General features: G+C 69.5%; 48 protein-coding genes, 1 tRNA gene and 1 pseudogene (1 of these 50 running past the window's edge). 33 read left to right on the top strand and 17 right to left on the bottom strand.

The features are described from left to right. The 5 genes in view from YWW_RS0117170 to YWW_RS31190 are tightly spaced (at most 37 nt apart) and all read left to right on the top strand, a layout consistent with a single transcriptional unit that may run on beyond the window. Positions 1–193, top strand: partial view of a carbohydrate ABC transporter permease gene (locus YWW_RS0117170; protein WP_026931065.1) — the 3' end only. It extends 713 nt beyond the left edge of the window; only the last 193 of its 906 coding nucleotides appear in the window; the start codon falls outside the window, past its left edge; its stop codon occupies positions 191–193. A 1-nt stretch (position 194) separates the two neighbouring features. Next, positions 195–1,022, top strand: coding sequence for a carbohydrate ABC transporter permease (locus YWW_RS0117165; protein ID WP_026931064.1), 828 nt, complete (start codon positions 195–197; stop codon positions 1,020–1,022). Between the two features lie 8 nt (positions 1,023–1,030). Continuing rightward, entirely contained in the window at positions 1,031–3,148 is a 2,118-nt protein-coding gene (locus tag YWW_RS0117160; RefSeq protein ID WP_026931063.1) for a glucosidase family protein, read from the top strand. Continuing rightward, positions 3,145–4,332: an SGNH/GDSL hydrolase family protein gene (locus YWW_RS0117155; RefSeq protein ID WP_051325959.1), complete on the top strand. Its 1,188-nt coding sequence runs from the start codon at positions 3,145–3,147 to the stop codon at positions 4,330–4,332. The genes YWW_RS0117160 and YWW_RS0117155 overlap by 4 nt, the downstream gene beginning before the upstream one ends. A 37-nt stretch (positions 4,333–4,369) precedes the next feature. Beyond that, positions 4,370–5,497, top strand: a complete 1,128-nt coding sequence (locus YWW_RS31190; RefSeq protein ID WP_051325958.1) for a DUF4185 domain-containing protein — start codon at positions 4,370–4,372, stop codon at positions 5,495–5,497. Between the two features lie 134 nt (positions 5,498–5,631). Here YWW_RS31190 and YWW_RS0117145 read toward each other — a convergent pair whose 3' ends face one another. Next, on the bottom strand, positions 5,632–6,606 hold the full coding sequence (locus tag YWW_RS0117145; RefSeq protein ID WP_026931061.1) for a glycoside hydrolase family protein: 975 nt from the start codon (positions 6,604–6,606) through the stop codon (positions 5,632–5,634). A gap of 221 nt (positions 6,607–6,827) precedes the next feature. Between YWW_RS0117145 and YWW_RS0117140 the strand changes: the two genes are divergently transcribed. Genes YWW_RS0117140 through YWW_RS0117120 form a run of 5 tightly spaced genes read left to right on the top strand, consistent with a single transcriptional unit; the run spans position 6,828 to position 12,550 of the window. After that, a complete protein-coding gene (locus YWW_RS0117140) occupies positions 6,828–7,856 on the top strand; it encodes a LacI family DNA-binding transcriptional regulator (RefSeq protein WP_026931060.1) in 1,029 nt (342 codons plus the stop codon). Positions 7,857–7,876: 20 nt separating this feature from the next. Then, entirely contained in the window at positions 7,877–9,472 is a 1,596-nt protein-coding gene (locus YWW_RS0117135; RefSeq protein ID WP_026931059.1) for an FAD-dependent oxidoreductase, read from the top strand. Positions 9,473–9,487: 15 nt separating this feature from the next. Further along, a complete protein-coding gene (locus YWW_RS0117130; RefSeq protein WP_026931058.1) occupies positions 9,488–10,762 on the top strand; it encodes an ABC transporter substrate-binding protein in 1,275 nt (424 codons plus the stop codon). Continuing rightward, positions 10,759–11,718 carry a carbohydrate ABC transporter permease gene (locus YWW_RS0117125; RefSeq protein WP_026931057.1) on the top strand — a complete coding sequence of 320 codons (960 nt, stop codon included), beginning with the start codon at positions 10,759–10,761 and terminating at the stop codon, positions 11,716–11,718. The genes YWW_RS0117130 and YWW_RS0117125 overlap by 4 nt, the downstream gene beginning before the upstream one ends. Then, the gene (locus YWW_RS0117120; RefSeq protein ID WP_026931056.1) at positions 11,708–12,550 is read left to right on the top strand and encodes a carbohydrate ABC transporter permease; all 843 of its coding nucleotides are present in this window, start codon (positions 11,708–11,710) and stop codon (positions 12,548–12,550) included. The genes YWW_RS0117125 and YWW_RS0117120 overlap by 11 nt, the downstream gene beginning before the upstream one ends. Before the next feature lie 40 nt (positions 12,551–12,590). Here the strand turns inward: YWW_RS0117120 and YWW_RS0117115 are convergent, their stop codons facing one another. Then, entirely contained in the window at positions 12,591–13,751 is a 1,161-nt protein-coding gene (locus tag YWW_RS0117115; RefSeq protein WP_026931055.1) for a pyridoxal phosphate-dependent aminotransferase, read from the bottom strand. Between the two features lie 248 nt (positions 13,752–13,999). Here YWW_RS0117115 and gdhA point away from each other — a divergent pair, with 248 nt between their 5' ends. The 3 genes from gdhA to YWW_RS36050 all read left to right on the top strand — a co-directional run bounded on the left by gdhA (position 14,000) and on the right by YWW_RS36050 (position 16,946). Continuing rightward, positions 14,000–15,349 (top strand): NADP-specific glutamate dehydrogenase, encoded by a 1,350-nt coding sequence (gene gdhA, locus YWW_RS0117110; protein WP_026931054.1) that lies wholly within the window; start codon positions 14,000–14,002, stop codon positions 15,347–15,349. A gap of 251 nt (positions 15,350–15,600) precedes the next feature. Beyond that, a tRNA-Pro gene (locus YWW_RS0117105) sits at positions 15,601–15,674 on the top strand. Positions 15,675–16,016: 342 nt separating this feature from the next. Next, positions 16,017–16,946 (top strand): hypothetical protein, encoded by a 930-nt coding sequence (locus tag YWW_RS36050; protein ID WP_155830223.1) that lies wholly within the window; start codon positions 16,017–16,019, stop codon positions 16,944–16,946. 22 nt (positions 16,947–16,968) lie between these two features. Here the strand turns inward: YWW_RS36050 and YWW_RS35190 are convergent, their stop codons facing one another. Then, positions 16,969–17,775, bottom strand: a complete 807-nt coding sequence (locus tag YWW_RS35190) for a DUF4231 domain-containing protein (protein WP_081687547.1) — start codon at positions 17,773–17,775, stop codon at positions 16,969–16,971. Between the two features lie 395 nt (positions 17,776–18,170). On the opposite strand from YWW_RS35190, the gene YWW_RS0117095 reads away from it, so the two are divergent. Further along, positions 18,171–19,682, top strand: coding sequence for an ISL3 family transposase (locus YWW_RS0117095; protein ID WP_026931053.1), 1,512 nt, complete (start codon positions 18,171–18,173; stop codon positions 19,680–19,682). Positions 19,683–20,042: 360 nt separating this feature from the next. Continuing rightward, positions 20,043–20,696, top strand: coding sequence for a hypothetical protein (locus YWW_RS36045; protein ID WP_155830222.1), 654 nt, complete (start codon positions 20,043–20,045; stop codon positions 20,694–20,696). Positions 20,697–21,425: 729 nt separating this feature from the next. On the opposite strand, the pseudogene YWW_RS31185 reads toward YWW_RS36045, so the two are convergent. Continuing rightward, positions 21,426–21,794 (bottom strand): annotated as a pseudogene (locus tag YWW_RS31185) (transposase); the annotation flags it as partial. Between the two features lie 310 nt (positions 21,795–22,104). Further along, complete coding sequence (locus tag YWW_RS0117085) at positions 22,105–22,737, bottom strand: TetR/AcrR family transcriptional regulator (protein WP_026931052.1); 633 nt, start codon at positions 22,735–22,737, stop codon at positions 22,105–22,107. A gap of 104 nt (positions 22,738–22,841) precedes the next feature. On the opposite strand from YWW_RS0117085, the gene YWW_RS0117080 reads away from it, so the two are divergent. Further along, positions 22,842–23,399 (top strand): dihydrofolate reductase family protein, encoded by a 558-nt coding sequence (locus tag YWW_RS0117080; protein ID WP_026931051.1) that lies wholly within the window; start codon positions 22,842–22,844, stop codon positions 23,397–23,399. A gap of 228 nt (positions 23,400–23,627) precedes the next feature. Here YWW_RS0117080 and YWW_RS31180 read toward each other — a convergent pair whose 3' ends face one another. Then, positions 23,628–26,417, bottom strand: coding sequence for a S8 family serine peptidase (locus YWW_RS31180; RefSeq protein ID WP_162145966.1), 2,790 nt, complete (start codon positions 26,415–26,417; stop codon positions 23,628–23,630). A gap of 585 nt (positions 26,418–27,002) precedes the next feature. On the opposite strand from YWW_RS31180, the gene YWW_RS31175 reads away from it, so the two are divergent. The 6 genes from YWW_RS31175 (at position 27,003) to YWW_RS0117045 (ending at position 34,325) form a co-directional block, all read left to right on the top strand. Beyond that, positions 27,003–29,066: a glycosyl hydrolase gene (locus YWW_RS31175; RefSeq protein ID WP_081687545.1), complete on the top strand. Its 2,064-nt coding sequence runs from the start codon at positions 27,003–27,005 to the stop codon at positions 29,064–29,066. A gap of 392 nt (positions 29,067–29,458) precedes the next feature. Then, a complete protein-coding gene (locus tag YWW_RS0117065) occupies positions 29,459–30,487 on the top strand; it encodes a lytic polysaccharide monooxygenase auxiliary activity family 9 protein (protein ID WP_026931050.1) in 1,029 nt (342 codons plus the stop codon). A 296-nt stretch (positions 30,488–30,783) separates the two neighbouring features. Then, positions 30,784–31,467, top strand: coding sequence for a hypothetical protein (locus YWW_RS31170; protein WP_051325955.1), 684 nt, complete (start codon positions 30,784–30,786; stop codon positions 31,465–31,467). A gap of 129 nt (positions 31,468–31,596) precedes the next feature. Continuing rightward, the gene (locus YWW_RS31165) at positions 31,597–32,001 is read left to right on the top strand and encodes a DUF6325 family protein (RefSeq protein ID WP_051325954.1); all 405 of its coding nucleotides are present in this window, start codon (positions 31,597–31,599) and stop codon (positions 31,999–32,001) included. Between the two features lie 11 nt (positions 32,002–32,012). Then, positions 32,013–32,300, top strand: a complete 288-nt coding sequence (locus YWW_RS0117050; RefSeq protein WP_026931049.1) for an SHOCT domain-containing protein — start codon at positions 32,013–32,015, stop codon at positions 32,298–32,300. 135 nt (positions 32,301–32,435) lie between these two features. After that, on the top strand, positions 32,436–34,325 hold the full coding sequence (locus YWW_RS0117045; RefSeq protein ID WP_026931048.1) for an alkyl/aryl-sulfatase: 1,890 nt from the start codon (positions 32,436–32,438) through the stop codon (positions 34,323–34,325). Between the two features lie 187 nt (positions 34,326–34,512). Here YWW_RS0117045 and YWW_RS31160 read toward each other — a convergent pair whose 3' ends face one another. Genes YWW_RS31160 through YWW_RS0117015 form a run of 6 tightly spaced genes read right to left on the bottom strand, consistent with a single transcriptional unit; the run spans position 34,513 to position 39,981 of the window. Then, a complete protein-coding gene (locus tag YWW_RS31160; RefSeq protein WP_211228605.1) occupies positions 34,513–36,249 on the bottom strand; it encodes a SulP family inorganic anion transporter in 1,737 nt (578 codons plus the stop codon). Further along, entirely contained in the window at positions 36,246–37,907 is a 1,662-nt protein-coding gene (locus tag YWW_RS0117035; RefSeq protein ID WP_026931047.1) for a SulP family inorganic anion transporter, read from the bottom strand. The genes YWW_RS31160 and YWW_RS0117035 overlap by 4 nt, the downstream gene beginning before the upstream one ends. A 19-nt stretch (positions 37,908–37,926) precedes the next feature. Then, entirely contained in the window at positions 37,927–38,607 is a 681-nt protein-coding gene (locus tag YWW_RS0117030) for a GAP family protein (protein WP_026931046.1), read from the bottom strand. Positions 38,608–38,617: 10 nt separating this feature from the next. Next, positions 38,618–38,752 (bottom strand): hypothetical protein, encoded by a 135-nt coding sequence (locus YWW_RS37825; RefSeq protein WP_281171012.1) that lies wholly within the window; start codon positions 38,750–38,752, stop codon positions 38,618–38,620. A 28-nt stretch (positions 38,753–38,780) separates the two neighbouring features. Next, positions 38,781–39,269 (bottom strand): DUF1269 domain-containing protein, encoded by a 489-nt coding sequence (locus YWW_RS0117020; RefSeq protein ID WP_026931045.1) that lies wholly within the window; start codon positions 39,267–39,269, stop codon positions 38,781–38,783. Positions 39,270–39,312: 43 nt separating this feature from the next. Then, a complete protein-coding gene (locus tag YWW_RS0117015) occupies positions 39,313–39,981 on the bottom strand; it encodes a GAP family protein (RefSeq protein WP_026931044.1) in 669 nt (222 codons plus the stop codon). Between the two features lie 333 nt (positions 39,982–40,314). On the opposite strand from YWW_RS0117015, the gene YWW_RS31155 reads away from it, so the two are divergent. Continuing rightward, positions 40,315–41,616 carry a hypothetical protein gene (locus YWW_RS31155; protein WP_051325953.1) on the top strand — a complete coding sequence of 434 codons (1,302 nt, stop codon included), beginning with the start codon at positions 40,315–40,317 and terminating at the stop codon, positions 41,614–41,616. Between the two features lie 52 nt (positions 41,617–41,668). Here the strand turns inward: YWW_RS31155 and YWW_RS31150 are convergent, their stop codons facing one another. Beyond that, positions 41,669–42,073 (bottom strand): DUF7144 family membrane protein, encoded by a 405-nt coding sequence (locus YWW_RS31150; protein ID WP_051325952.1) that lies wholly within the window; start codon positions 42,071–42,073, stop codon positions 41,669–41,671. A gap of 175 nt (positions 42,074–42,248) precedes the next feature. Further along, the gene (locus YWW_RS0117000; RefSeq protein WP_162145965.1) at positions 42,249–43,226 is read right to left on the bottom strand and encodes a LacI family DNA-binding transcriptional regulator; all 978 of its coding nucleotides are present in this window, start codon (positions 43,224–43,226) and stop codon (positions 42,249–42,251) included. A 473-nt stretch (positions 43,227–43,699) separates the two neighbouring features. On the opposite strand from YWW_RS0117000, the gene YWW_RS0116995 reads away from it, so the two are divergent. The 3 genes from YWW_RS0116995 to YWW_RS0116985 all read left to right on the top strand — a co-directional run bounded on the left by YWW_RS0116995 (position 43,700) and on the right by YWW_RS0116985 (position 47,633). Continuing rightward, positions 43,700–45,607 (top strand): glycoside hydrolase family 127 protein, encoded by a 1,908-nt coding sequence (locus tag YWW_RS0116995; protein WP_026931042.1) that lies wholly within the window; start codon positions 43,700–43,702, stop codon positions 45,605–45,607. A gap of 179 nt (positions 45,608–45,786) precedes the next feature. Continuing rightward, the gene (locus tag YWW_RS0116990) at positions 45,787–46,386 is read left to right on the top strand and encodes a hypothetical protein (RefSeq protein ID WP_026931041.1); all 600 of its coding nucleotides are present in this window, start codon (positions 45,787–45,789) and stop codon (positions 46,384–46,386) included. A 359-nt stretch (positions 46,387–46,745) separates the two neighbouring features. After that, positions 46,746–47,633: an oxidoreductase gene (locus YWW_RS0116985; protein ID WP_026931040.1), complete on the top strand. Its 888-nt coding sequence runs from the start codon at positions 46,746–46,748 to the stop codon at positions 47,631–47,633. Between the two features lie 45 nt (positions 47,634–47,678). On the opposite strand, the gene YWW_RS0116980 is transcribed toward YWW_RS0116985, so the two are convergent. Further along, the gene (locus tag YWW_RS0116980) at positions 47,679–48,527 is read right to left on the bottom strand and encodes a helix-turn-helix domain-containing protein (protein ID WP_026931039.1); all 849 of its coding nucleotides are present in this window, start codon (positions 48,525–48,527) and stop codon (positions 47,679–47,681) included. A 160-nt stretch (positions 48,528–48,687) separates the two neighbouring features. Between YWW_RS0116980 and YWW_RS0116975 the strand changes: the two genes are divergently transcribed. After that, positions 48,688–50,235, top strand: a complete 1,548-nt coding sequence (locus tag YWW_RS0116975) for an Hsp70 family protein (RefSeq protein ID WP_081687544.1) — start codon at positions 48,688–48,690, stop codon at positions 50,233–50,235. Between the two features lie 66 nt (positions 50,236–50,301). Here YWW_RS0116975 and YWW_RS0116970 read toward each other — a convergent pair whose 3' ends face one another. Then, positions 50,302–51,252: an oxidoreductase gene (locus tag YWW_RS0116970; RefSeq protein ID WP_026931037.1), complete on the bottom strand. Its 951-nt coding sequence runs from the start codon at positions 51,250–51,252 to the stop codon at positions 50,302–50,304. A gap of 329 nt (positions 51,253–51,581) precedes the next feature. Here YWW_RS0116970 and nhaA point away from each other — a divergent pair, with 329 nt between their 5' ends. From nhaA to YWW_RS36945, 6 genes are all read left to right on the top strand, one after another. Beyond that, positions 51,582–52,955 carry a Na+/H+ antiporter NhaA gene (gene nhaA, locus YWW_RS0116965; protein WP_051325951.1) on the top strand — a complete coding sequence of 458 codons (1,374 nt, stop codon included), beginning with the start codon at positions 51,582–51,584 and terminating at the stop codon, positions 52,953–52,955. A 129-nt stretch (positions 52,956–53,084) separates the two neighbouring features. Further along, on the top strand, positions 53,085–54,530 hold the full coding sequence (gene argG / locus YWW_RS0116960; protein ID WP_026931035.1) for an argininosuccinate synthase: 1,446 nt from the start codon (positions 53,085–53,087) through the stop codon (positions 54,528–54,530). 174 nt (positions 54,531–54,704) lie between these two features. Beyond that, positions 54,705–55,544, top strand: a complete 840-nt coding sequence (locus tag YWW_RS0116955; protein WP_026931034.1) for a serine protease — start codon at positions 54,705–54,707, stop codon at positions 55,542–55,544. A gap of 183 nt (positions 55,545–55,727) precedes the next feature. Next, positions 55,728–56,312, top strand: coding sequence for a PadR family transcriptional regulator (locus YWW_RS0116950; RefSeq protein ID WP_026931033.1), 585 nt, complete (start codon positions 55,728–55,730; stop codon positions 56,310–56,312). Between the two features lie 146 nt (positions 56,313–56,458). After that, positions 56,459–56,863, top strand: coding sequence for an SgcJ/EcaC family oxidoreductase (locus tag YWW_RS0116945; RefSeq protein WP_026931032.1), 405 nt, complete (start codon positions 56,459–56,461; stop codon positions 56,861–56,863). Beyond that, on the top strand, positions 56,860–57,324 hold the full coding sequence (locus YWW_RS36945; protein WP_211228604.1) for a hypothetical protein: 465 nt from the start codon (positions 56,860–56,862) through the stop codon (positions 57,322–57,324). The genes YWW_RS0116945 and YWW_RS36945 overlap by 4 nt, the downstream gene beginning before the upstream one ends. A gap of 117 nt (positions 57,325–57,441) precedes the next feature. Here the strand turns inward: YWW_RS36945 and YWW_RS38275 are convergent, their stop codons facing one another. After that, entirely contained in the window at positions 57,442–57,612 is a 171-nt protein-coding gene (locus tag YWW_RS38275) for an FIMAH domain-containing protein (RefSeq protein WP_425402702.1), read from the bottom strand. Positions 57,613–57,671 lie beyond the last annotated feature (59 nt).

The raw sequence follows: 57,671 nt of genomic DNA, 5'->3' as shown, positions 1-57,671 counted from the left end.
CATCGTGCAGGGCATGACCAAGGGCGGGCCGGGGCGCGACTCCGAGACGCTCGCGCTGACGATGTACAAGGAGACCTTCGTCAACAGCGAATACGGCCTGGGCTCGGCGGTCGCCGTGTTCCTCACGATCGTGACGCTCGTGGCCTCGATCCTCTACCTGCGCCAGCAGCTGTCCAGCAAGCACGGGGTCTGACATGCCGTACAAAAGCACAGCACGAGTCATCCGCACCAGCGTCCTGGCCGTCCTCGGCCTCATCTGGCTGCTTCCGGTCTACCTGCTCCTGATCAACGCCGCGAAGTCGCCGGAGACCTTCACCACCGAGAAGTCGTGGGTGCCCACCGACTTCTCGCTGTTCCAGAACATCGCCGAGGCCATGCGGCTGTCCGGCCTCGCCGAGGGCGTCGCGAGCACCCTGCTCTACGCGGTCGTCTCGCCGGCGATCGCGGTCCTCGTCGGCGCCGGCACCGGCTTCGCGATCGTCGCGCTCCGGCTGCGGCACGGCTTCGCCTGGTTCGTCGCGATCTTCGGCGGCACCGTCTTCCCGCTCCAGATGATCCTGCTGCCGCTGTTCGACGCCTACTCGCGCATGGGCGTCTTCGACACCCGGCTCGGCATGGTCATGGTCTACACGGCGATCTCGATCCCGTTCTCGGCGTTCGTGATGCGCAACTTCTTCACCGGCATCGCGCACAGCGTCTTCGAGGCCTCGGTGCTCGACGGCGCGTCGACGTGGCGCATCTTCTTCCGGGTGTACCTGCCGATGGCCTCGAGCGCGCTGGTCGCGATCTTCATCCTCCAGGCCACGTTCATCTGGAACGACTTCCTGCTCGGCCTGGTGCTCAGCCAGTCCGACACCGTACGGCCGATCGTGACCAGCCTCGCCGGGATGCAGAGCACCTACGGCGGCGCGCAGATGTCGACCGTGCTCGCCGGCGGCCTGCTCGTCTCGCTGCCGACCGTCGTGCTCTTCCTCTGCACGCAGAAGTTCTTCGCCCGCGGCCTGGCCCTGGGCCAGTACTAGGAGTCCCCATGCGCCTCATACCCACGGTCGACGACCTCGCCGCCGACCCGGTCACGCACCACTACGACGACATGATCGCGCCCAGCGGTCTGACGAACTTCCTCGGCACCGCCAGGGTCGACCACGACCTCACCGCGATCAGCGCCGTGACGTTCCCGCCGGTGTCGCAGGGGCTCACCCGCACCGCCGCGTGCTTCGTCGACGGGCGCCTCGTGGAGTCCTACGGCGCGCCGATCACGCACGAATGGCGCCCCGACCGGGTGCGCCGCAGCGTGTCCCTGCCCGGCCTGGACCTGACCACCGTCACGGTCTGCGCGCCGGGCGAGACCGGCGTGGCCATCGATGTCAGCGTCACCAACACCGGTGACCGCCCCCGGACCGTGCCGGTAGCGCTCACCCTCGCCGCCGGGGCGACCCGGTCCGACGAGGCCTGGCTGGACGCGGTGGCCCCGAGCGAGTCCAACCGCTCCGTCGCCGAGCGCTCGCGCCTGGTCTTCGCGAACGGGTCCGGCACGGCCTGGAGCGTGCAGGGCGTCGACACCGGAGCGTCGGTGCGTCTCTCCAGGATCGCGCCCGCCGCTTCGGATCACGAGGTCGGCATCGGCGGCGTCGAGCGCGGCGGCGAGGTCGTCGTCCGCCTGGACATCGCCCCCGGCGCCACCGCCCGCTTCGGCTACGTCCACGCCGTCGCCGCCACCGAGGCCGAAGCGACCGCCGCGTTCGACCGCGTCGCCGCCGACGTCCCGGGCACCGTCGAAGCCGCCGAGACCTTCTGGAACGACCAGCTCACCGCCGCCTTCACCCCTGGCAACGGCGAGTTCTCCGGCCACCTGCCCGTCCTGGAAACCACCTCCGAGCCGCTGCGCCGCCTCTACTGGTGGGGCGTGCTCGGCACGATCTGGTTCCGGCGCGACTTCGCGGGCAACGTGCTCGGCCGCAGCTACGACACCCTCATGCCCAACTACTGGGCCACCACCACCTTCATCTGGGACTACAGCCTCAGCTCCATCACGCACGCCCTCCTCGACCCCGAACCGATGAAACGCCAGCTGCGGCACTGGATCGCCTCCGACATCCACACGCACTTCGGGACCTCCTCGCTCACCGGCGGACCCGTCGGCCGCTGGTACTCGGTCAACGACTACGCGATGACCCGGCTCGTGCACGACTACCTCCGCTTCACCGGCGACGCGAGCCTGCTCGACGAGACCCCCGGCGGGCGCCCGGTCACCGAGCACCTGCGCGAATGGGCCCTCGCCTGGCAGGGGCTCCGTGGCAAGTCCCCGCTCGCCGACTACGGCGAGATCGACAACCTCCTCGAATGCGTCAGCTCCTACACGCACGAGGTCGCGAGCCTCAACGCCGCGAACGTGTGGAGCATGCGCACGGTCGCCCGAATCCTGGCCGCCCGCGGCGACGCCGAGGGCGCCCAGGCGCTCACCGACGAGGCCGCCGAACTCGTCGACGACGTCATCGAGCTCTACGAACCCGGCGGCGGCCACTTCGCGGCCCGGCAGCCGGACGGCATCCGCGTGCCGGTGCGCCACGTCTACGACTTCTCCATCGTGGGCACCACGATCGCCGCGGACCTCGACGAGCGGGTGCGCCGCGAGATGGTCGACTTCTACACGCGGGAACTGCGAACCGAGACCTGGGTGCGCTCGCTGTCCCCTTGGGACACCGACGCGAGCTTCAGCGTCCGCCCCGACCACCAGTGGAACGGCGCCTACCCCGCCTGGCCCGCCGACGCGGCCCGGTCCCTCATCGCGCTCGGCGCCCCGTCGGTCGCCGCCGACTGGCTCCCCGGCCTCGCCCGCTCCGCCAACCAGGGCCCGCCCGGGCAGGCGCACTTCACCGAGGAGGCCATGCCCACCGTCGGCGGCGGCGCGCGCAAGGCGCCCCCGCAGCTGCCGTACATCATCGACTGGGCCTGCTCCTCCGCCGGAGCCTATGTGGCCCTGGTGATCGAGTCGTTCTTCGGCGTCGACCCGAAGGTCGGCTCCGATCTCGACGCCGCGCAAGGCTGCGTCGCCGAGCTCGACCCCGACGCGGTCCTGCGCGGGCTGCGCCTCGGCGACCGGCTCGTCGACGTGCACGCCGACGGCACCGTGGTCGACGCCTCATGACGAACGCCGTGCGGCCCTTCCGGATCGAGCGGTCGACGCTGCGCCGCTCGATCCGCGGCGCCGTCGAGACCGAGGAGACCGAGCGCGGCCTCGTCCCGCATCGGCTGCCGCAGTGGGCCAGGCGGCAGATCCCCGACCCCTTCATGGTGCAGACGAGCGCCGAGAGCGCCGGTGTGCGGCTCGCGCTCCGCACGGCCGCCGACGTCGTCGAACTGGACGTGCGGGCCCGGCGGATCGCCGCCGACGCCGAGACGCCCTTCCCGCCGAGCGCCTACGAGCTCACCGAGCGCGGAAGGCTCGTGGCGACCGCGGGAGCGGCGGCGGGCTCCCGCTACGTCTTCGCCTTCGAGCGGCCGAGCGGCGAGATCGTGGAAGGCCCGGCCGCGACGGTGCGGTTCGAGCGGCTCGGCACGGGCCGCGAACGGGAGCTGGAACTGTGGCTGCCGTACCACGACCACGTGGAGCTGCTGGAACTGCGGGCCGACGCCCCGGTCGCGTCCGTTCCCGAGCCCGAGACGCGCCGCTGGGTGCACCACGGCAGCTCGATCAGCCACGGCTACCGGGCCGAGACGACCACCGGCACCTGGCCGGTCGTCGCCGCGCTCAAGACCGGGACGCACCTGACGAACCTCGCCTTCAGCGGCAACGCCATGCTCGACGCCTTCGTCGCCAGGACGATCCGCGACACCCCTGCCGACGTCATCAGCCTGAAGATCGGCGTCAACATCGTCTGCGGCGACGTGATGCGCCTGCGCGCGTTCCGCCCCGCCGTCGACGGCTTCCTCGACACGATCCGCGACGGCCACCCGGACACGCCGATCGTGCTCGTCTCGCCGATCTGGTGCGAGCCGGTCGAAGCCTCGGCCGGACCGACCGTCCAGGACCCGGATCGAAGCGAAGAGTGGACGATCGCCTCGGGCACCGAGGCCGACGTCGCGGCGGGCAAGCTCTCGCTGCGGGCCGTCCGCGCCGCACTGTCATCCATCGTGGACAGGCGCCGGGCCGACGGCGACCACCGGCTGCGCCACCTGGACGGCCTGTCGCTCTACGGCGAGCGCGACGCCGCTGCGATGCCCCTGCCGGACAACCTGCACCCCGGACCCGATGTCCAGCGCCTCATCGGCGAACGCTTCGCCGACCGCGTCCTCACCGCATTCGCCGCCCCGCCGGGCGAGACCGCGTAGGCGGCCCTCCGACACGGAAACTGCAAAGGAGCAGACCATGGCACACCGACCGCTCACCCTCACCGCCGCCGTCCTCACAGGACTCGCGGCCGCGACCGTCCCCACCGCCGCGCAGGCCGCCCCCGCCTGCGAGCCGAGCATCTCGGCGTCGGTCAACGAAGCACTCACCGAGCGCTTCGGCGCCTACGGCGACACCGCCGGGCGCTGGACCGGCGCCGACTCCGCCTACAGCGTCGACCTGCCCGACGGCTCGACCGCCTGGATCTACTCGGACACCTTCCTCGGCGAGGTCGACGAGGACCACGGCAGGCCGCTGGACTCGCCGTTCGTCCACAACTCGATCATCGTCGACGACGGCGGCGAGCTCACCACCCACACCGGCGGCACCGAGGCGGCGCCCGAGTCCCTCGTGAAGGTCGCCGGGGCCGACGAGACCCAGAACTGGTACTGGTTCGGCGACGCGACCGTCGAAGGCGACCGACTCCACGTGATGCTCCTGGAATTCGTCAAGACCGGCTCTGGCGTCTTCGACTTCGAGTTCACCGGGAACGCCGTCGCCACCTTCGACGCCGGCGACATGAGCCTGGAGTCGGTCACCGAGCTCCCCGAGTCCGAAGTGAACTGGGGCTCGGCGATCTACGAGGACCCGTCGGACGGCCACACCTACGTCTTCGGCGTCGAGGACCTCCAGAGCGAGAAGTACGCCCACCTCGCGCGCGTGCCCTCCGGCTCCCTGACCACCGGAGCCTGGGAGTACTACGACGCGGGGGAGTGGCGGGCCGACCCGACCGCGTCCTCCCGGATCCTCGAGGGCGTCTCGAACGAGTTCAGCGTCTCCCGCTTCCAGGGCAGGTTCACGATCGTCACCGGCGACGCCACCGAGCCGCTCAGCGCGAAGATCGTCATGTACCGCAGCGAGGACGTCGAAGGCCCGTACACGGGCAAGACCGTGCTGTACGAGACCCCGGAGACCGGCGGGAACATCTTCACCTACAACGCCAAGGCCCACCCGAATCTGGGCGACGGCGACACCCTGCTGGTGACCTACAACGTCAACAGCTTCGACAGCGACGACCTGTACGACGAGGTCGACAACTACCGGCCGCGCTACGTCGACGTCGACGTGCGCTGCCCCGACGGCCGCGGGCGCGGCCTCGCCGACTGACAGTGGGAACGGTTCGTGGCGCCGCTCGGTGGTCTGACCCGCCGACCGACTGACGCTCCTGCTGTCCTGCGCGCGAATCGTCGGCCGTCCGGGCGGTGCCGACTCCAGTCGGCACCGCCGCCTCGTTCCGGCCCTCAGGCCCGGGCGATCGCGATGTTGGTGTGCCCGCGCCGTCCGGCCTCGTAGTACATGTAGAGGCGCCCGTCCTCCTCGGCGAAGCTCGGGGCCGCGGCCCTGGTGGCGACCGGCTCGGTGTAGAAGACGCCGAGGTGGTCCTCGCGGTCGAAGCTCGTGCCCACGTACGCGGCGTGCATGGTGCCCGCCCCCGAGTGGTAGACGACGTGGCCGCCGCCGTTCCGTCCCCAGTAGTGCGCGCCCGAGAGCTGGCCGCCCTCGCCCTCGCGGGGGGAGATGAGCGGCTCCGGTTTGAACTTCCAGCCCGAGGCCAGATCGTGCGACCAGCCGATGAAGATCTTGCGGGTCTGGCCCTGCCGGCCCATGTACAGCATGATGTGCATGCCGTCCTTGACCGGGTGCGGGAAGACCCGCGCGTAGGACGCCTCGTGCAGACCGGCTCCCACCATGTCGGTGTGCAGCACGACTCCGCCGTAGGTGAAGTGCTGCCCGTCCACCGAGGTCGCGACCCGCGTGGTCCGGTTGTCCCCGTGGAAGTACAGGTACATCCGGCGGTCGTCGGGGTTCCACACCGCGTGCGGGCTCGACACGTGCGGGACCGAGAAGTGCCCGCGCCAGTCGCGGGAGATGATCGGGTTCGCCCGGTACTCGTGCCACGGCCCCTCGAGGGAGTCGGCGTACGCCAGGCAGATCCCGCCGGGGTCGTCGTGCGGCGCGTAGTACATGTACCACTTGCCCAGCGGGTTCCGGACCCGCCCGGCGGCGAGCCGGATCGAGGGGAAGATCAGCTCATCGGTCGGGTTGTAGTCGAGCGAGGACTTGTCCAGGGCCGCGCCGAGGCGGGTGAACTGCGGGAAGCCCGAGATGGCGGCGCGGGCCGGGGCCGCGGTGCCGAGCGCGGCGACCGCTCCGGCTCCGGCGGCTCCCAGCAGGAGGCCGCGGCGGCCGAGGGTCGGTTTTCGGTCGGATTCCATGGTGACTCTCCTCCGGCCCGCGCGATCGCCTCCGCGCCCTGATGCGCGGCGGCTCAGGAGTGCCGCGGCGGGCCTTCGGCTTCCGAGTCTCGGGTGAGGGGCGATGACCCGTCAAGATGATAATACGAATTATCATCTTGACGTCCCCTTGATCGGAGCGCAATATGACTATCGATCGCCTTGCTGATACGGATTATCAGCTGACCGAGAAAGGCACCCCAGTGTCAGGAACCCGCCGACGCGTCACGCAGCGCGACATCGCGCGCCTCAGCGGCGTCAGCCAGGCCACCGTGTCCCTGGTGCTGAACAACCGCCTCGACGCCGGCGTGCGCATCGCCCCCGAGACCCGCGAGCGGGTCCTGCGCGCCATCCGCGAGACCGGCTACGTCGCCGACCCCCTCGCCCGCCGCCTCGCCGACCGCAACAACCGCATCATCGGCGTGTTCACCTACGAGCCGGTGTTCCCCTCCGGCACCCGCGACTTCTACCACCCCTTCCTGGTCGGCATCGAGGAGAACGCCGAGCGCCGCTCCTGCGACCTGCTGCTGCTGACCAGCGCGCCGGTCCAGGACGGGCGCCGCCGCATCTTCGCCGAGGGCAGCCGCATCCGCCTGGCCGACGGCTGCGTGCTCCTGGGTCGCGACATCGACCGCGACGACCTGGCGCGCCTGATCGAGGAGGACATCCCGTTCGTCTCGGTCGGGCGGCGCGACGACGCCGGAGGACCGGTCCCCTACGTCGGCGCCGACTACGCCGCCGCCTCGGCGGCCATGGTCGGCCGCGCCCTCGACGCCGGACACCGCGAACTGGCCTACATCGGACGCGGCGAGGGACCGGAGTCCTACGCCGACCGCCTGCGCGGCTTCACGTCCGCGGCCCCCGGCACGGCCCGGCGGCTGCCCGCCCTCGACGCCGCCTCGCTCGACCGGCTCACCGCCGAAGGCGTCACCGCCGTGTTCCTCGAAGAGCCCGCCGACGTCCCGGCCGTCTCGGCCTGGGCGGCCGAGCGCGGCCTGCGGATCCCCGCCGACCTCTCCGTCGTCGCCCTCGGCGACCCGACCCGGCCGGTCTCGATCGACCTCGACGCCACCGGCTTCACCATCCCCCGCCGCGACATGGGACTCCAGGCCGTCGAAGTCCTCGACGCCCTCCTCGAAGGAGCCGAGACCCAGGCGCAGCGGCTGCTGCCGTGCGAACTGCACGACGGCACCACCCTCGCACCCCCCGCCACAGGAAGGAACCCCAGTTGAAGGCCGTGCCCGAGAAGGAACTGCGAACCGACATCCTCGTCGTAGGAGGCGGACTCGGAGGCGTCGCCGCCGCGCTCGCCGCGCTGCGCGCCGGCCGCCGCGTCGTCCTCACCGAGGAGTACGACTGGATCGGCGGCCAGCTCACCAGCCAGGCCGTGCCGCCCGACGAGCCCTCGTGGGTCGAGCAGTTCGGCGTCACCGCCTCCTACCGGAGCCTGCGCGAGGGCATCAGGGACTACTACCGGCGGCACTACCCGCTCACCGACGCCGCCCGCGCCAAACGCGACCTCAACCCCGGCGGCGGGCACGTCTCGAGGCTCTGTCACGAGCCGCGCGTGGCCGTCGCGGTCCTGGAGTCCATGCTCGCGCCCCACCTCGGCTCCGGCCGGCTGCGGCTGCTCCAGCCCTACCGGCCCGTCGCCGCCCGGACCGACGGCGACCGCGTCGAGGCCGTCGAGCTCGAACACCGCGACGACGGCGAACGCCTCGTCGTCTCCGCCCCGTTCGTCCTGGACGCCACCGAGACCGGCGAACTGCTGCCGCTGACCGGCACCGAGTACGTCACCGGCTTCGAGTCCGCCGAGGACACCGGCGAACCCAGCGCCCCCCGCACGGCCCAGCCGGACAACGTCCAGGCCGTGTCGGTGTGCTTCGCGATCGACCACGTCGACGGCGACCACACCATCGACAAGCCCGCCGACTACGCGTTCTGGCGCGACTTCCGGCCCGACTTCTGGGGCGGCAACATGCTCGGCTTCCGGGCGCCGAACCCGCGCACCCTCGAACCGGCCGACCGCACCTTCGACCCCAACCCCGACGACGACCCCCTGGCCGTCGTCGGCGACCAGCGGCGCGGCGGCGGCGACGTCAACCTGTGGACCTTCCGGCGGATCGCCGCCCGCCGCACCTTCGCCCCCGGCGCCTACGACAGCGACATCACCCTGGTCAACTGGCCGATGATCGACTACTTCCTGGCGCCCGCCCTCGACGCCCCCGACGCCGCCGAGCACCTCGAGCGGGCCCGCGGCCTGTCCTACAGCGTCCTGTACTGGCTCCAGACCGAGGCCCCGCGGCCCGACGGCGGCACCGGCTGGCCGGGCCTGCGGCTGCGCGGCGACATCACCGGCTCGGCCGACGGGCTCGCGCAGGCCCCTTACCACCGCGAGTCACGGCGCATCAAGGCCGAGTACACCGTCGTCGAGCAGGACCTGTCGGCCGCGGTGCGCGGCCCGGCGGGCGCGGTGTCCTACCACGACAGCGTCGGCATCGGCATGTACCGCATCGACCTGCACCCCTCCACCGGAGGCGACAACTACATCGACGTCGCCTCCAGCCCGTTCGAGATCCCGCTCGGCGCGCTGCTGCCGCGGCGGGTCGAGAACCTGCTCCCGGCCGCGAAGAACCTCGGCACGACCCACATCACCAACGGCTGCTACCGGCTCCACCCGGTCGAGTGGAACATCGGCGAGGCCGCCGGAGCGCTGGCGGCCTTCAGCCTCGACCGCGGCGTCGCGCCCCGCGCGGTCCGCGACTCCCCGGCACTCCTCGAAGCATTCCAGAGCCGGCTCGAATCAGGCGGTGTCGAGCTGCGATGGCCCGACATCGCCGCGTACTGACAAGGAGAACCCCTTATGAGAATCACACGTCGCACCATGGTCGCGGCCGCCGCGGCCTCACCGATCGCCCTGGCCGCCTGCGGCGGCGAATCCGACGACGACGGCCCGGTCACGCTGCGCGTGACCGTCTGGTCGGCCAACGAGGACCACCTCGCGCTGTTGAACGGCATCGCCGAGGCCTACCTGGCCGACCACCCCGAGGTCGAGGCGATCGAGTTCGACCCGCTGCCGTTCGAGGGCTACACCAGCACCCTCACCACCCAGATCGCCGGCGACAACGCCCCCGACCTGGCCTGGATCCTCGAGAACTCCGCGCCCGACTTCGTGACCACCGGCGCCCTCGTGCCCTTGGGCGACAAGCTCTCCAGCACCGACGGCTACGACGTCGACGACCTGGTCCCGGCCGCGACGGAGCTGTGGCGGCACGACGACGAGCTGTACGCCTACCCGTTCTCGACCTCCCCGTTCGCGATGTTCGTCAACAACGACCTGCTCGCCGAGGCCGGCCAGCCGACCGCGGCCGAACTCGCCGCCTCCGGCGAGTGGACCTGGGAGCGCGCGGTCGAGGCCGGAGCGGCCGTCCGGGCCCAGACCGGCGCCGACGGCATCGTCATCCGCGACTTCGACTACTCCGGCTGGGACAACCTCTCCACACTGTGGACCGGATGGGGCGCGCGGCCCTGGAGCGAGGACGGCACCGAATGCGGCTTCGCCGAGCCCGAGATGGTCGAGGCGATGGACTTCATGCACCGGAGCGTCTTCGAGCACGAGGCGATGCCCGGGCCGGGCACGACCGCCGACTTCTTCGCCGGCGAGGCGGCCATGACCGTCACCCAGATCTCCCGCGCCGGGCTCCTGGAGGACGCCGCGTTCGCCTGGGACCTCGTGCCGCTGCCCGCCGGGCCCGCGGGGGAGTACTCGGTCATCGGCCAGGCCGGCATCGGCGTCCTGGCCGTGGCCCCGCACCCCGAGCAGGCCGCCGACTTCCTGGCGTTCATGACCGGACCCGAGAACTCCCAGAAGCTCGCGCAGTACTTCCCGCCGCCGCGCCAGTCGCAGCTCACCGCCGAGGTCCTCGGCCAGGCGAACCCGCTGCTGAGCCCCGAGCAGCTCCAGACGGTCGTGATCGACCGCATCGACGAGGGCGTGGTCAAGCCCAGCCACACCGGCCAGGCCCAGATCGACCAGGCCGTGCGCGCCGCGCTCGACCCGCTCTGGACGGCCGACGCCGACGTCGAGGGCGTCTTGACCGAGGTCTGCGCGGCCATCGACCCGTTCCTGGCCCGATGAGCCGAGCAGACGCACCCACCGCCGAGACCGGCCGCCGAACGCGGCGACCGGGCGGCGGCCCGCGTCCGCGCAAGGGCTGGACCGCCCGGCGCCGCGACCTCCTGGCCGGATACCTATTCGTCGCCCCGCAGCTCCTCGGCAGCGTCCTGTTCGTCCTGGTCCCGCTGGCGCTGGTGTTCTGGTACTCCTTCCACGAATGGAACGTGCTGGTCGGCTCCTTCGAGTTCACCGGCACCGCCAACTACGAGCGCCTCGCCGCCGACCCGGCCCTGCCCGGGGTCCTCGCGGCCACGGCCACGTTCTCGGCCGGCCTGGTCGCGCTGAACCTCAGCCTGGCCCTGGCCCTGGCGGTCCTGCTCAACCAGAAGCTGCGCGGCACGGTCGTCTTCCGCACCCTGTTCTTCTCGCCGGTCGCGGTCACCCTCGTGGCCTGGACGATCGTGTGGCGGTTCCTGCTGCAGGACGACGGCGGCGTCAACGGCCTGCTGTCGGCGATCGGGACCGATGGCCCGAACTGGCTGCGCGGGGAGACCACGGCGATGATCGCCGTCATCGTGGTCCAGGTGCTCAAGAACGTCGGGCTCAACATGGTCCTGTTCCTGGCGGCCCTGCAGGGCGTCCCGCACGAGCTGTACGAGGCGTCCATGCTCGACGGCGCCGGGCGCTGGACCCGCTTCCGCCGCATCACCGTCCCGATGATCAGCCCCACGATCCTGCTGACCTCGATCATCACCGTGGTCGGCTCGCTCCAGGTCTTCGCGCAGATCGACGTGCTCACCGGCGGCGGGCCGGGCACCTCGACCACGGTGCTCGTCTACTACCTGTACCAGAACGCCTTCCAGTTCCACGACTTCGGCTACGGGGCGACGCTGTCGGTGCTGCTGTTCGCGATCGTCCTGGTGCTCACCGTCGTCCAGTGGCAGATGCGCAGGAAGTGGGTCGTCCATGAAGACTGAGCGCTCCGGCCGCGCCAAACTGGTGCTCTACGGCCTGCTGTGCCTCCTGGCCGTCCCGTTCGTGTTCCCCACCTGGTGGATGGTCACCTCCTCGCTCAAACCGGCGAACGAGATCTTCGCGTTCCCGCCGAGCCTGTGGCCCGGCGACCCGAGCCTGGACGCCTACGGCCGCGTGTTCGACTTCGCGCCGTTCGCGCAGCAGTACTTCAACAGCATGTACATCGCCGCGGTCGTCACCGTGGGGACCCTCGCGGTGTCCTCGCTGGCCGGGTACGCCTTCGCGCGCATCCGCTTCCCCGGCCACAACGCGCTGTTCCTGGTGATCCTGGTCGGGCTGCTCATCCCCAGCGAGGTCACGATCGTGCCGCTGTTCCAGATGTTCAACTCCTGGGGAATGATCGACACGCACTGGCCGCTGCTGCTGGTGCCGATCTTCGGCGCCCCCAGCGTCCTGGCGACGCTGATCATGCGGCAGTTCTTCATCGCGCTGCCGGTCGAGATCGAGGAGGCCGGCCGCATGGACGGGCTCGGGCGGTTCGCCCTGTACGCGCGCATCGCCCTGCCGCTGTCGCGGCCCGCGCTCGGGGCGGTCGCGATCTTCTCGTTCCTGCACAGTTGGAACCTGTACCTGGAGCCGGTGGTGTTCCTGTCGACTCCGGAGAAGTTCACGCTCCCGCAGGCGCTGACGCAGTTCGTGGACGCCTACGGCGGCCCGATGTGGGACGTCCAGCTCTCGGCGGCCACCATGTCGGCCCTGCCGGTGGTGATCGTGTTCGTCATCGCCCAGCGCCAGTTCGTGGAGGGCCTGGCCCACACCGGCATCAAAGGCTGAGGACCCGGGTGGGGCCACTCGGACGCCGCCCCGCCCGGTCTCAGAGCCCGCCGAGGCGGTCGACGGCCGCTTCCAGGACGTCCTTCCGCTTGCAGAACGCGAAGCGGACCTGCGTGCGTCCGGCGTCCGGGTCGTCGTAGAAGACCGCGTTCGGCACGGCGACGAGTCCGCAGCGCTCGGGCAGGGCGCGGCAGAAGGCGAAGCCGTCCCGCTCGCCCAGCGGCGCGATGTCGGTGGTGACGAAGTAGGTGCCCTGGGGCCGGTAGACCTCGAAGCCGGCGTCGGCGAGCCCGGCGGACAGCAGGTCGCGTTTGGCGCGCAGGTCGGCTCGGAGCTCGGCGAAGTAGCCCTCGGGCAGGCGCAGGGCCTCGGCGACGGCGTACTGGAAGGGTCCGGCGTTGACGTAGGTCAGGAACTGCTTGGCCGTGCGCACGGCGGCGACGAGCTCGGCGGAGGCGGTCAGCCAGCCGACCTTCCAGCCGGTGAAGGAGAAGGTCTTGGCGGCCGAGGAGATCGAGACCGTGCGCTCGCGCATGCCGGGCAGGGCGCTCAGCGGGAGGTGCTCCCTGTCGTAGGCGAGGTGCTCGTAGACCTCGTCGGTGACGACCAAGAGGTCGCGGGCGACGGCGAGCTCGGCGATGGCGGTCAGCTCTTCGCGGGTGAGGACCATGCCGGTGGGGTTGTGGGGGGAGTTGAGCAGCAGCAGGCGGGTGCGGGGCCCGATGGCGTCGGCGAGGGCGTCGAGGTCGGGGCGGAAGTCGGGGGCGCGGAGGGTGAGGGGGACCCGCTCGGCTCCGGCCATGGCGATGCAGGCGGCGTAGGAGTCGTAGAAGGGCTCGAAGGCGATGACCTCGTCGCCCGGCTCCAAGAGGGCGAGCATGGACGCGGCGATCGCCTCGGTGGCGCCGGCGGTGACCAGGACTTCGCCGTCGGGGTCGAAGGACAGGCCGTACCAGCGCCGCTGGTGCTCGGCGACTGCCTGGCGCAGCTCGGGGACGCCCTGACCGGGCGGGTACTGGTTGCCGCGGCCGTCCATGACGGCGCGGGCGGCGGCCTCGGCGATCTGCGCGGGGCCGTCGGTGTCGGGGAAGCCCTGCCCGAGGTTGATGGCGCCGGTGCGCGCGGCCAGGGCCGACATCTCGGCGAAGATCGTGGTGCTGAACCCTTCCAGCCTCCGGTTCAGCAGCGGCCTGTCCTGCATGCCATCGTCCCCACTTCCCGCATCCGACAAGATCCGACTTGCATTCTCCCAGAGCCCCGACCGGACGCCGAGCTCCCACGGCGCGCCGGGACGACATGAAGTAAGCCACGTCACGAAGCCTCGGCAATCGCATACTTATCCGGTGGTGAGTACGGTTGCCAGGGTGCGCACCATCGCGCTGCGCACTTGTGAGCGAACCGAGCGGCCACCGTCGTCCGCCCTGCTCGCGCGATAGAGAGGGGAGACGTGTGCCCGGCTTGGACGAGAAGCTACGAGACATCCACGACGAGGTGCTCCGCCGCAATCCCGGCGAGACGGAGTTCCACCAGGCCGTCCACGAGGTGCTGAGCAGCCTCGGGCCGGTCGTGGCCAAGCATCCCGAGTACGCCGACGCGGCGGTGATCCGCCGGCTGTGCGAGCCCGAGCGCCAGGTCATCTTCCGCGTCCCGTGGGTCGACGACAACGGCCAGGTGCAGATCAACCGCGGCTTCCGAGTCGAGTTCAACTCCGCTCTCGGGCCGTACAAGGGCGGCCTGCGCTTCCACCCGACGGTGTACCTGGGGATCGTGAAGTTCCTCGGCTTCGAGCAGATCTTCAAGAACGCCCTCACCGGTATGCCCATAGGCGGCGGCAAGGGCGGCTCGGACTTCGACCCGAAGGGCCGCTCCGACGGCGAGGTGATGCGGTTCTGCCAGTCGTTCATGACCGAGCTGTACCGGCACATCGGTGAGCACACCGACGTCCCCGCGGGCGACACCGGCGTGGGCGCCCGCGAGATCGGCTACCTGTTCGGCCAGTACAAGCGGATCACCAACCGCTACGAGTCGGGCGTGCTGACCGGCAAGGGCCTCACTTGGGGCGGCTCGCAGGTCCGCCCCGAGGCCACCGGGTACGGCACGGTGTTCTTCACCGACGAGATCCTGAAGGCCCGCGGCGACTCCTTCGAGGGCAAGCGCGTCGTCGTCTCCGGCTCGGGCAACGTCGCCCTCTACGCGATCGAGAAGGTCCACGAGTTCGGCGGCACCGTGGTGGCCTGCTCCGACTCGGGCGGCCACATCGTCGACGAGCGCGGCGTCGACCTCGCCGTGCTCAAGGAGCTCAAGCAGGTGCGGCGGGGCCGGATCGCCGAGTACCCCGAGCTGCGCGGGGGCGCCGCGCGCTACATCGCGGGAGGATCGGTCTGGGACGTGCCCTGCGACATCGCCCTGCCGTGCGCCACCCAGAACGAGCTCAACGGCCACGACGCCGCCACCCTGGTCGGCAACGGCTGCGCGATCGTCGCCGAGGGCGCCAACATGCCGTGCACCCCTGACGCGATCAGGGTCCTCGCCGAGGCGAAGACGGTCTTCGCGCCCGGCAAGGCCGCCAACGCCGGCGGCGTCGCCACCAGCGCCTTGGAGATGCAGCAGAACGCCTCCCGCGACTCCTGGTCGTTCGAGCACACCGAGCAGCGGCTCGCCGAGATCATGCGCGGCATCCACGACCGATGCCTGGAGACGGCCGAGGCCTACGGTTCCCCCGGCGACTACGTGGCCGGCGCGAACATCGCCGGATTCATCCAGGTCGCCGACGCGATGCTGGCACTGGGAGTCATCTGAAGCGCCGCACCGGGTGGCGGCACGCCCCGGGCGTGCCGCCACCCGGTGCGGCAAGCCGACGATCCATTCCCGCTCTGAAGTGCACTACCAGCTAGAACAGCAATAGCCCCGGCTGAGCGATAGGGAAACGGCCCGAGCCGCCCTGCGGGAATTCCACACGACCAGACCGGTACGTCGCGCCCGCAAGCGGTCGAACCTCGATTCTCGGCAAGAGTGCTGTACCCTGGCTACGGCCGCCTTCAGGCGGCCACCGGGACGTGGCGCAGCTTGGCAGCGCACCCGCTTTGGGAGCGGGGGGTCGCAGGTTCAAATCCTGTCGTCCCGACGCATGCAGCGGGCGAATCCGCAGGCAACTGCGGGTTCGCCCCTCAGGGTTCCGCCGGCGCCACAGACCGTGTCCGTCATTCGTCCGCCAGACGCAACATCAGCCCTCGACACTACCGGGTACCTTCCCGGACCTCAAGAGCTTCCATCGCGCGGATGTATCCGTGTCTCTCCCGTGAGATGCAATGAAGGGGATCGCCTTTCCTTAAATGCCGCAGCCAAATCAATGTGTCATCGAACGGATGCACAAGCGCTACAAGGAGCCTCGTGACTAGGCGCGAATCCGAGTTTACTCCCATCGGGGGATATCGCAGATGACTCTCATCAGCTAAGATCCGGTCGCATGAGCACTCCTGTAAACAGCATGTCCTTCAACGAGATCGTGACATCACAGGTTCCCCGCTTGCTGCAAACTGAAGGTTCGGTGCAAGCGGAGGATGCTGAGGAGATCGGGCAGGACATCCTCCATAGAGCCCAATGGTTCCGCTCGATCCCAGATGAGGACAGGAAAACGCTTGCTGCGGCTTTTTATGAAGAGTCCTTCGATCATAGGCCGCTCAACTCCTCAGGATGGACGAAGGCGTTTGTAACAGTTGTGGTGCGGAACAGTAAGTTGGAGAATGCGCACTCAAGTGGACAGATCTCAGATGTGGAGATCAAGCAATTGACCACGATGATGGCGCCTTCATTGGAAGTATTCCTGTCGACGAAGGATGAAATCCAATCAAATTCAACGGATGCCGAGTACTTTTATGGACTGCGTCGTAAGTATCCGCGAGCTTGGTCCGCCCTCGAAGGCGCTCATAGGTTGTTTGTCATCGGCGGCGGTCAGATCGAATATCGCTACGCGGCTTCACCTAGTCCGACTCTCGAGGATTTCGAGATTGTCGACAACATAGAGAGTCAGACCAAGTCGAAGAATAAGAAGCTGCAAACCTATGTATTCAATGCGATCGACGAGCGCGTGGATACCGCGATGTATGACCAATTGGTGAGGGCTGCTGAGGACCCTTTGATCTTCGGTGTTACTGCACTGAGTCGATTCTCACGAAATTCCGAAAAACAGTTCAGGATTATTGAATTCCTAATTGCCCATGAATGCGATATCCTCACTTCTAATATGCTCATCACGCCGAAGCGAGTGTTTGTGAGAAGTGGAGCACTAGTCAAACCGGTCTCGAATGACCCGATTGCATGTATGTTTGATTTGCGAGGTGTTGGAGGAGTTCATAAGAAGAAGCGAGCAGGCTGGGTAGAACTCGTAACGATGTAGAGGTGCATTGACGGCGCCGCGCCTATCGGGACTCCCGACTCTCTCCTTCCCTCGATGATTCCTCAAGCTGAAGCTCGCGCTTGCGCTGTTCTTCAATGATGTCTTCGACTCGCTCGGCAAATAGAGTGAGACGCTCTTTTTCTCCGAGATTTTTGTAATCGCGAATTCCGAGTTCCATTGCCTGGGACTCACGTGCGATTGAGTCCGCTGTTTGCTGCTTTGCAACGCTTCGTTCGCGGAACTTGAAGAATCCTGTCGCGCTAGAAGCGATTGCAACAATCATGCTCATCGACGCGGCAAGCCATTTAAACCAGGTCATGCTTGAAATCGCGGCGGCCGCAGCACTCGTTGAGCTGGCAGCGACTACTGCCCCAATGATGATAAACCATTGCAATGTGTTGCCGATTCGTCGATTTTGAGAAGCTTCACTTCGGTAACGATCCATCGTGGTGCGGATATTAATTCGATAGATTCGAAGGGACTCATCTTGTTGAGCCGCGTTTCGCGCGGCAAGTTGTGCTCTCTCATGATGGAGATTCAGGAGTTCATTCTGCTGCTTGGCAATCTCGGATTGCCTTGCCAAGATGTTCACCACGGCCATAGCTGTTGAAAACGCGGCGGCAATGAATCCAATGAAACTGAATATGCCGCTATGGTTCGCCCAAATTCCGATTACCATCGATGTTCCCAGGAATACGGCAACGATGATGCTCGAAATTAGCCAGATGAGCTTGAGAGTTCTCTGGGTCTTGAGAGTCCTGCTTTCTGATTCGGCAAGTGCGATCTTCTTGCCGTTTTCGCGAAGGTCGTAGTCGGTTTGGTCAGACATGTCAGCAGGCACAAATGCTCCAAGGTGGATAGGAGGTGCAAGTGCCAGAGATCATATCTATTGAACTGGTCGCACGAGGTCCCAAAAAATTCTCATTCGAGGCATTTCGGTCAAGTTTGGAGTCGGGTTGCCGACAGCTCGTGTTCTAGCCCGGCGAGAAGTGGAACGCAATTTGCATGGGCAGGACCAATTATGCGAGGCGTGGTCCTGTAGGACCCTGAATGTTGGGCTGCAAGGGTGGTTGGGCTGGGCTGAGTTCGGAGTTGTCGAAGCCATTGTGCTGCTGGGCATGCCGTTGTCGGGAGTGTCAGGAACTTGGCTCTGTCGCACTTTCGGGGGTTACCGAGCGTGGTCTGGGATGATGAGTCCGGTGTAGCTGCAGCGAGGTCGTACGTATTGTCTTTTCCGGACTGTCATCATTGGATATTGAAGAAGTTCGTGACCTGGGAGATCGTGTTCGAGTCATCGCGAAGACGACCGATGAGGTGGTGGCGTGTCCTGACTGCGGTATCGCCTCGCGCCGGGTCCACGAGTGCTGCGAGCGGACGGTCGCCGATGTACCCATCGATGCCCGCCCGGTAGCTCTGCGGGTGCGGCGCTTGCGCTGCGAAAACTGTGATTGTCCGCGCCGGACCTTCCGCGAGCAGGTCCCCGAGGTGCTCGAACGCTATCAGCGGCGAACCGGCCGACTGGCGGCCCAGATCGGCGCAGTGGTCAGCGAACTCGCCGGACGCGCGAGCCAGCGGACGCTGGCGGCGCTGTCGATGGCGGTCTCGCGGCATACTGCGATCCGGATGCTCCTACGCCTGCCCTTGCCGCCGCAGCGGACCCCGACGGTGCTCGGGGTCGACGACTTCGCGCTGCGCAAGCGACTTCGCTACGCCACGGTCCTGATCGACGCCGTGACTGGTGAACGCATCGACGTCTTGCCCGACCGCAAGGCCGACACCCTCCAAGCCTGGCTCGGGGCTCATCCGGGTGTCGAGGTCGTCTGCCGTGACGGCTCGGCTGCCTATGCTCAGGCGGTAGCGGACGCCCTGCCCGATGCGATCCAGGTTGCCGACCGCTGGCACCTCTGGCGGGGCTTCGGCGAGGCCTCACTCAAGGAGGTCGCCGCGCACGGGTCCTGCTGGTCGAAAGGCGGGCCAGCCTCGACCGCGACCAAACGGGCCCGGACCACCCTTGAACGCTGGCATGCCGTTCACGACCTGCTCAACGCCGGCGTCGGGCTCATGGACTGCGCCCGGCGCCTGCAACTGTCGCTGAACACGGTCAAACGGTATATGCGCGCCGCCGAGCCCGATCGGATCCGACCCACCCCGCAATACCGCACCACCCTGGTCGACCCCTACCGCGACCACCTGCGCCGCAGGCGATCCGAGGACCCGGCCGTGACCGTGAAGCAGCTGCTCGAAGAGATCAAAGCCCTCGGCCACACCGGCAGCCAGAACCTCCTGGACCGCTACATCAACCAAGGCCGCGTCGAAGCCGACCGCCGCCCGATCGCACCGCGCCGTCTGACCGGCCTGATCCTCACCGCCCCCGCCCACCGCAGCGGCAAGCAGCGCGATCTCGTCGACGAGCTCACCGGCCGCTGCCCGCAGATGAAGGCCCTGGTCGGACTCACCGGCGGCTTCGCTGCACTCCTGCGCCCCGAGCCAGGCAACGCCGAACGGCTCGAGGAGTGGACCACCGCCGTCCGCGCAGAAGACCTGCCCCACCTACACTCCTTCACCCGCGGCCTCGAACAGGACCGCGCCGCGGTCACCGCAGCCTTCACCCTCCCATTCCATAATGGTCGCACCGAAGGTGTCAACACGAAGACGAAGCTGATCAAACGGCAAATGTACGGCCGGGCCGGCTTCAAACTCCTCCGCCACCGCATCCTGCTCGGATCCCACCACTGACCGCTACCCCCGAAAGTGCGACAGAGCCAAGTTCCTGACACTCCCGTACCCCTATGAATGGCTGTGATCGGACGTAGCGTGGTATTATCCCGGCCGCGTGACCGTAGGATTACTACGGTCACGCGGTTCCGTGTCAGCACCGACGGGTCAAGGCCTCACGCGCCGGAGACCCCCTTCGGTCGGTGCTTTGACCAGCACCGAAAACCCTGCACGTCAACCAAACGCGTTAAAACTCAAGCCCGTGAAGGGTGAAAAGTCCCGTGCATCGTGGTGTGGAGCTGGCGTCGAGGCGGACCGCAAGGGAACCCCTCGGCTCGTTGGGGTTGCGCCGCAAAGGCATCTGTCATATATCGTCTCAGCATGAGTCCAGGTTTCGAGGCGTTCTTGCAAGTAGCTGGAGTGGTGGCGGGCATGGCAAGCGCCTGGTTCGCGTTCAAGCAGTACCAATCGACGGCGGCGTCGAAACGGAAAGGCGACGTCAACCGAAACGCGACTGCGGTGGTCCAAACGTTCGTCTGCGAACGGTACCCCAGACGGATTGAACTGGGATTCGCGCTCGCATGCGGAGGAGTTGCCTTTCTGGGAGTGGTTTGGTTTCTGGTGACATTCCTGTCCAATATAGAGAATCACAGAGACGTTGGCAATGGCCTCATTGTTCTAGCGATTTCTGTATTGATCCTATTTGGGGCGGCCACCATGTGGGAAAAGGCAACAGCGCCGTACACGGTCGAGCTGTCCAAAGAACACATCACTGTCCGTCAAACCCAAGAACCTCGGGAGCGTAGAATCGCATGGAGCAAGATTGACCACCTCGCGGACATGTATCACGATGGTCAGCGTCGGCGACTTATAGCAGTGTTGCCGACCGGCAGCGGCTACCTACCGAACCTGCCTAAGGACGAGTACATAAAGTATGAAAACGCCTATTTTCTGTGTGACTTCCAGAAGGTCACACCCTCGAAAAGGGCCTTCCGGGAGGCGGTAGTCCAGATCGCAGGTGTGGAAGTCTGGTAGCTGCACCGGTGCAGCTACCACCGAAGGCTGTTCTCGGGTCTACCTGGAACAACTGTCAAACAGGTCGGGGTGGGGGGTGATGCGTTTGGTAGCGTGGACTTGGAAGGCACCGGCAGCGCCAGCGGCGAAGTGGCAGCGATCGTCCAGATCGCCCTGGTGCCGCTCGGGCCCGTGCTTGAACCAATGACCGGCGACGCGTTCGCGACGTATGTGAACCCGGGCCGCCCGATCACGCCCCAACCGTGGTTGCCGCATCAGATAACTGACGCCACCGTGCGCGGCGGTGGTGTAGTCGCGGGCGCGGGAAGCACGCACGAGCGACTGCTTCTGCGTGCATCTGAATCTCAAGCACCCCAACGGAACCAAGGATGGAGTATTAGGTGACAGCGTCCGCTTCTCGATCAGCCTGGACCAGGCGCTTGACACTTCGGATGCTGACGCCATACTGGATGGCAAGGTCCTTCTGCTTGGCCCTGACGCTGAATGATGCGACGAGCGCGGTTCGCTGGTCGAAGGAGAGGCGCCGATGAAGCGGCCGAGGTATCCGTCCTGAATTGTCCTCGATGACGTACTCAGCTGCCGCGCTTGAGCGCCAGGAAGGGCCTGAAATCCCGGCATTGGGCGTGAGCGGGGCGGACAGGCGCACAAGTAGGCCGTCTACCTGCGGTGGCGTGTTCAAAGTAGCGAGTAGGGACCTGACCCTTTGGTGTTGACTGTCTAATGCTTTTGTCAAGTGTTGGAGGCGGGAATCTGCTCTTGGTAGGGGATCCGGTCGCGGAGGATGGCGAAGAGGACGTTGACGCGTCGGCGGCCGAGGGCGATCAGTGCTTGGTGGTGTCGTTTCCCTTCGGCGCGTTTGCGGTCGTAGAAGGTCCTGGAGGCTCGGTCGTTCTTGATGGCGCAGAACGCGGACTGGTAGAAGACGCGTTTGGGCGCGCGGTCGCCGCCGGTGGCGCGTTTATTGCGCCTGGTGTTGCCGGACTGGGACAACACGGGGGCGAGTCCGGCCGCGGCGGCCAGGGCGTCGCCGGAGGCGAAGCGGGTGAGGTTGCCTGCGGCGGCGAGGAACTCGGCGGTCAGGGCGGTCCCCATCCCCGGCCCGCTCGCGCATCCCCATCGTCGCGAACAACAAGGACGTACTCAAGAAGGTAGGACACCCTGAGACCCGGACTTGTAGGGTTCGGGGTGCTCGAGCAGGTGTAGGACGTAGCCTGCGTGGAGCCGGGAGCTTCGCCCTTGGAAGGGGAGCTCCCGCCGCCCCAGGACGGCTGGTGCGCGTCATTCCATCGGGGCAGAAGAACCCCGTGGACGCCATACCCATGGGGTGCATCGTCTGTCGCGAGGTCGCAGCCGAGGATGGCGGGCATGGAGTTCGAACGCCTCATTGCGTGCCTGCGCCGGCGGATGATCAGTTGCTCGTGGGCGCGGCGTAGCGCGCGACTATCGTCTTGGCCGCTTCGTCCACCACGCGGAGCGTCGTTTCTTCACTGAGCGACCAGTTGCCGTGGACGAGGCGGGGCCAGAAGACGACGGCGGCGATCATGCCGAGGAACTGCGCTGAGGCCGTGTCTGGATCGTCCACGTCGGCGGTTCCTGCGGCGTTCGCCGCTTGGAAGTAGCGCCGCAGCGCCGCGAGTACGGGCAGCGTGCCGAAGTCGAAGGTCCGCTCGCGCAGTTCGGGGAACCTCGGCGACTCGGCGATCACGGCCCGGATCAGGTCCGCCATCCGAGGGCGGGACAGCAGCTTTGCGTACGCGAGGCCCAAGGCGACCAGGCCCGCGTGGAAGTCTCCCGGCGGCGGGTCCACGAGCGCTCCCTCGGCCGTGTCGCCCGCTGCGAGCACCGTTGCTTCGAACAGCTCCGCCTTCGTCGGGAACTGCTTGAACAGCGTCGCCTTGGAGACCCCGGCGGTCTGGGCGACCCGCGCCAGCGAGGTCCGGTCGTAGCCGGCTTCGAGGAACAGGCCCGCGGCCGCGTCGAGGATGGCCGCACGGTTGGTCGCGGCGACCTGTCGATGGTAGGCGGAGAGTTCGCGTGGCATGTGCCCAGTATGACATGGAGGTGAGTCACTTGACTCACCACTGGATTGTCGGTATCCTCGACTGAGGCGAGTCGGCTGACTCACCTCAAGTGAAGGAGCCGGACATGGCCAAGCTCATCTACTCCATGATCACCTCGCTCGACGGCTACGCCGAAGCGGCGGAAGGCGACCTCGGCACCGGGGCCGACGACGAGGAGGTGCACACCTTCATCGGCGACACCTTCCGCCACGTGGGCACCTACCTCTACGGCCGGCGGATGTACGAGACGATGGTCTTCTGGGAGACCGCGCACGCCGAGCCCGACGTGCCGCCGCACATCCTCCAGTACGCCCGCGACTGGCAGGCCGCGGAGAAGATCGTCTACTCCACCACACTGGAGTCGGTCTCCAGCGCGAAGACCCGGATCGAGCGGACCTTCGATCCCGAGGCGGTGCGCAAGCTCAAGGCCGAGTCCGATCACGACCTCACCGTCGACGGCCCGAACCTCGCCGCGCAGGCGATCGTGGCAGGCCTGGTGGACGAGTACCACCTGTTCATCACCACGAGCGTGGTCGGCGGCGGCAAGCGGTTCTTCCCCGGCGGCGTACGCCTCGATCTCGACCTGGTCGAAGAGCGTGCCTTCGACAGCGGACTGATCTACGCGCGCTACCGGACCCGCTGAGCCGCAGTCGACGCGCAGGTCGCCTTCGATCATCTCGTCGACGGGGCCGCGTCCCTGCCGCCCGTGTCGGGCCAGGCGTCGCCGACGCCCTGGGGCGCGACGAAGATCGCAGTGCCGTTCGCCTGCGCTTCGCGCCCGTAGCAGGAATGGATCGGGGCCGATGACTTTCGAAGAGACCGACGGAATGGGCCCGGCGACCACGTCACCGGGCCCATGATCATGTGCGGGTCACGAGGTGTAGCGCGGCGTTTGCCGCGCGAGCACCAGGTCTGAGTCGGGCCATGAGAGCTCCTGCCCGGTCGGCGTGAAGGAGGTCGGGGGCGGAGTGCCGAGCACGAAGTTCGCCTCGACCACGGAATCGGGGACGATATCGACCTCTACCGTCGCGGACCCGGACTCGTCGTCCACCGCTTCGAGCTGCGCGAGCCCGGAGCCGGGGGCGAAGGTCCAGTACTGGCCGTCGGCGTCCGAGGTGCCGTGATGGCCCGAACCGGTGTGGGTGACCTGGGCGCCCGCGACCGGCGCGCCGCTCTGGTCGGTGACCGTGCCCCGCACCAGTCCGCCTGCGATCGGAGCGCAGTCGGCCACGCCTCCGACGAGGACATCGTCGACCTGCCACCAGTAGGTCGATCTGTAGGCGTGGTAGTAGTGGAATTTCAGCTGGGCCTCCTGCGCCCCGGCCCACGCGGTCAAGTCGACGGTCACCGTGGTGTCGCGCACCGATTCCTCGGCCGCCCAGACTTCCTCCCAGCTCTGGCCGCCGTCAACGCTGATCGCCACGTCCGCTCGCGAGTGCGGGGCGTACATGTAGAAGTCGGTGGCGAAGAACAGGACCGGTTCAGGGGCGCTCGCCAGGTCGAACACCGGTGAGACGAGGTCGGTGTCCATGACGCCGCCGCCGACTGGATCGGCGAAGGCGAAGCCGCCTGAGCCGGGCGTGCGGTTGCCGGTGCCGAAGGGGTCCTCGAACGTCCACGGCTCGGAACCGCGGTTGACCACCGTCCAACCCACTGGCGCGGTCTCGGATTCGAAACCGGTGCCCAGCGGGTCGTAGGCGTAGCCGGGAGCGGTGCAACCGTTCGCGACCGGCACTTCGATGAGCAGATCGGTCGCGTCCGCGGCGACCCGGACGGTCTGGTATCCGCCGTAGTCGGCTTCGACGACCAGCTCCACCCCGCCTATGGGCAGCGTCAGTTCGAACTGCCCGGTGAGCGGATCGGTCGTCGTGGACACCTCACCGCCCGCCGTGGCGACCGTCGCCGCCAGCGGCCAGCCGTGGCCGGAGCCGTCGACGACGGTGCCGGTGACCACGGTGGTCTCAAGCGGGGTCAGTGTCGCGTCGAATTCGACGGTCTGGTCGGCTGCCACCGTCACTGTCCCGGCGGCCGGCTCGTAGCCGAACTTCGTGACGCTCACCGCGTGCTGCCCGGCCAGGGCGAACGAGACGGTGTAGGTGCCGTCGGCTCCGGTCGTGGCGCGCCGGTCGAACGCTCCGTCGAAGACCAGTTCCGCGCCTTCCAACGGCGTGCCGTCGGTGTCGGTGACGGTACCGGTGATGGAACCGGATTCGCCTTCGGGGAGGGCCTGGGCGCCCGCGAACGCGTCGATGCGCCCGTGTCCGTGGACGTTGTTCGCCTCGTCAGTGCCACCGCACTGGTCGTCCTCGGTGAAGCGGGCCGAGTCGGTGAGCATTTCGTAGACCAGGCCGTAGTCGCCCCGGAGCGCGGGCTCGGCCTCCATCATCAGGGCGATCGTCCCGGTCACGTGCGGTGCGGCCATCGAGGTCCCGCTCATCAGATCGTAAGTGCCGCCGGGCATCGAGGAGTAGATGCGGACGCCGGGGGCGGAGACGTCGGGCTTGCCCCGTCCGTCGCTGGTGGGGCCCCGGGAGGAGCCCTCGGCGATCTCACCGCTGGAGTCGTAGGCGCCTACGGCGATCACGTTCGCGTAGGCGCCGGGGGGAATACCGGTGGCGCATTCCGGTCCGCTATTGCCCGCGGCGAAGACCGGGATGATCCCGGCGGCGTGCCACAGGTTGACGATGTCCTGGTAGTACGGGTCGTCGTCGCCCGTCGTGTCCCGGCCCCAGGAGTTGTTGACGATGTCGGGCGCCTTGGACGGGTCGGGGTCGTTCCCCTCCGAGTCGGTGGGCGCGGCGATCCACTGACCGGCCTTCAGCACCGATTCCATGCTGGCGCCGTAGTAGTTGACGGCGATCCACTCGGCACCGGGGGCGACGCCGATCTGGTTGCCCGCCCCGTCGTCGCCGACCATGGTCCCCACCGTGTGGGTGCCGTGGCCGCTGTTGCTGATGTCGCATGGCGTGCCGCCGCAGATCCCCTCGACATCGTAGAAGTTGTAGTCGTGGGTGAAGGTGCCGTCGCCGTTGTTGCCCCGGTACTGCTCCACGAGCGCCGGGTGATCGTATTGGACACCGGAGTCGATGCTGGCGACCACGACGCCTTCGCCGGTGACGCCGAGTTGCTCCCAGACGCTGGGGGCGTTGACGTCCTCGACACCCCATGCGGTGGAGGTCGGTTCGAAAGCGGACTCGACCGGTTCGACGGGCACGACTTCAGGGCTGTCGACGATCGCTGCGACCTGGTCGAAGGCGGCGATGGTCTCGAGCAGCCCGATCCCGCCGGTCACTTTGACCGCCGATGAGGCCCAGTAGGACTCGTACTCGACGCCCGCCTGCCCGAGTGCGGTGGTCAGGTCGGCCTGGGAGGACTCGGCGAAGTCCATCGCCGCTTCGACGGCGGCTGCGCCTTTGTCGGCCTTGGTTTCGGCATTGAGCGCGGCCGAATAGTCCGGGCCGCCGTGGAACTGTACCCAGAGTTCGGCCTCGCCTTCGCCGGCGATCTCGGCCAGCAGCTCGGGTTCGACCTTCTGCTCCATCAGTGCTGTCGCGTCGGAATCGGTCTGCGCCCATGCGGGTGCGGCAACGGCGAAGACCGATGCTAGCGCTCCCACGAGCGAGACGGCGAGTACCCGACGCCATCGTTGCGTCCGTGACAAGATGGCTCCTTGCTTGGCGGTAGCGGCACCGGGGTGGTCGGCGCCGATGGTGATCGGAATGCAAAGGAATTCGGTTCCCCTGGGTCCCACCATGACAGGGCAGGTTCATGAGTCAAAATGGACATAATGGAGAAATCACTGGGAACTATGTGGAATCCCTGATCGAGTGTTGCAATTCACAGTGGATGATCGATCCCGCCCCGGGGCCGCTCAACCGCTGCGGGCTCTGATCCTCGCCGGACGGGAGGGGCGCATGTCATGGGTGTTCCCGCCGCGGCGAGGATCGTGAGCGGTTGCCGCAGCGGTCTGCCGCCTCCTTGTCGGTGGCGGACGGCGGCGGCGGCGATGTGGCCGTCGGTGCCCCATGCCCACGGGCGCCGATCTTCGGCATGGCAGGCGATGTCGAGCCTGCCGTGTGAACGGCCGTGCCGGCGGTACCGGTCTGCGGCAGTGGATCATCGCATCTTGACATACCGAAAAATTGATGCTTGTCTATTTCTTGGTTGGGTTAAGGAAATCTCATCATCGCCCCTGGTACGCCCACTTCAGGCGTTCGGCGGCCCTCACGATGCGAATGGAAACGACATGAGATTCAGAAGAACCCTCTCCAGCGCGCTGGTCGCCTTGGTGACCGGAGCGCTGGCCTTCTCAATGACCTCGACGGGCGCCGAGGGGCAGGAGGCGCCGACGGACGCCCAGGTGTTCGAGGCCGAGGACGGAGCGCTCCAGGGCGTGACGGTCGGCTCCAGCGCTTCGGGGTACTCGGGCACCGGGTACGTCGAAGGCTTCGACGAGGCCACCGATTCGGTGACCATCACCGTGCCCGACAGCCCTGGCGGTCTGCACGACCTGACGATCCACTACCGCGCCCCGTACGGGGAGAAGCAGGCCTACCTGCAGCTCAACGGCGAGGGCGCCGGCAGCGTCACCTTCGCGGCGATCGATACCTTCAGCACCGTCTCGGCGGGTCGGATGCTCCTGGAGGAGGGCGAGAACACGATCGCGATCGTCAACAACTGGGGCTGGTACGAGATCGACGCCATCAGCCTCGCCCCCAGCGAGCCGCGGCCGCCGCACCAGGTGAGCGGGATTCCCGTGGACCCCGACGCCACGCCCGAAGCCCGAGAGCTGCTGGCCGACATCGCCGCGAACTACGGCGAGAACATCCTCAGCGGACAGCAGGATGTGGCGGACGTCGAGTGGGTGGAGCAGAACGTCGGCAAGGCCCCCGCGGTGATGGGTGTGGACATGATGGACTACTCGCCCAGCCGGGTCGAGCGCGGCACCGTGGGCACCGACGTCGACGCCGCCCTGCCGTGGGCCGAGCGCGGCGGCATCGTCACCTTCACGTGGCACTGGAACGCGCCGACGGGGCTGATCGACGAGCCGGGCAAGGAGTGGTGGCGCGGCTTCTACACCGACGCCACGACCTTCGACGTGGCGGCGGCGCTGGCGGACAAGGAATCCGAGGAGTACCAGTTGCTGCTCCGCGACATCGACGCGATCTCCGAGGAACTGCTGCGGCTGCAGGACGCCGGCGTGCCGGTGCTGTGGCGCCCGCTGCACGAGGCCGAGGGCGGCTGGTTCTGGTGGGGCGCCAAGGGCCCCGAACCCGCCAAGGAGCTGTGGCGGATCATGTACGACCGCATGGTCGACCACCACGGGCTGCACAACCTGCTCTGGGTGTGGAACTCCACGCAGACCGAGTGGTACCCGGGCAACGACGTGGTGGACATCATCTCGGCCGACGCCTACCCGCAGGCCGGCGACTTCGGACCGATCAGCGGCACTTACGAGAAGCTGGTCGAACTCGTCGGCGACGAGAAGCCGGTGGCCCTCACCGAGAACGGCTCCATCCCCGATCCGGACCTCCTGGAGGCCTACGAGGCCGACTGGAGCTGGTTCAACACCTGGGCGGGCGATTTCATCCGCGACGGTGTCCACAATCCCCCCTCCCACCTGGAGCACGTCTACAACCACCCCCGCGTCATCACCCTGGACGAGCTGGATGAATGGCGCTCCGGCTCGGAATCCGAAGCTCCCTCCGCTCCCGGCGCACTGGCAGCCTCGGACGTCGGCAGCGACCGGGCGACCCTCACCTGGGAGGCGGCCGAGCCCGGTTCGGCCGAGATCGCCGGCTACGAGGTGTACGCCGGAGACGTGGGCGGCGATCCGCTCGCCGTCGTGGAGGCGCCCGCCACCACCGTGACGCTCACCGATCTGGCACCGGGCACCGCCTACACCTTCCGAGTCGTCGCCGTGGACGCCGAAGGCCGTGCCTCGGCACCGTCCGCGCCGGTCGAAGTGACCACCGAAGGAGCAGACCCCGCCGGGGCCTGCACCGTCGACTACCAGGTCAGCGCCGACTGGGGCAACGGGTTCGTGGCGGAGGTCGCGATCACCAACGAAGGCCCGGCCCTCGACGCCTGGGAGCTGGGATTCGCCTTCCCGGGGAGCCAGCAGGTCAGCAACGGCTGGAACAGTGACTGGGCCCAGAGCGGAAACCAGGTCACCTTCACCGACGCCGGATGGAACGGCACGCTGGCCTCGAACGAGTCCACCACCATCGGGTTCGTCGGCAGCTACAGCGGCGGCAATCCCGCTCCCGAGGCCTTCACCCTCAACGGCGCTTCCTGCGCCGTGGGCTGAGCGGCCGGTCGGAGTCCGGTGCGGTCCCGCACCGGACTCCGGCGCTGCGGCGAAACAAGCGACCTCGGCCGGCCGGCGTTCGAAGACGACTGCTCGCCATTGCGGCTGAGCGAACGAGCTCGTGGGTCGCCGGGCTCGGGGAGTGTCGGAACACTCGTGCGCGAAGCGTTTCCGTCGCGGCCGTCTGCAGTGGTCAAGCTGAGCGACGGGCAGTTCGGCGACCCGTCGCGGATGGTGGGACCGGCTTGTGGCGGCTGATCCGCCTGGCGTGAGCGGTTGGATGCGGCGCCGCTCTCATCGCTCCGACGCCGTGGCCGACGGGCATTTCCATTTCGGGCGCATGTGTTATATATTTATAGTTGCAAATATCTCCTTTTATTGGGAGCGCTACCATGCTCAGATCGAGAAACCACCGCATCAGAAGCCTCATCCTCGCGTTCGCCGCGGTGGTCATGGCCGGTGCTTCGGCGCTGTTCTTCACCGCCCAGACAGCCTCCGCGCACGGCACGGCGACCTCGCCGCCCGCGCGGCAGTACAGCTGCTGGGAGCGCTGGGGCGCCGACCACACGAACCCCGGCATGGCCACTGAGGACCCCATGTGCTACCAGGCCTTCCAGGCCAACGCCAATGCCATGTGGAGCTGGATGAGCCTGCTCCGCGAGGGCATGCAGGGGCAGCATGAACAACGCATCCCGGACAACCAGCTCTGCTCCGGCGGCAACGCCGGCTACGCTGCGCTCGACGAGCCGGGGAACTGGCACACCACCTCGCTCAGCAACAACTTCACCCTCCATTACGAGGACCAGGCGACGCACGGGGCGGACTACTACTGGGTGTACGTCACCAAGCAGGGATACGACGCCACCACCGACGCGCTCGACTGGGGCGACCTCGAACGGGTCGTCGAGACCGGCGTCTACCAGCCGGGCGAGCCGGTCGACATCCCGGTGAGCGCGCCGGGCCGGACGGGGCACCACGTGGTCTACGTGGTCTGGCAGGCCAGCCACCTCGACCAGACCTTCTACTCCTGCTCGGACGCGTGGTTCGGCGGCGGCTCGCAGCCCGACCCGACCGACCCGCCGGATCCCACCGACCCGCCGGACCCGACCGACCCGCCGGCCGACGGCGAGTGCACCGCCACCTACACCGTCGCCAACGACTGGGGTTCGGGCTTCACCGCCAGCGTCGAGGTCGCCAGCACCGGCGGCTCCGGCTCGTGGGAGGTGAACTGGACGTGGCCGGGCGACCAGCAGGTCACCAACAGCTGGTCGACCACGCTGAACCAGTCCGGATCGTCGGTCACCGCGACCGGCGCCTCCCACAACAACACGCTTGCCTCCGGGCAGTCCACTTCGTTCGGATTCAACGCCGCTTACGGCGACTCGAACACCGCTCCGGAGCTGACCTGCACCATCGGCTGACCGTCGAGCGGATACCGGGCGGTCTCGGCCCCAGCGGTCGAGACCGCCTTCACTCTGCGATGGCGTGGTCGAAGCAGCGAGCCGTTTCAAGGCATTGCGCCGGTGCGACCCGTCGGTGGACTGCGGCCGAAGGCCGTGCGGAGCACGGTCGCGGCGCCGAATCCGGTGAAAGCGCTGACGCGGGAGCCGCGCGATATCCCCCCGCGGCATGGCCGACCCGGTTATTCTCTGGCCCATCTGCGACGGACCCGCCGCCGGTCGAAGCGACATCGGTCCGTAGGGGAGGGGGCTCCGCGGTGAACGACGACGTGAGACCGGAGATGCCGCGGTGGGTGGACCTGGCGCTCACCATCATCATGGCGCTGGCCGCCGTCGGCACCGCTTGGGCGGGCTTCCAGAGCGCGAAATGGAGCGGCCTCCAGGCCATCGCCTTCGCCGAAGCCGGAGCGGCCCGGACCGAGTCGGCCAAGGCCAGCACCGACGCCGGGCAGGACCGCCTGGCCGACACCGTCACGTTCACCTCCTGGCTCGAAGCGCTGCAACAGGAGATCGTCGCCGGGACCTCGCCGCGCCCCCAAGGCGACTACACCCCGAACGACGAGGAGCTCTCGGGCTTTCTCTACGAGCGGTTCCGCCCGGAGTTCAAACCCGCCGTGGACGCCTGGATCGCCACGCAGCCGCTGATCGACCCCGACGCCCCCGCGACCCCGTTCGAGATGCCCGAGTACACCCTCGAATCCGACGCCCGCGCCGCGTCGCTCGTCGAGGAGGCCGAGGCGTCGACGCAGGAGGCGCACGACGACAACCAGCGCTCCGACAATTACGTCTTCATGGCCGTGATCCTGGCGCTCGCGCTGTTCTTCGCCGGCGTCGCGGGCCGGTCCAGGACCCTGCGCTCGCAATACCTGCTGTCGATCGCCGCCACGGTGACCTTCGTGGGGGCGGCGATCGTGCTGCTGGTGCTGCCCAAGACCTTCTGACCGGCCTTCAGGGAGCGACCGCGTCCGGCGGAGGTATCCGAGGAAACCGCGGATGCCCGGCCGTCCACGGTGTAGCGTCCCATCCAGGAGCCGCGCGACGCGGCGCCGCAGAGCGGCGGGGAGGCAGACATGCAGGGCAAGGCACCCGTGGACCTGGTGCTGGTCGAGTTCTCTGGGAACCGTTTCGACGGGCGGGTCCTCGACGAGCTCGAACGGCTCGACGCCGACGGCACGATCAACGTCCTCGACGCGCTGCTGGTCAGCCGCGGCGCCGACGGCTCGGTCGAGTGGATCGAGGCCTCCGGCGCCGATGAGCGCCTCGACGCCCTCGTCGGCGAACCGGCCGGACTCCTCAGCGCCGAAGACGCCGAGGCCGTCGCCGAGGAACTCCAAGCCGACACCGCGATCGGGATGCTCCTGTTCGAGCACACCTGGGCCGCGACCCTCGCCGAGGCCGTTCGAGGCGTCGGCGGCCACCTGCTCGACTGGGAACGCGTCCCGGCCGCCGCCATCGCCGAACTCGCCGAGAACTAGGAGGCACTGCCATGATTCGACGCGTCGGACGCCCTGGCCTGCTCGGCACCATGGCCCGCACCGCCGTCATCGCGGGTACCGCCGGAGCCGTCAACCGCTCCATGAACCGCGCCGCGGACAACCGCGCGCAGACTCGGGCCGACGCCGAGGCCTACCGCGAGCAGCAGCAGTCCGCTCCCGCCGCGGGCGGTGGCGGCGAGGACGTGATCACCAAGCTCGACCAGCTCGCCCAGCTCCACGCCTCAGGCGCCCTCACCGATGAGGAGTTCGCCGCCGCCAAGACCAAGCTCTTGGCCTGACCCCGCGGGTGTCGGTATTGGAGCCGGAGCCTCGGTCTCGCCATGCGTTGCAGAGCGGCCCCGGCGCCTTGCCTCTGACGTGTGAATATTACTGTTCACCAGGTATTCCGTACGCGTCGGTGTGAGACTGTCGCCATGACAGCTTCGAAACCAGCATCACCGTCGGTCGCGGCTCAGCAGCGGGAGCTGCTCGGCCGCCTGCCATTCTCGGACACGCGCGACTTCGACGACGCGACCCGGGGTCTCATCGCCCGCCGCGAACCGGGCGCCGTCACCGGCCAGGACGGCGAGACCGTGTGGGACAACGACACCTACGACTTCCTCGACGGCGACGCCCCCGACACGGTGAACCCGAGCCTGTGGCGCCAGTCCCGACTCAACGCCATCGCGGGCCTGTTCGAGGTCGTGGAGGGCATCTACCAGGTCCGCGGACTCGATCTCTCCAACACCACGTTCGTCGAGGGCGACGAGGGCGTCGTCGTCATCGACACGCTCCTGTCCGCCGAGACCGGCGCGGCGGCCCTCGCGCTCTACCGCGAGCACCGCGGGGAGCGGCCGATCAAGGCCGTCGTCTACACCCACTCGCACGCCGACCACTTCGGCGGCGTCAAGGGCTTCGTGACGCAAGAGGAGGTCGACGCCGGGGCGGTCAAGATCTTCGCACCCGAAGGGTTCGTGGAGCACGCCGTCTCCGAGAACGTCTACGCGGGCACCGCGATGAACCGCCGTGCCGCCTACATGTACGGCGCGGTCCTCGCCCGCGGCCCCCACGGCCAGGTCGGGGCGGGCCTGGGCCAGACCATCTCGACCGGCACCGTCACCTTGATCCCGCCGACCGACGAGATCACCACCACCGGCCACGAGGCCACCGTCGACGGCGTCCGCATGGTCTTCCAGATGGCCCCCGAGACCGAAGCGCCCTCGGAGATGCTCATCTACCTGCCGGACTTCAAGGCGCTGTGCACGGCCGAGGACGCGACCCACAACTTCCACAACATCCTGACGCTGCGCGGCGCGGTCGTGCGCGACCCGCATGTGTGGTCGAAGTACCTGACCGAGACGATCGACCTGTTCGGCGGCGACGCCGAGGTCGTCTTCGCCTCGCACCACTGGCCCACCTGGGGGAACGAACGCGTCGTCGAGTTCCTCACCAACCAGCGCGACCTCTACGCCTACGTCCACGACCAGACGCTGCGCCTGCTCAACAAGGGACTCACCGGGTCCGAGATCGCCGAGGAGCTCACGCTCCCTCCCGTGCTCGAGAACGCCTGGAACGCCCGCGGCTACTACGGCTCGCTCAATCACAACGTGAAGGCGATCTACCAGCGCTATCTCGGCTGGTTCGACGGCAACCCCGCGAACCTGTGGCAGCACACGCCCGTGGAGCGCGCCAAGCGCTACCTCGCGCTGGCCGGCGGGGCCGACAAGGTCGTCGACGCCGCGCGCACCGCGTTCGAAGCGGGGGACTACCGCTGGGCCGCCGAGATCCTGGGGCACGCGGTCTTCGCCGAGCCCGGCCATGCCGAGGCGAGCGCCCTCCTGGCCGATACCTACGAGCAGCTCGGATACGGCGCCGAGAACGGCACCTGGCGCAACTTCTACCTCTCGGGAGCCACCGAGCTGCGTGAAGGGAACTTCGGCACGCCGACCGAGACGACCTCGGCCGACATGATCGGCCAGCTCTCGCCCGAGCTGTTCTTCGCCGCCATCGCCCTCCAGGTGGACGGCCCGAGGGCCTGGGACGAGCGGCTCTCGATCGACGTGGTGCTCACCGACACCGGCGAGCGGTACCGCCTGCGCCTGGCCAACGGCGTGCTCACCCATTCCAGCGCGCCGCAGTCCGGCGACGCCGACGCCACGGTGACCGCGCCCGGCCGCGCGCTCCCGGCGATCATGGTGGGAGGACTCGATCCCGAGAAACTCGCCGAAGCGGGCATCGAGATCAGCGGCGACGAAGGAGCCCTCCGGCGCCTTGCCGCCGTACTCGACCCGGGTGATCCCGACTTCGCCATCGTCACGCCCTGACGAACGCGTCGTCGGCCGCTCGTCGACGCAGCGCCGCACCGGATCGCGAGCCCTGGGCACCAAGGCTCGCGATCCGGTGCGGCGGCCGTTGCACCCGGCGGTCCGGCGGCTCACCGGGCGGTCTCACCCCAGGCCCGCCCGCCATCGTGCCGAAATGCGCCCCGAGCCTCGACCCCGTCTTTCCGGCTCAGTCGTCGGCCGCGTCCGAGCCGCCGCCGGAGCCCTCCCCCCGACGTCTGAAGGCCTCGGCCGCGGCGCGCACCGAGCGGTAGACCGGCAGGTCCCGTGCCAGCCCGGTGCGGTCGAACATGCGCCGCAGATCGGCGCGGGCCCGGGCGACCACCAGCACCGTGCCCTGCCGGGACAGCTCGTCGCGGAGGTTTTCGAGCGCTTCGATGCCGCTGGCGTCGATGTAGGTCACCGCCTCGCAGTTGAGGACGAACCACCGCGGCGCCGGATCGGCGAGCGACATGGCGCGCTCGGTGAAGTACTGGGCGTTGGGGAAGTAGAGCGGCGCGTCGAACCGGTAGACGACCATGCCTTCGACCAGGGCCGCCTTCGGGTGGTGGACGATGTCGCGGTAGCCGTCGACGTCGGAGACCGACCCGAGCACCGCGTCGTGGGGGCGGATCGACCGGTACACGAACACGCCCGCCGAGAGCGCGATCGCGACCATCAGACCGCCGAGGACGTTCAGGGCCAGCACCCCGAGCAGCGCCGCGAGCGCGAGCCCCGCTTCGGTGTCGTGGACTCTGCGCAGACGCCGGACGCCTCCGAAGTCGACCAGCCCGAGGGCGGCGCCGACGATGACCACGCCGAGCGCCGCGCTCGGCAGCGGTTCGACCAGCGCGGTCGCGAACAGGGCGACGGCCGCGGTCACGGCCGCGACCACGATCGACACGACGGGCGAGGCACCGCCGGCGTCGTCGTTGACGGCCGTCCGGGAACCGCTGGAGCCGACCGGGACCGCGCTCGTGACGCCCGCGACGACGTTGGCCGTCCCGAGGCCGAGGAGCTCGCGATCGGCCTCGACCGCGTACCCGTGCTTCTTCGCGTAGACCCGGGTGATCGCCGCCGCGTCGGCGAAGCCGACCAGCGCCATGCCCGCGGCGGGGACGACCAGGGCGCTGAGCCGCTCGAATCCGACCGACGGCAACGCCGGCAGCGGGATGCCGGAGGCGACATCGCCGACCACGGCGACACCGTGGGCCTCCAGGTCGAGCGTGACCGAGGCCAGGACCGCCACGGTGACCGTGACCAGCCCGGCGGGGACACGCGGCGCGAAGCGGCGCAGCAGCAGATAGGCCGCGAGCAGGCCGACCGAGAGCGCGACCGTGGGCCAGTGCGCCGAGGCGACCTCGGTGACGTTCTCCCACAGCCGCGGGAAGAAGCCGTTGGAGGCGATGTCCAGGCCCAGGAGCTTGCCGAGTTGCCCGACGATGATGATGCCGGCGACGCCGTTGACATATCCGAGGAGGATCGGCTTGGACAGGAACTGGGCCATGAACCCCAGCCGCATCGCGCCCGCGGCGATCTGGATCAAGCCGACCAGGAGCGCCATCGCGGCCGCCAGCGGCAGCAGCAGGTCCGGGTCCCCGGCGGCGATCGGCGCGATCGTGACCGCCGTGAGGGTGGAGAGCGTGCCCTCGGGCCCCACGACCAGCTGGCGGGAGGAGCCGAACAGCATGTACGCCAGCAGCGGGAACATCGTGGCGTACAGCCCGGCCACCGGGTCGACCCCGGCGAGCTCGCCCATGCCCAGCCCCGCCGGGACCGCGACGGCCGCGACCGACAGGCCCGCGACCAGGTCGGTCTTGAGCCGGGCCTTGCGGTCGTAGCCGCGCAAGACCGCCAGCCCCGGAGCCAGCGCCCACGGGGAGTCGGGCAGCAGCGCGGCGGCGCGCCTCTTCCACGCCGGGCTCACGAGCCGCGCTCTCCGGCCGCGGCGACCGCCTCGTCGATCGTGGGGTAGACCCGTTCGAGGTCGATCTCGGCGCGTCGGAGGATGTCGCGGACCTGCCCGATGTCGTGCGCCAGATAGAAGTCGACTCCCGCCCGGCGCAGCTCCCCGTCGAGCTCGGCGAGCATCTGAGCGGCGCTCACGTCGACCAGCGGCATCGATCCGCCGTCGAGGACCACGGCGCGGTGGCCCGCCGCGGCGGCGAGGAGGGCCGCCTTGACGCGGTCGGCGTTGGCGAAGAACAGGCTGCCTTCGCAGCGGACGACGGCGACGCCCGCGACGGGTCGCGCGCCCTCGTGCCGCTCGATGCCGACCCAGTGTCCGCTGCCGGTGCGGCCCAGCGCGGTCAGATTGGGACGGGAGGCGCGGTAGACCAGCAGCAGCAGCGACAGCACCATACCGATGACCAGGCCAGGCAGGGTGTCGAAGACCAGCACGCCGAGCATCGCGGCGAACGCGGCGACGAAGTCGGGGCGAGCGGCCAAGGAAGCCGAGGTGCCCCGCGGCGCCAGGGAGACCCGCCACAGCCGCCGGAACGCGGAGAAGTCGACCAGTTCGATCAGCGCCGCGATGACCACCGCGGCCAGGGCCGCTTCGGGAAGCTGCTCGAACAGGCCGGTGAGGAACAGGAGCGTCACCACCGTCAGCAGCGCCACGGTGAGGCTCGAGACCTGCGTGCGCGCCCCGGCGCCGCCGTTGACCGCCGTCTTCGACAGGCTGCCGTTGACCACCATGCCCGAGGCCAGGCCGGAGCCGAGGTTGGCCGCCCCGAGCCCGATGAGCTCCCGGTCCGGGTCGATCGAGTAGCCGTTCTCGGCCGCGTAGGCCTTGGACGCGCCGAGTCCTTCGACGAAGCCGATGAGCATCACGCCCACCGCGGGACCGATGAGGCCCGCCCACACCGATGCCTCCACGTCGGGTAGGCCCAGGGCGGGCAGCCCGGTGTCGATGCGGCCGACGATGTCCACGCCGCGATCGTCCAGGCCGAGGGCCGCGACGGCGCCGATCCCGATCGCCACTGCCACGAGCGCACCGGGCACCAGCGGCAGCCAGCGTTTGAGGCCGAGCACCGCGGCCAGGCAGAGCGCGCCCGTGCCGAGCGCCCAGCCGTTGGTCCCGCCCAGGCCGGTGAGCACGTGCCAGGCCTGCTCGAAGAAGTTCCCCTCCTCCTTCGAGATCCCCAGCAGCTTGGGGATCTGGCCGACGATGATGGTCAGCGCCATGCCGAGGATGAAGCCCTTGAGGACCGGCTCGGAGATGAACCCGGCCAGGAAACCGAGCCGCAAGAGCCCCGCGGCGAGCGCGACCGCGCTGGTGACGATCGCCAGCGCGGTGGTGACGGCGGCGTAGTCCTCGCTCCCGGCGTCGGCGTAGACGGCGACGATGCTGGCCGACAGGGCCGCGGTGGCGGCCATCGGGCCGACGACCAGCTGCCGCGAGGAACCGAACAGGGCGTACAGGATCAGGGAGGGGACGGCCGCGTAGAGCCCGACCACCGGCGAGACCCCCGCGATGGTGGCGTACGCGAGCGATTCGGGCACCAGCACCGCCCAGACGGTGAGCCCGGCGACCAGGTCGTAGCGCAGCCAGGCGGGCCTGTAGCCCCGCAGCCAGTCCGGCATGGCCGACCCCTCTCTGGGTTCACATCAGGGCCCGCAGGCCCTTGGACAGGAACAGCAGCCCGAAGGCCAGCGTCATCCAGAAGGTGAGCGCGTTGTTGTGGCGCAGCAGCCAGCGGCGGGCCCTGGGCAGGAATCCCGCCTCGCGCCCGGCGGCGAGGGTGATCGCGTACGGCGCGACCATGGTGAGCGAGCCGATGACGGTAAACAGCGCGGCCGGGAGGAGGTCCCGGCCCACCGCGAGGCGGTGCTGCCCGAGCTCGACGCCCGCGGCGATCAGCATGCTGGCGTTGACGGGGTTGGCGATGATGAGCACCCCGGCCAGGACGGCGATCTTCATGACCGACATCGAGTCGAGGGCGCGCAGCCAGGCCGGTGCCTTGATCTCACCGGCCTGGCCGCGCTGACGGGACCAGGCGAGCGCCACCAGCACGGCGATGCCGAGCATGACCAGCCCGAGGACGAGCACGAGCACCCCCTCCCAGACCGGCGTCTCACCGCGAGTGCGCGGCGGCGTCTGACGGACCACGGCCGCCACCGCCACCACCAGGGCGAATGAGACGATCAGCCAGGTCGTCTCGAACACCGTCGCCTTGCGGACGCCGCCGGCGCTCACCAGCAGCATGATGACCGCGGCGACCGGCAGCGGCGAGACCAGCAGGCCCACCGCGTACGGCAGCATCGACCCCAGCGCGTCCCACACTCGAACCTCCTCAGTCGCCGCCGCGTGCGGTGCGCTTGGCGCGCCCGAACCAGGCGCCCGCACCCGCCACGGCGCCGCTGACGACCGCCCCGGTCACGACCGTGAACCAGAAGCGCCGGCGGCGCGAACGGCCGCTGCTTCCCATCTCGACCTCCTCGTCCGCGCTCCTCGCCTCAGGCCCGTGCGGCCTGGATCGCCTCGCGCAGCTGCCGCTCGTCCTCGTTGGACAGCGAGGTCTGGATGAGCTTGCCGCCGAGCGGCTCGAGCGCCTCGATGACCTTGTCCTGCGTGAGCCGCTCGACGAGCATGAACAGCGCCGCCGAGCCGGGCGTCAGCTGCTCGGACAGCTCTCGCATGAGACCGTCGTTGACGCCGGTGTCGGTCGCGGCCCCGCCGAGGGCCCCGCTGCCGGCGCCCACGGCCATGCCCAGCAGGGGCATGAAGAACAGCAGGCCGATCAGCCCGCCCCACAGCGCACCGGAGGTGGCCCCGAGGCCGGTGTTGCTGCGTGCCTGGTGGAGCTTGATCTTGCCGTCCCGGTTCTCGGCGACGACGATGTCGGCGAGCGTGATCAGGTTGGACTGCTGCAACTCGATCGTCCTGTCGCGCGCCCGGTCGGCGGTGGCGACGTCCGGGTAGGCGATGACGTAGAGGTCGCTCATCGGTCGGTCCTTTCCGTGTGGTTCTTCACTGTTCGGGCTCGTTCTAGAACGCCGCCAGGCCTTTGCCGACGAGGACGGCGCCGAGGACGAGCAGCACGGTGAACATCACCGTGGCGTTGTTGGCGGTCAGCCAGTCTTTGAGCGCGCCGAGCGGGCGTGCCATGCGCCCGCTGAACAGCAGGTACATCACCACCGGCACCAGCACGCTGGAGCCGGCGAGCAGGACGAACAGGCACAGGCCGCCGACGGCCTCGCCGCCCGAGAGCCGCGCGAGCGATATGCCCGCGGTCAGCGCCAGCGACAGGTTCTTGGGGTTGAGCGCCGACAGGGCCGCGCCGACCGCGAGCGCGGCGGGCGGCGACATCCGGTCGACCCCGGCCATCCACTTCGGCAGTTCGGCCTCCTGCCCCGGCTCGGGGCGCTTGCGCCACTGCCCGAGCGCCATGAGCACGAACAGGGCGCCCAGCGCGAGCTTGACGAGGCCCACGGCCGTGCCGCCGCCCCCCGAGCCGGCGGCGGCCGAGGCGGGCACGAAGAGCATCACCACGAGCGCGACGACGAGGATGCCGAGCAGCCAGCCGACGGCGAACGCCGGCGCGGTCCGCCTCGCCCGCGGCGAGAGCAGCATCAAGATGGCGGCGATGATCGGTATCGGGCTCAGCGCGATGCCGATCGCCTGCGGCAGAATCTCCCCTACGATCTGGCCGAACATCGCCGCTCCCGGGGGCCGGTCTCCGATGCGGAGGGGAATGACGATCGAGGGCGCACGCGGCGGATCAGCGGACCCGCAGCGGGGCGGGGCGGGGTCTGCCGGGGCCAAGGCGTCTCCATCCTCGCCCCCTTTCGTCGTGTATTCAAATTAGACGCGCAGCGGGGCGGGGGAGGCACGAATCCGGGAATCCGCCGTCCACCGCGGGAGTGACGAAGCGGCCGCCCTAGCGCAGTGCACCGCCATCGCACCGAGTGCCGATATCGCGCGAATCGCCGCGCGCTCCGCACCGGAGAAATAACCTCATCGCAGGTCACAGCTCCGCTGGAGGTTCCGATGTCCGAACGGCCCATCGACGACGGCGAACGCGCCGAGCTGGAACGGCTCCGCGCCCTGCACCAGGACCGCGCCCCGGCCGCCGACCGCGGGCGGGGCGGCTGGCCGCGCTGGACCGCCTCGACAGTGGTCCTGCTCGTCGCCGCGCTGCTCGCGCTCCTGTCGGTCGTGACCGTCTTCGGTCGGAACCTGCTGCTCGACACCGACCGGTACGTCACGACCGTCGCCCCGCTCGCCGAGGACGACGAGATCCGGGCCGCCGTCGCCGCCCGCATCACCGCGACCGTCAACGATCAGCTCGCTCTCGACGAGCGCGTCGCCACCGCGGTCGACGCCATCCAGACCCGGGGCGCCCCGGACGCGGTCGACGCGCTCTCGGCGCCCCTGGTCTCGGCGGTGGAGTCCTTCGTCGCCGACAAGGTCACCGCCGTCGTCTACAGCGATCAGTTCTCGCAACTGTGGACGAGCGCCAACCAGGCCGCGCACCGCGCCTTGGAGGCGCTGCTCACCGGCGAGGAATCCGAGACGGTCTCGATCGAGGGGGACATGCTCTACCTCGACATCGGCCCGGTGGTCGAGCAGGTCAAGACGCGACTGGTCGACAGCGGCTTCGACCTCGCCGCGAACCTGCCGACGCTGTCGGTGACCTTCCCGCTGATGGAGGTGCGGGGGCTCGCCAACGCCCGCGCGGCGGCCGGTCTGCTCGACACGCTCTCGTGGGCGCTGCCCCTCGCCGCCGTGCTGGTGCTGGCGGCGGGGGTCTACTTCGCTCCGAAGCGGCGCCGCGGCCTGCTGCTCGGCGCGCTGTTCATCGCCGCCGCGATGCTGGTGCTGGCGGCCGCGATCGCGGTCACGCGCACGGTGGTGATCGCCGGGCTGCCGGAGACGGTGCGGAATCCGCAGGCCGTCGCCGCCGTCTACGACATCGTGGTGCGCAACCTCGCGGCGGCGGCGCAGACGATCGGCGTCCTCGCGCTCATCGTCGCCGTCGCGGCCTGGTTCACCGGGCCGGGGAGGCTCGCCACGACACTGCGCGGCGGACTGGTCCGGGCTCGAGACGCCGCCGCGAGCGGCCTCGCCCGCACCGGCGCCGGGTTCGGCGCGGTCGCCGGGTTCGCGGCGCGCAACCGGCGCGTACTGGAGTTCGCGGTGGTCGCCCTGGGTCTGGTCTGGCTCGTGCTGTGGGGCCGTCCCGGCGTCGAAGGCGTGCTGTGGGTGACCGTCGCCGTGCTGATCGCCGTCGCCCTCATCGAGGTGGCGGCCCGGAGCGCTTCGACAGGCCCCAGGCCGCAGACGCGATGAGCCGACACGGCGAGGGGACGGCGTCCCGGATACGACCCCCGGATCGCCCCGTTCACTCCTTGTCCTGATCGGGGAAGCGGAGGGCGTCGCCGACGTTGACCAGGGACCAGATGATGAACACGTCGAGCGCGATCACCATGATCGACCACCAGGGCTGGAACGGCAGCCACATGAAGTTCGAGATCAGAGAGCCGATCGCGATCGCCACGCCGAGCGCCCGGGCCCAGCTGGTTCCGGTGAACAGGCTGAAGCCGATGACGACGGCCACCGCGCCGATGACGAGATGGATCCAGCCCCACCCGGTGGTGTCGAACTCATAGGCGTAATCGGCGCCCGCGACGAAGAACTCGTCCTTCGAGATCGCGGCGATGCCGACCAGCACCTGCCAGGCGCCCGCGACGATCATCATCCAGGCCGCGAAGACGGTCCCGCCCAGCGCCACTGCACTCCGAGCCATGACTCCTCCAAACGAATCGTGTATCGATTCGCATCTTCCCCCGAGGCAACGGCGCCGCACGCCCGAATCCGAAGATCGACGATCCAGTCCGGACCGTTTCAGCCGGTTCGCGGGTGCGGGCCGGCCGCGCCCGCGGCGATGCCGTGTTCGGTGCCGGTGGCCAGGAGGGAGTGGTTCAGCGCGGGGCGTCGCCGATGGTCGACCAGCGGGCGACGACGTGCCCGGGGTGGGCGACCACACCCGGGGCGGGAGCGCCGGTCGTGAGGATGCGGGCGGCACGGCCGCCGATCGCCTCGAGTTCCATGTCGACGCTGCTGAACGGGTGGCGGCTGTTCTGGGCGAGAATCCACCAGTTGTCGAAGCCGATGACCGCGGCTCGGTCGGGAATGGAGACGCCTTCGCTGAGGAGGCGGTCGATGGCTCCGCGGGCGATCTGGTCGTCGCCGCAGACGAGTCCGTCGACCGGAGCGCCGGAGGCGAGAATGCCGCCGACGGCGTCCCAGCCCCACTGCTCGGCCCAGGTTCCGTAGAGGATCTGCAAGGGCGAGACCGAAAGGCCGGCGGCCAGGATCTGCTCTCTGGTGCCTTGGCCGCGATCGCGGGCCGCGACCTCTTCGGGGGGGCCGCCGAGGTAGTAGATGTGCCGCTTGCCCTGCTCGATGAGATGCTCCGCCGCCAAGCGCCCGGCGGCCACGTTGTCGGCGATGACCGAGGCGTCCTCGGGGGAGGAGGAGGGCGAGAAGACGTAGACGACCGGGGTCCGGTCCAGGCCTCGGGCGGGCGGTCGCGACTCGGGGATGTTGCCGACTATGAGGATCCCGTCGACGCGGCGTTCCTGGAACGAGCGGATGTAGTGCGCTTCCAGTTCGGGGTCGCCGCGGGTGATGCTGAGCAGGACGCTCGACTGGTCGGCTCCGAGTGCGTTCTCCACGCCGACGACGATCTTGGGGGCGAAGCGGCCGTCGAGGTCGTTGGTGATGACGCCGACCGACTGGGTCCGCCCGGCCAGGAGGCCGCGGGCGAGCGCGTTGGGCCGGAAGTTGAGCTCATCGGCCGCGCGCAGGACTCGCTCGCGGGTCTCGCGCTTGACGTCGAACCTGCCGTTGAGGGCCTTCGAAGCCGTGCCCACGCTCACGCCCGCGGCCTTCGCCACGTCCGTCAGGGTGGCATGGGATCGCGTGGTGTCCGGCGGCATCGGGCTCCCCTGATTCGGATGGGTTGACAGGCAGTCGACGCTCAGTTTAACATCGTCGAAAACCTTTTCGAAACTTCTCATGCTCGAGAAGGCCACGAGTGCATCGCGCCACGGCGCAAAGGAGCATCGCTCATGGAACGGACCACCCTTTCGAATCCGCGTCGGAGTCAGAACGTGGTATATCGAAGGAACCTCATGGCCTGCGGCGCCGCCGGGATCGGCGCGGCCGCGTTCGGCGCGGCCGGGTGTCCGGAATCGGTGAATCTATCGAAACCCTTTTCGTTCCATATTGCTGGGCCGTACTCCCGGCACCCCTGGCGCCGGTCTGCTCCGCCGCGCGACCGACCCCGACCGACACGATCCACCGCGCCGCCCGCTCGGCGCCGCACCGTGCGGCACGACCGCACTGGCACCCACCCGAAAGGAAACCCATGTCCATCGCGAAGACCCGCTCTCCGCTGCCGATCTCCCAGGTGACCATCGACGACGACTTCTGGAGCCCGCGCCGCCGGATCGTCCGCGAGCAGACCATTCCCCACCAGGAGGAGCAGCTGCGGGCGGGAGGCCAGTTCGAGGCGCTCAAGCTCGCGTGGAGGCCGGGTGACGAGGGCGAGCCGCACATCTTCTGGGAATCGGACGTCGCCAAGTGGATCGAGGCCGCCTCCTACGCGCTCGCCTCCGGCTACGACGCCGCACTGGACGAGGCCGTGGACGAGGCGATCGCGCTGCTGGCCGGCGCCCAGCAGGACGACGGCTACCTCAACGTCTACTTCACCGTCGTCAAACCGGGCGAGCGCTTCACCGACCTGCGGGACGCCCACGAGCTGTACTGCGCCGGGCACCTCATCGAAGCGGGCGTCGCCCACCACGAAGCGACCGGGAAGACCGGCCTGCTCGACATCGTGCGCCGCTACGCCGACCTCATCGACCGCGAGTTCGGGCCCGGCGGCTCCTGCGAGGGCGGCTACGACGGCCACGAGGAGATCGAGCTGGCCCTCGTCAAGCTCTACCGCGCCACCGGGGAGCGCCGCTACCTCGACCTGGCGCTGCGCCTGGTCGACAACCGCGGCACCGAGCCGCACTACTTCGACGCCGAACGCGAGCGCCGCGGCACCGAAGGCTACTTCGGACGGTTCTTCGGGGACCGGTCCCATCGCGCCGAGTGGTACCGGCGGTACAACCAGTCCCATGCCCCGGTGCGCGAGCAGACCGAGGCCGCGGGCCACTCGGTGCGGGCGATGTACCTGTACGCCGCCATGGCCGACCTCGCGATCGAGACCGGCGACGAAGGCCTCCGCGCCGCGTGCGAGCGCCTGTGGGAGGACACCACCGGCACCAAGCTCTACCTCACCGGCGGGCTGGGCGCCCTGCCCGAGATCGAGGGCTTCGGCCCCGCCTTCCACCTGCCCGACCGCGAGGGCTACGCCGAGACCTGCGCGGCCATCGGCCTGGTGTTCTGGGCCCAGCGGATGGCCCTGCTCACCGGCGAGGCGAAATACGTCGACGTCCTCGAACGGGCCCTGTACAACGGCGTCCTCTCCGGGGTCTCCGCCGACGGCACCCGCTACTTCTACGGCAACCCGCTCGCCGCCGACGGCACCGTGGAGCGGTCCGAATGGTTCGGCTGCGCCTGCTGCCCGCCCAACCTGGCCCGCCTCCTGGCCTCCCTGGAGCACTACCTCTACACCGCCGAACCCGACGGCATCGCCGTGAACCTCTACGCCGCCGGCACCGCTCGCTTCGACCACGGCGGCCGCGAGGTGCGCCTGACCCAGGCCACCGCCTACCCCTGGGACGGGCGCGTCCGCCTCACCGTCGACGCCGGACGGTCGACCGACTTCACGCTGCGCCTGCGGGTCCCCGACTGGGCCGGCGCCGTCGCGCTCACGATCGACGGCGTCGCCGTCGCGGCGGTCGCCGACCACGGCTACCTCCGGCTGCGTCGGCAATGGAGGCCCGGCACCGTCATCGAGCTCGACCTCGGCATGGCCCCGCAGCGCGTGCGAGCCGACCACCGGGTGGCGGCGGCCCTCGGCAAGGTCGCGCTCCAGAAGGGCCCCATCGTGTACTGCGCCGAGGAGGTCGACAACATCGCGCCCGTCCCGGCGCTCGCCGTGCGGGCCGGGGCCCGGCTCCGCGTCGAGCGCAACGAGGCGACCGGACTCGACGAGATCGCCGTCGAAGGCATCCGCGAACGCCACGTCGAGAGCGGTCTCTACACCGCCGCCGAGCCGGCCCGCGAGCCCGTGACGATCCGGACCGTGCCCTACTTCTGGTGGGCCAACCGCGGCAAGGGCACCATGGCCGTGTGGCTCCGCGAGGCGCCGGCCCGTCGATGACCCGGCCACCGGGGCGGGCCCGACCCGCCCCGGTGAACTCACCCGCCCGCATCGCCCGCCGATCGAGGTCCGGGACGCGTTCGAGCCGGCCCGGTCGCAGTCCAGGACACGTAGGACAGCCGCGACGAAGCGGTGACCGGATGCTCCAAGACCCCCCCACGACGGCGATACTGGATGCCATGGCCATGATCAAGACCTATCGCCGAGACGGCGACGACGCACTCCACTACCGCGAGGCGTGGAACGACGGCGACGGGGTATGGACGCACGAGGGCAAGGTCGGCACCAAGGGGAAGTCCCGCTTCCACACCACGAGGGGCCCGGCCCGGCCGAACCGCCCCACCGCGACCGAGTTCATCCGCGCGTTCACCGAGGACGCGGCGGCCGACGGCTTTCACCCGGTCCCCGACGACCAACACGGCTGGGTGGTCCTCCAGTGCTGGACCCACACGCCGGACCTCTCGCATCCGGACGACGACCGGCTCTTCGAACAGGGACAGGACGCCCTTGACCAGTATCTCGGATGGCGCGGCGTGGGCCACTACGACGGCAATGACCTCGGCGGCGACCCGCCCGCCGAGTACGAGCTCGAAGGAACCGTGTTGAACCTGTTCTGCCGCGTGGTGGACACCGCCCTCGGCGTCAAGATCGTGCGCAGGTTCGCGCGGGAGTTCGACGTCACCTCCAAGTACGTGATCGGCGCGAGAGAGCCCGGCGCCGACACCCCGTACCGACTCGCGTGGTCACCCCGCAGGCAGGACAAGGAGTTTCGTCTCTGACCGGCGGCAACCGCTCTTGACGGCCGCCGCATATACGGCCGGTGCCACGTTGCGATGTCCGAAGCGGCGCGGCTGCCGACGCCGTATCGGACGGCGGGGTTCAGGGGCGCGGTCACATGCCGCGCTCTATGGCGGCCGCGGCCGGCGGGATGGTCGACGTAATCGCGCAGGCGGGCGATCCGCCCGCGGCGCACGGTGAGCACGACGATGTCGGGAAGTGCGGCATCGCCGGTGGAGGTGCTGGTTCCGAGGGCTTCCCGCGCGGCGCCGCCGCCGGGCGCACGGCTCGGAGGTGGGAGTGTCATTCCCATGAAAAGCGTTCTCTGGCACCGCCTCACCTGTGTATCTACCGTCGAGGCATGAATGAGAACAACCTCGGCGACACCACCGTCAACCGGATCGGCTTCGGCGCGATGCAGCTCGCGGGACCGGGCGTCTTCGGCCCGCCCGCCGACCCCGAGAACGCCAAGGCGGTCCTGCGGCACGCCGTCGCGAACGGCGTCGACCACATCGACACCGCCCAGATCTACGGCCCCGACGTCGTCAACGACCTCATCCGCGAAGCCCTCCACCCCTACCCCGAAGGGCTGCGCCTGGCGACCAAGGTCGGCGGCGCCCGCGACGACAAGGGAGGCTGGCTTCCCAGCGCCGACCCGGCCTCCCTCAAGCGCCAAGTCGAGGAGAACCTGCGCTCGCTGCGCGTCGAACGCCTCGACCTGGTCAACCTGCGCCGCTTCGAACGCGACCACCCCGAGTTCACCAACCCGCCGCTGGCCGACCAGCTCGGCGCGCTCGCCGAACTCCGAGAGGAGGGCAAGATCGACATGATCGGCATCTCGAACGCCCACCTGGACACCGTCGAGTCGGCGATCGAACTCACCGGAGCCGTGTGCGTCCAGAACGCCTACAGCATCCTGAACCGCACCGATGACGACATCATCGAGCTGTGCCGCCGGCACGCGGTCGCGTTCGTGCCCTTCTTCCCGCTCGGCTCGGCCTTCGGCGCCGGCGGACCGAGGCACCTCGCCGCCGACGAGCACGTCAGCGCCGTCGCCGCCAAGCACGGCGCCACCGCGACGCAGATCGCGCTCGCATGGCTCCTCGGCCGGTACGAGCGGATGCTCCTGATCCCGGGCACCAGCTCGATCGCCCACCTCGACGAGAACCTGGCCGTCGGGCGCATCGAACTCGACGCCGACGATCTCGAACGGCTCGAAAAGGTTCAAGCGATCCCGTTGGGGGCATAGCACTTCCGCCGCCCGCCCGGCAGTCGCGCCGGCCGTCGGGTCCGCTCACGCGGTGGCGGCCCGGGCCGATCGGTCCCGCAGCCGCTCGAGCTTGTCGGCGTCGGGACTGCCGGGCGGGGCCGAGCACACGACGAGCCTGACGTTGGAGTGCGCCACCGTCAGCACGTCGCAGTCGATGGTCATGTCGCCGACCAGCGGATTGTGGACCGTCTTGGCCATGCTCAGATGCGGAGCCGCGTTGCCTTCGTCCCACAGCTCGGCGAAACGGGCGCTCTTCGCCCGGACGGTCGTCACGAGCGACTGGAAGACCGGGTCCTCGCCGAGCTCGCTCGCCGAGATCCGCAGGTCGGCGACCAGCGCCCGCTCGAAGACCTCGTTGCCGCCCTCGGGCGTGGCGATCTTCGAGGAGACCTCGTCGACGAAGGTCCGCACGACCAGGTTCTCTCCCACGGCCTCCGCCGCGGAAGGCATGTCGAACATGTCGCAGAGGAGCTGCGTCGCGTACAGGAGCGTCCAGTCGGCGGTGAAGACCGCCAAGGGACGGTCCGCCATGCGGTCGACCATGCGCCGCGCCGCGGTCGGCACACGATCGGAGATGGTGCTCAAGGCGGGCGGCAGGTGGCCGGCCGAGCGCAGGAGCAGGTCGGTCTCGCTGGAGGACAGCCGCAGCGCCCGAGCGAGCGCGGTGACGACCTGCGCCGAGGGGTTTCGGAAGCGCCCCTGTTCGAGCCGCACGATGTAGTCGGCGCTGACTCCCGCGAGGGAGGCGAGCTCTTCACGACGAAGGCCCTTCGCCCGGCGGCGACCGACCGAGACGATGCCCGCCTCCTCGGGATGCGCCCGCTCCCGCCAGGTGCGGAGCAAACTCCCGAACGACTGAACTTCCGAAGGCACCCGTCGATCCTATCCCGCGGGCGGCGGGCGGCCCGGCGACGGAGACGGCCCGAACTCCTCGGGGAAGCGACGAGCGGCACATCGGTCGGTGGGGAAGGAGCCGTGCTAATCGCGCAAGACCCGTTGATTCCCGTCGTTTTCAGGCAATAGACTCGCGGTCATGCATCCCTCTCCCCGACCAGTCGCCGTGGGGGTCGATCTGGGGTCGTGGACCACGACGGTGTCGACGCGTCGCGGCGACGACCGGCCGGAAGTCCGTGACGTGCGGCAAAGCGCGACCAGTCGCGCCGGCGCCGACGACCCCGAGGCCCGGACCGCCGAGCCCGACGGTGCCGACGGCCCGGTGCTCGTGGGTCTCGCCGTCCCCGCCACCTGGAACTCGACCCGGCGCCGGGCCCACGCCGAGGCGGCCGCGAACGCCGGATTCGACGCGTCGTTCCTGGTGCTCGAGCCCGAGGCCGCCGCCCGGCAGTTCGCCGAAGTCCAAGACCGCCGATCCGATCCCGGTGCGCCGCTCGTCGTCTGCAACCTCGGCGCGGCCTCGTGCCATGTGGCCGTCGTCCGCCGCGAGGGCGAGCGGTACAAGGTCGAGGCCGCGAAGAGCGCCGACGACATCGGCGGGCGGGCGTTCGACCAGCTGCTGCTCGACCATCTCGCCGACCGCTTCCGCCAGTCCGGCGCCGAGTACTGGGCGCGGGTCCAGAACCCCGGCGAGACCGCGCTGCGCGCGGAGGTGCTCGAGGAGGTGCGGCGGGCCCGTGAGCGCCTCTCCGAGCAGCCGGCCACGACCGTCGACCCGCCCGGTCTCGAGCGTGTGCTTCGCCTGAGCCGCGAGGACGCGGACCAGTGCCTCACCCCGGCGGTCCTGCGGATCGTGAGCCTGATCGAGGACGCCTTGCGGGAGGCCGGGGTCGAGACCGACCAGATCGCGGCCCTGCTGCTGCTCGGCGGGGCGAGCCGGACGCCGCTCATCACCTCTGTCGTCGGCCACCATCTCGGCGTCGAACCAGTGCGGCCCGAGCTGCCGGACCTGGTGATCGCCGAGGGCGTCGCGCTCGCCGGGCTCGCGCGGATCGGCAAGGCCGAAGCGGTGGAGGAACCGGCCGCCGCCGGGCGGCTCACCCGCTTGCGCACGAGCCCCGACGTGCTCGTGGCGATGGCGGTCGTCGTGCTCGCGTTCGTCGCCATCGTCGGTGTGGCCCTGCTCGACCGCGGGGATTCGGACCCTCGAGCATTCGACACCGACAGCCTGGCGCCGTCCGCGCCCGATATGGCCGGTGGGGCGGAATCCGGCGAGACGGCTTCCGACGGCGCCGAAGAGGAGTCGGCCGGCGAGCCCACCTCGCCCGAGCCGCCGGTCACCGAGGAGAGCACCGGCGGCCAGACCGCTTCGCCGTCACCGGCGACCACGACCACGACCACGGCCACGGCGACGGCCGCGGCCCCGACCACGCAAGAGTCCTTGGCTCCCCAAGCGGCCGAGGCCGCGGTGCCGGACATCGTGGGCGAGCCGCTCGCCGAGGCCGAACGCCTCCTCGCCGAGGCCGGATTCACGAACGTGGTGGCCGAAGGCGAGCGCTCGGGCAGCGGCGCGCCTGGGTACGACCGCTGCGAGGTCACCGCGCAGAGCCCGGCGGGCGGCTCGCGGCACCCGCGGCACGCCCAGATCGTCATCGACTACGTCTACATCGGAAGCGACACCTGCTGAACGCCCACGACCCCGGCCGCGGACGGCTCCACGTGCGGCACCGCGGTTGCAACAGCGGTCTTCCCCCTAGGTGAAGGCGTCGACGCCGGTGAGCTCGGCCGAGTAGGCCCAGAGGCGTTCGGCCTCCGAAGGGTCGATGGCGTACGGGCGGACACCGGCGGCGTCGGCGTGGTCGACGACCTCGGCGATGTCGCAGTCCTGGAGGTAGACCCCGCCCATGCCGTCGAGCCGCGGTGACGTGGCGGCCCAGGTCTGGGTGGCCGCCCCCTGCGCGGGGGACTTGAACCAGTCGTGGACCGCGTTGCCGTCCTCGTCGATCCAGCCGATCTCCTGCTGCTCCTCCTTGGTCAGGTGGCGTTGGAGCGGGGTGAGGATGGCACCGGGGTCCAGCGTGAAGGCCCGCACGTCCGCGGCCCGGCCGAGCCGGTCGAGCCGGACGGTGAAGAGGACGTTGGCGGTCTTGGACTGGCTGTAGGCCTTCCAGCGGTCGTAGCCGTTCTCGAAGTGCACGTCGTCCCAGCGGATCGGCGAGCCCCGGTGGCCGCCCGAGGACACGGTGACCACCCGGGCGCCGCCGGACAGCAGCGGCCACAGCCGGTTGGTCAGGGCGTAGTGCCCCAGGTGGTTGGTGGCGAACTGGAGTTCCCACCCGGGGCCCACCCGGGTCTCGGGGCAGGCCATGACGCCGGCGTTGTTCATGAGGACGTCGATGTGCCTGCCCGCATCGAGGCACCGGTCCGCGAAGGCGCGCACGCCGCGCTGATCGGTGAGGTCGAGTTCGTCGACTTCGACGCCTTTGACGCCGCCGAGCGCGGCTTCGGCGGCCTCCGGCCTGCGGGCGGGGACCAGGACGTCCGCGCCCGCCGCCGCGAGGGCCTTGGCGGTCTCCAGTCCGATGCCGGAGTAGCCGCCGGTGACGACGGCGAACTTCCCGGTGAGGTCGACGCCGTCGAGGACTTCGGCGGCAGTGGTGTCGTGTCCGAATCCGGAATCGATCCTGCGTTGCGGTGTGGTCATGCCTCGAAGCTAGGTCCTGGAGCGCACTCCAAGGCAAACCCGCAGGACAGGCCGTTGCAGTCGCGCCTGGACAACGGCAGTGCCGCACGCGTACCCTAAGGCCCGCGCCCCCTGCCCGTCCGCACCGCCGTCGGCCTCGACCGAGCGACCGCCCGCGCCGCGGCCTCCCGCGGCTGCGGAGGACGGCCCGGGAGTGAAGCGGTCGCGCCGACCGCCGCCGCCTGTCAGCCGAAAGCGCCGCGTCCGCCGATGCAGTACAGTGGTCCGCGGTGTGCCGGGAAGTCTGGTCGGCGAGAGCAGTCCCAGCGACCCGATCGGAGCCCTGACCCGTGCCGACCACCAAAGAGCCCTGGAAGTCCTCGATCTGGCGCGACCGGCCCGCCTTCCTGTACTCGCGCAGGCCCCTGGCCCGCTACGTGGGCCGCCCCGCCGCCGAGTTCCTCAAGATCGAGCCCGCGGCCGGCATCGTCCTCCTCGTCTGCGCCGCCGTCGCCATGGTGTGGGCGAACTCGCCGTGGGCGGACTCGTACGAGGCCCTGTGGGGCATGGACATCACGCTTCAGCTCGGGGACTTCGCCATCCACCACTCGGCGAGGGACTGGGTCAACGACGGCCTGATGGCGATCTTCTTCTTCGTCGTCGGCATGGAGATCAAGAGCGAGATCGTCTCCGGCGAGCTGCGCAGCGTCCGCAACGCCGTCGCCCCCATCGCGGGCGCGATCGGCGGCATGGCCGTCCCCGCGCTGATCTACGTCGGCCTCAACGCCGGCGGCGAAGGCGCCGGCGGCTGGGGCATCCCCATGGCCACCGACATCGCCTTCGCCGTGGGCGTGCTGGCCCTGTTCGGCTCCCGCATCCCCTCCCCGGCGCGGGTCTTCCTGCTCACGCTCGCCATCGTCGACGACCTCGGCGCGATCACCGTCATCGCCCTCTTCTACACCGAGGACCTCTCCACGGCCTGGCTCGCCGCGGCCGGAGGCATCCTCGTCTTCGCGATCGTGCTGCGGCTGCTCAACGTCTGGTCCGGGCCGGTCTACCTGATCGTCGGCGTCGCCCTGTGGGTCGCCATGCTCGAATCCGGCGTCCACGCCACCATCGCGGGCGTCATGATGGGCCTGATCATCTCGGCCAAGCCCCTGCTCGACCCCGCCATCGCCCATGCCGAGGCCCAGGAGATGGCCAAGGACGGCCTCACCGCCGAGGAGACCGAACGGCTCGTCAAGCTCACCCGCGACGCCGTGCCCCCGACCGACCGGCTCCAGGAACGCCACCACCCCTTCTCCTCGTTCGTGGTGCTGCCGCTGTTCGCCCTCGCCAACGCCGGCGTCGTCCTCAGCGGCGACCTCCTCGCCGCCGCGGCGACCTCCGCGGTGACCATCGGCATCGTCCTGGGTCTCGTCGTCGGCAAGATCCTCGGCATCACCCTCATCACCTGGATCGTGGTCAGACTCGGCATCGGCCGCCTGCCCGCGGGCACCACCTGGCCGCTCATGATCGGCATCGCCGCCGTCGCCGGGATCGGCTTCACCGTAGCCCTGTTCATCACCGAACTGGCCTTCCCCGGCGGCGGCCAGCTCACCGACGAGGCCAAGATCGGCGTCCTGGTCGGCTCCATCATCGCCGCGCTCGTCGGCGCGGGCCTGGTCGCGCTCACCGCGCCCCGCAGCGTCCGAATCCTCAGGAAGCGGCGGACAGACGCGTGATCCCCCGCCGCCGCGGCCGCGGTCATCGCGTGTCCGCCCGGCCGGGCCGCGCCCGCCGCCGAGGAATGTCCAGTGAAAGGAGTCACAACCTTCTTGCATGAGAATGCATACTTACGCATAATCATTCTTATGACGAAAGTGCTCGCCTCCCTGCCCGTCGGTGAACGTGTCGGCATCGCCTTCTCCGGGGGCCTCGACACCTCGGTCGCGGTCGCCTGGATGCGAGAGAAGGGCGCCGTGCCCTGCACCTACACCGCCGACATCGGCCAGTACGACGAGCCCGACATCGCCTCGGTGCCCACCCGCGCCAAGGACTACGGCGCGGAGCTCGCCAGGCTGGTCGACTGCCGGGCGGCGCTCGTCGAGGAGGGGCTGGCCGCGCTCGCGTGCGGGGCCTTCCACATCCGCTCCGGCGGGCGCGCCTACTTCAACACCACGCCGCTCGGGCGGGCCGTCACCAGCACGCTGCTGGTGCGGGCGATGCTCGACGACGACGTCCAGATCTGGGGCGACGGCTCGACCTTCAAGGGCAACGACATCGAGCGGTTCTACCGCTACGGCCTGCTCGCCAACCCCTCGCTGCGGATCTACAAGCCCTGGCTGGACGCCGCCTTCGTCACCGAGCTCGGCGGGCGCACCGAGATGTCCCAGTGGCTGGCCGAGCGCGAGCTCCCCTACCGGGACAGCGCCGAGAAGGCCTACTCGACCGACGCCAACATCTGGGGAGCCACCCACGAGGCCAAGGCGCTCGAGCACCTCGACGCGGGCATCGAACTGGTCGAGCCGATCATGGGCGTGCGGTTCTGGGACGCCTCGGTCCCGATCGAGGCCGAGGACGTCACGATCGGCTTCGAGCACGGGCGTCCGATCACCGTCAACGGCCGGAAGTTCGAATCCCCCGTCGAGCTGGTCATGGAGGTCAACGCGATCGGCGGCCGGCACGGCATGGGCATGTCCGACCAGATCGAGAACCGGATCATCGAGGCCAAGAGCCGGGGCGTCTACGAGGCGCCTGGCATGGCGCTGCTGCACGCGGCGTACGAGCGGCTGGTCAACGCGATCCACAACGAGGACACGCTGGCGATCTACCACAGCGAGGGGCGGCGGCTGGGCCGGCTGCTGTACGAGGGCCGCTGGCTCGACCCGCAGGCGTTGATGATCCGCGAGTCCCTCCAGCGGTGGGTCGGCACGGCCGTCACCGGCGAGGTGACGCTGCGGCTGCGGCGCGGCGAGGACTACTCGATCCTCGACACCTCCGGCCCGGCGTTCAGCTACCACCCCGACAAGCTCTCGATGGAGCGGACCGCGGACTCCGCGTTCGGGCCCGTCGACCGGATCGGCCAGCTGACCATGCGGAACCTCGACATCGCCGACTCGCGGGCGAGACTCGAGCAGTACGCCGGGATCGGCATGGTCGGCAGCTCGCACCCGACGATGATCGGCGCGGCGCAGGCCGCCTCGACCGGCCTGATCGAGTCGATGCCCGAGGGCGGCGCCGGAACGATCGCCTCGCGCGGCGAGGCCCCCGGCGGGGAGTGGCTCGACCACGCCGCCATGGAGTCCGGCACCGACTGACCGGGCGCGGAACCGGAGGAGCGGCCGGTCGTCTCCTGAGCGTGGCGACGGCCGAAACGGTCCGCATCGACCACACGCGGCCGGGAGGGGTCCTGGCACGATGTGGGTACTTTCGGGATCAGGAAGGCCAAACGGTCTAACCTTCGCATCCACCCCGAAAGGATCACAGTGGACATGAAGCGGAAACGACTGCTCCGCCTCGGCGCGGGCGTCGCCGCGGGCCTCGGCGCCGTGGCGCTCGCCTGGACCGGCATCGCCGCCAACGCCGAGGAGGCGAGGGCCGACGGCGGCTTCGAGCCCCAGGTCGTCGGCGGCCAGCCCGCCGAAGAGGGGGAGTACCCCTGGCTCGTGGGGCTCGGCGCCACCGGCGAGGGCACCCCGTTCGAGCGGCAGTTCTGCGGCGGCTCGGTGGTCACCGAGACCGTCGTCCTCACCGCCGCGCACTGCGTCGAGGGCGCCACGGCCGAGGGCCTCGTGGTCTTCTCCGGCTCGGTCGACCTCGAATCCGACGCGCTCGTCGAGACCGCGGTGGCGGACCTGCACGCCGCCGAGGACTTCAACGACCCGGTCGCCTTCGCCAACGACTGGGCGCTGCTCCGGCTCGCCGAGCCGGTCGACGTCGAGCCGATCGCGATGAGCCAGGACCCCGCCGAGTTCGAGACCCTCGAGGTCGCCGGATGGGGCGAGACCGGCGGCGGCTACCCGACCGTCGCCGAATGGGTCGAGCTGCCCTTCGTCGGCGATGAGGACTGCGCCGAGGCCTACCAGGAGGAGTTCGACGACGAGACCATGCTGTGCGCGGGCGACCTCGAGGACGGCGGCGTCGACTCCTGCCAGGGCGACTCGGGCGGTCCGCTCATGGCCCCCGCCGAGGACGGCGGCCAGGTCCTGGTGGGCATCGTCAGCTGGGGTGACGGCTGCGCCGAGCCCGGCAGCCCGGGCGTCTACGCCCAGGTCGACGACTTCAACGACCCGATCGCCGAGGTCATCGCGGACTGGGAGGCCGAGGAGTAGCGCTCGCGCCGGGCCGGGAGGGGCGGTCCTCCCGGCCCTCGCCGTCTCCAGTGGAGCCCCCGGTCGTCCCCGCGAGAGGCGGGCGTCGGACGGGGGCTCCGCCCGTTCGGCTTGACGGCGCCGGGCATCACTGTTATATTGCATAATGCAATAAGGATTTATGCACTATGAACGGAGCGAGCCGTGGCGGGACGCCGAGCGGGGCCGGACCTGGTGGGCCTGACCGCCCTGGCCATCCTCACGCAAGGGCCGCGACACGCCTACGACCTGCACCGATTCATCATCGACACGCACAAGGACTACGTGACCGGGCTGCCGCGCAGCCTCTACCACGCGATCGACCGGCTCTGCGCCGACGAGCTCGTGGCACCCGTCGAGACCACCCGCGAAGGCCGCCGCCCCGAACGCACCGTCTACGCCATCACCGAGCGGGGCCGGGCCGAGCTGGCCGAGCGGCTGCGGCACCTGCTGACCGCCGTCGGCCGCGACACCACGCCGTTCGTGGCCGCGGTCTCGCTCATGGGCGGCCTACCGCCCGAACAGGCCGAAGGAGCCCTGCGGGCCCGGTCCGCGGCGCTGCGCGAACGCGTCGAGGCCGCCGACCGCTCGCTCGCCGACCTCGCCGACGCCGGGCTGCCGCGGATCGTGCTGCTCGAACTCGAATACGAGCGGTCCCGCGAGGCCGCCGAGCTCGAATGGGCCGAGCGCCTGGCCGACGACCTGCGAGAAGGACGAATCGTCTGGGAGGTGCCGCCGCTGAACGAATGACGGCCGGCGCGGGTGCTGGCACACCCGCACCGACCCACGATCCGAATCGGCACCGCGAGGCGGCACCGGCATCCGCGATTCGCTCAATCGCGACCATAGCCCAGCCGCCGCGTCGGGTGCCCACGCACACCATGAGGAGACGCGACATGAACGAACAGATCGACCGGGCCCTCGGCGAACTCGCCGAGGCCTGGAACCGGGGCGACGCCGCCGCCTACGCCGCGGCGTTCACCCCCGACGCCGACTACATCACCTTCTTCGGCGCCCGCATGCAGGGCAGGCGGGCGATCGAGGAATCCCACCGCATGCTGTTCGAAGGGCCGCTCAAGGGCTCGCGGATGGGCATGGACGGCGAGCGCACGATCAGGATGCTGACCCCCGACGTCGCGCTGATCGTGGCCGCCGGCGGGACCTCGCTCGACGACGGCGGCGAGGTGCCGTCCGACCGCGAGTCCATCGTCACCTTCACCGCCGTCCGCGACGGCGAGCGGTGGCGCTTCGCCTCGTTCCAGAACACCCGCCGCACCGCGCCGCCCGGAGCCCCGCGATGAGACGGGCCCCGATGGCGCGGTTCGCGGCGATCCTGGAGATCCCGCTGGAGCGCGCCGAGGACGCGATCCTGGACGTCGAGGCCGGACCGCCCGGACCGGGCCGGGTGTGGCTGCTGGGCGAATCGTCCGGCGCGGTCACCGGCGGCCCCGAGCGCTTCACGGTCGCCCAGGACCACTACCGGCTGACCGTCGAGGTCGACCGGGCCCGCCGCACCATCGCGACACAGGGCGGCTGGTGGTACCGAGGCGAGTACACACTGGACCGGGAAGGGCCGCGCACGCGCCTGACGCACCGGATCTACAACGTGGCCTCGGCCGCGAGCCGCTGGGCCGTGCCCTTGGCCAACCGGTTCTTCATCGGTTTCGAGGACCAAAGCCGCCGAGCCTTCGCCGACACGGTCCGCGACGTCGGTGAACGCCTCGGCTGCGAGGTGCGCGTCCTGGACACGGTCGCCGCCTGACCGCGCCCACCCGCAAGGGAAGCGCTCCGGCCGTCTCGACCGAAGGGCTCCCCTTGTCACCACCGCCGAAAGACGAAAGCGGGGTTCCCGGCCGGGAGCCCCGCTTTCGCCGTCGAGTCATCTGAGCTGTTCGATCACCTGCCTGGCCTGGTGGGCCAGGACGTTCCCGGCCTCACCGTCCGCGCGGTCGGCGAAGAACGCGAAGGTCTCGAGNGAGGTGATCGCCTGGGCGGTCTTGCCGCGTTCGAGCTGCCATTCGGCGGCCGAGAGTTTGAGCGACAGGATCACCCGGTCCGACCAGCGCAGCTCGCCGGCGTAGGCCTCGAAGGCGTCCCGCAGCTCGTCCA

The organism is Glycomyces tenuis DSM 44171 (assembly GCF_000427885.1).
Taxonomy (GTDB): domain Bacteria; phylum Actinomycetota; class Actinomycetes; order Mycobacteriales; family Micromonosporaceae; genus Glycomyces; species Glycomyces tenuis.
The sequence above is the reverse complement of the archived record's forward strand: the minus strand, read 5'-3'. Positions and strand labels throughout refer to the sequence as shown.

Coding starts and splice junctions, on each gene's coding strand:
- YWW_RS31175 (WP_081687545.1), top strand. CDS start 27,003: ATGAGATTCAGAAGAACCCTCTCCAGCGCGCTGGTCGCCTTGGTGACC.
- YWW_RS0117145 (WP_026931061.1), bottom strand. CDS start 6,606: ATGGAATCCGACCGAAAACCGACCCTCGGCCGCCGCGGCCTCCTGCTG.
- YWW_RS0117065 (WP_026931050.1), top strand. CDS start 29,459: ATGCTCAGATCGAGAAACCACCGCATCAGAAGCCTCATCCTCGCGTTC.
- YWW_RS0117160 (WP_026931063.1), top strand. CDS start 1,031: ATGCGCCTCATACCCACGGTCGACGACCTCGCCGCCGACCCGGTCACG.
- YWW_RS0117155 (WP_051325959.1), top strand. CDS start 3,145: ATGACGAACGCCGTGCGGCCCTTCCGGATCGAGCGGTCGACGCTGCGC.
- YWW_RS0117045 (WP_026931048.1), top strand. CDS start 32,436: ATGACAGCTTCGAAACCAGCATCACCGTCGGTCGCGGCTCAGCAGCGG.
- YWW_RS0117050 (WP_026931049.1), top strand. CDS start 32,013: ATGATTCGACGCGTCGGACGCCCTGGCCTGCTCGGCACCATGGCCCGC.
- YWW_RS36945 (WP_211228604.1), top strand. CDS start 56,860: ATGAGACGGGCCCCGATGGCGCGGTTCGCGGCGATCCTGGAGATCCCG.
- YWW_RS31150 (WP_051325952.1), bottom strand. CDS start 42,073: ATGGCTCGGAGTGCAGTGGCGCTGGGCGGGACCGTCTTCGCGGCCTGG.
- YWW_RS0117165 (WP_026931064.1), top strand. CDS start 195: ATGCCGTACAAAAGCACAGCACGAGTCATCCGCACCAGCGTCCTGGCC.
- YWW_RS0117130 (WP_026931058.1), top strand. CDS start 9,488: ATGAGAATCACACGTCGCACCATGGTCGCGGCCGCCGCGGCCTCACCG.
- argG (WP_026931035.1), top strand. CDS start 53,085: ATGACGAAAGTGCTCGCCTCCCTGCCCGTCGGTGAACGTGTCGGCATC.
- YWW_RS0116970 (WP_026931037.1), bottom strand. CDS start 51,252: ATGACCACACCGCAACGCAGGATCGATTCCGGATTCGGACACGACACC.
- YWW_RS0117020 (WP_026931045.1), bottom strand. CDS start 39,269: ATGAGCGACCTCTACGTCATCGCCTACCCGGACGTCGCCACCGCCGAC.
- YWW_RS0117085 (WP_026931052.1), bottom strand. CDS start 22,737: ATGCCACGCGAACTCTCCGCCTACCATCGACAGGTCGCCGCGACCAAC.
- YWW_RS36045 (WP_155830222.1), top strand. CDS start 20,043: ATGAGTCCAGGTTTCGAGGCGTTCTTGCAAGTAGCTGGAGTGGTGGCG.
- YWW_RS35190 (WP_081687547.1), bottom strand. CDS start 17,775: ATGTCTGACCAAACCGACTACGACCTTCGCGAAAACGGCAAGAAGATC.
- YWW_RS0117125 (WP_026931057.1), top strand. CDS start 10,759: ATGAGCCGAGCAGACGCACCCACCGCCGAGACCGGCCGCCGAACGCGG.
- YWW_RS0117080 (WP_026931051.1), top strand. CDS start 22,842: ATGGCCAAGCTCATCTACTCCATGATCACCTCGCTCGACGGCTACGCC.
- YWW_RS0116995 (WP_026931042.1), top strand. CDS start 43,700: ATGTCCATCGCGAAGACCCGCTCTCCGCTGCCGATCTCCCAGGTGACC.
- YWW_RS0116990 (WP_026931041.1), top strand. CDS start 45,787: ATGGCCATGATCAAGACCTATCGCCGAGACGGCGACGACGCACTCCAC.
- YWW_RS0116985 (WP_026931040.1), top strand. CDS start 46,746: ATGAATGAGAACAACCTCGGCGACACCACCGTCAACCGGATCGGCTTC.
- YWW_RS0117015 (WP_026931044.1), bottom strand. CDS start 39,981: ATGTTCGGCCAGATCGTAGGGGAGATTCTGCCGCAGGCGATCGGCATC.
- YWW_RS0116955 (WP_026931034.1), top strand. CDS start 54,705: ATGAAGCGGAAACGACTGCTCCGCCTCGGCGCGGGCGTCGCCGCGGGC.
- YWW_RS31165 (WP_051325954.1), top strand. CDS start 31,597: ATGCAGGGCAAGGCACCCGTGGACCTGGTGCTGGTCGAGTTCTCTGGG.
- YWW_RS0117120 (WP_026931056.1), top strand. CDS start 11,708: ATGAAGACTGAGCGCTCCGGCCGCGCCAAACTGGTGCTCTACGGCCTG.
- YWW_RS0116945 (WP_026931032.1), top strand. CDS start 56,459: ATGAACGAACAGATCGACCGGGCCCTCGGCGAACTCGCCGAGGCCTGG.
- YWW_RS31190 (WP_051325958.1), top strand. CDS start 4,370: ATGGCACACCGACCGCTCACCCTCACCGCCGCCGTCCTCACAGGACTC.
- YWW_RS37825 (WP_281171012.1), bottom strand. CDS start 38,752: ATGGGAAGCAGCGGCCGTTCGCGCCGCCGGCGCTTCTGGTTCACGGTC.
- YWW_RS36050 (WP_155830223.1), top strand. CDS start 16,017: ATGAGCACTCCTGTAAACAGCATGTCCTTCAACGAGATCGTGACATCA.
- YWW_RS0117115 (WP_026931055.1), bottom strand. CDS start 13,751: ATGCAGGACAGGCCGCTGCTGAACCGGAGGCTGGAAGGGTTCAGCACC.
- YWW_RS0117035 (WP_026931047.1), bottom strand. CDS start 37,907: ATGCCGGACTGGCTGCGGGGCTACAGGCCCGCCTGGCTGCGCTACGAC.
- YWW_RS0116975 (WP_081687544.1), top strand. CDS start 48,688: ATGCATCCCTCTCCCCGACCAGTCGCCGTGGGGGTCGATCTGGGGTCG.
- YWW_RS31155 (WP_051325953.1), top strand. CDS start 40,315: ATGTCCGAACGGCCCATCGACGACGGCGAACGCGCCGAGCTGGAACGG.